Raw genomic sequence first — 54914 nt, forward strand, 5'->3', positions numbered from 1 at the left:
ACCGCCAAACGGGGGCGTAAGGGCTGTGACTGGATCGTGGCCAATGATGTCAGCCCGGCAACCGGGATCATGGGCGGGTCCGAGAATGCGGTGATCCTAATCTCGGATGACGGGGCCGAGGAATGGCCGCGCATGGGCAAAGATGCAGTGGCCGAGCGTTTGGCGACCAAGATCGCCGACGCTTTGACGAGCTAGACAAGAGGAACAGTGATGGTTGCAATTCGTGTGATCCGCGAACAGGGCGCTGACCCCTCAGTACCCTTGCCGTCTTATGAAACCGCGGGGGCGGCTGGTGCGGATGTGCGGGCAAACCTGCCTGGCGGTGCGTCAATCACGCTTGAACCGGGCCAACGCGCCCTGGTGCCCACTGGTCTAAGGATCGAAATTCCGCAGGGGTTCGAAGTTCAGGTGCGCCCCCGTTCGGGTCTGGCGCTGAAACACGGGATCACTCTGCCCAATACGCCCGGTACGATCGACAGCGACTATCGCGGCCCATTGGGTGTGATCGTCCTGAACGCAGGTCAAGAGGCGTTCGAGATCACTCATGGCGAACGTATCGCGCAACTGGTCGTAGCCCCGGTCGTGCAAGCCGCGTTCGAAGCGGTTGATATGCTCAGCGACACGGCGCGCGGGGCGGGTGGTTTCGGCTCGACCGGGCGCGGCTGATGCTTCTGGTCGGGATTTTAGCGGCTGGTCTGTGGGGCATCGGCTATCTGGCTGGTGTATCGCGAACGGCCCGCACGACTTCGGTGGCCGTGCTGCTTCTGGGTGTGATTACGGCTCAATTGCTGCTGCCTGATGGGCATCCCTTGCGTCAGGCGACCGGCGGTTCTGCGGCGATGTGGCTGATACTGGCGGGTACGGTGCTGCTGGTACTGGTTTACGGACGTGTTCTGAAAGCGTTGCGAAACCGCGCCGCGCCAGCCTCAGCCAAGGAGCCCGCAATGCCATCCGACCAGTTTTCTGAGACCGAACTTGAGCGCTATGCCCGCCATATCGTCCTGCGTGAGCTGGGTGGGCCGGGACAGAAAAAGATGAAACAGGCGCGGGTTCTGGTCATCGGTGCTGGCGGTCTTGGGGCACCTGCGTTGCAATATCTGGCTGCCGCGGGGGTGGGGACTATCGGCGTGATTGATGATGACGAGGTTGAAAACGCCAATCTGCAACGGCAGGTTATCCATCGCGACGCAGATATCGGCATGCCCAAGGTCTTTTCGGCCCAACAGGCGATGCTGGCGCAGAACCCCAATGTGGTTGTTCTGCCCTATCACCGCCGCCTGACGGATGAAATCGCCACTGACCTGTTTGCCGATTTTGACCTGATCCTTGATGGCACCGACAACTTTGACACCCGTTATTTGGCAAATCGCACTGCTGTCGCGCTGGGCAAGCCGCTGATCTCGGGCGCGCTGTCACAATGGGAAGGCCAGCTCAGCGTCTTCGACCCGGCCAACGGTGCGCCCTGCTATCAATGTATCTTCCCCCAGGCTCCGGCCCCCGGTCTGGCCCCCTCCTGCGCCGAGGCTGGTGTGATTGGCCCATTGCCCGGCGTGGTAGGCTCGATGATGGCGGTTGAGGCGATCAAGGTAATCACCGGGGCGGGGCAAGCTCTGCGCTGTGAGATGCTGATCTACGACGCGCTATTTGGTGAAAGTCGCAAAATCACTCTGTCACGCCGGGAAGACTGCCCCATTTGCGCAGGTTCCGAAAACTAGATTCAACCGCCGCGCGCGTCGGCGCGCGGTCCGGCCCAACGCCGCCAAGGCGCATCTTTGACGCGCGCTGCGGGGGCGGGAGCCCCTGAAACCGCACCCTGCTTCTGGCGCGCGAAACTGGATTGTCGCGGAATTTGATACGCCACCTCTGGACCATTCCAGCCCGCCTCCCTAGCTTGACCAGCAAAGGAGATTTGCATGACCAACCCGATCCTGTCCAACTGGACCACGCCGTTTGAAATCGCTCCGTTCAACGCAATCTCAGACGACGATTTCGCCCCCGCGCTCGAGCAGGCCATGCAGGCGCATAACGCCGAGATCGACGCGATTGCCGATAACCCCGATGCGCCCACCTTTGCCAATACGGTCGAAGCGCTGGAAGCTGCTGGAGAGCAGATGGACAAGGTGTTGTCGGTCTTTTTTACGGTCGCAGGGGCAGACAGCAACCCGGCACGAGAGGAGCTGCAACGAGACTTCTCGCCCAAACTTGCGGCGCATTTCTCGGGTATTTCTTCGAATAAGGCTCTTTTTCAACGGTTGGCCGATCTGTGGTCTCGCAAGGAGGATCTGAACCTGACGGATGAACAGGCCCGCGTTCTCATGCTGACCCATCGCGGTTTTGTCCGTGCGGGTGCGGCGCTAGAGGGCGAAAAGGACGCCCGGATGCAGGACATCAAGGCACGGCTGGCCTCGTTGGGAACGTCTTTCACGCAAAACCTTCTGGCCGACGAACGTGATTGGTACATGGAGCTATCCGAAAACGATCTTGAGGGGTTGCCTGCATTCGTGGTGGATACCGCCCGCGGTGCGGGGCAAGAAAAGGGAGTAAAGGGTCCGGTGGTCACCCTGTCGCGCTCGCTGATTGTGCCGTTCTTGCAATTCTCGCCCCGGCGCGACCTGCGGGAAAAGGCCTATCGGGCCTGGGCGGCGCGTGGTGCCAATGGCGGTGAGACCGACAATCGCAATATCTCAGCTGAAATCCTGCAACTGCGCGAAGAACGCGCCAAGCTGCTGGGCTATGACAGCTTCGCCGATTTCAAGCTGGAAACTGAAATGGCCCGCACGCCTGACAAGGTGCGCGACCTGCTGATGCAAGTTTGGGGCCCCGCCAAGTCACGCGCCGATGCCGATGCTGAAATCCTGACGCAGATGATGCAGGGGGACGGCGTCAACGGCCCGCTGGAAGCGTGGGACTGGCGCTATTATGCCGAGAAACGCCGCAAGGCCGAGCATGATCTGGATGAGGCCGCGTTGAAGCCTTACCTGCAGTTGGATCGGATGATCGAGGCTGCCTTTGCCTGCGCAAACCGCTTGTTCGGGCTTGAATTCGCACCGTTGGATGTGCCGCTTTATCACTCCGATTGCCGCGCGTGGGAAGTCATGCGCAACGGGCAACATATAGCCGTATTCATTGGTGACTACTTCGCACGGGGGTCTAAACGGTCAGGGGCGTGGTGCAGTGCGATGCGGTCGCAGGCCAAGTTCCCCAAAGTGCAGGCGCCGGTCGTGATCAACGTCTGCAACTTTGCCAAGGGCGATCCTGCGTTGTTGTCTTACGACGATGCCCGGACCCTATTCCACGAGTTCGGTCACGCGCTGCATCAGATGCTGTCCGATGTGACCTATGAAAGCATTTCGGGCACCAGCGTGGCGCGGGACTTTGTAGAGTTGCCCAGCCAGCTTTACGAACACTGGTTGGAAGTGCCCGAGGTTCTGGCCGAATTTGCCACCCACGCCGAAACCGGCGAAGCGATGCCACAGGAGATGCTGGAAAAAGTGCTCAAGGCCGCCAATTTCGATCAGGGGTTTCAGACGGTGGAATATGTCGCCTCGGCGCTGGTCGATCTGGCGTTCCACGATGGCGATGCCCCGGCTGATCCGATGGCCAAACAGGCTGAGGTTTTGTCCCAGATCGGCATGCCGCAAGCCATTGGGATGCGCCACGCCACACCGCATTTCGCGCATGTCTTTGCGGGCGATGGCTATAGCGCGGGCTATTACAGCTATATGTGGTCCGAGGTCATGGACGCCGATGCCTTTGCCGCGTTTGAAGAGGCCGGAGGGCCCTTTGACCCGGAACGCGCTAAAGCGTTGGAAGAAAACATCCTGTCCACAGGCGGCTCACGCGAGGCCGAAGAGCTGTTCCTCGCCTTTCGGGGTCGGTTGCCGGGGGTTGAGGCCTTGCTGAAAGGGCGCGGTCTGATCGCGGCTTAGTACCCCAGAGACCGGTCAACGAGGTGCAGGAAGGGTTCACCTTCCTCACCCCGACGGATGTTCTCGCAGATCACCTGCGCTGCTGTTTCGGGCCGGGTTTCCGAGGCGATATGCGGGGTCACCGTCACGTTCGGATGCGCCCAATAGGGGTGATCTGCAGGCAGGGGCTCAACCCGAAACACGTCCAGCGTCGCGTGGCCAACCTGACCCGCATTCAGTGCCGCCAGCAGGGCATAGTCGTCGATCAACGGGCCCCGACCGGGATTGATAATGCAAGCGCCCTTTGGCAGCAGGGCCAGAGTGTCGGCGTTCAATATATTTACGGTGGCGGGTGTGTCGGGCAGCAACAGAACCACGATCTCGGCCCGCGACAAGGCTGTACGCAGCCCGTCGGGACCATGCAGGCAGGTGATACCGGGGATATCCTTGGCTGTACGGCTCCAGCCGGTGACATCGAAATTCAGCGCCGCCAGCGCACGCGCCGCGGCCTCGCCCAACGCGCCAAGGCCCAGAACGCAGACCTGACGTCCGGTTGCCAGCGGGGGCGGTGCAGGGGTCCAGACACCATCCTGCACGGTGATGTGCCGATCCATGCCGAGGTGATGGCGCAGCACGTGGCCCACCACCCATTCGGTCATGCCCTGCGTCAGGCCATGATCCACCATCCGCGCCAGCGGCACGGTCAGGGTCGCATTCCCCGCGATTTTTTCTACCCCGGCCCACATGCTAAGCACGGCCTTCAGCCGGGTGTATGGGGTGAAATCCAGTAACCCACCGCTTGGGGCATAGACAATATAGTCGACTTGATCCGGCTCAAACTCGGTTGCCAGGTGAAAGTCTACCCCGGCCTCGGTCAGGCCTTTGGTCAATAGAGGCTTATAGATCGGCCATTGCGCTGGGCGCGCGGAAAACAGGACGTTCACGGGCATAAGGGGCCTTTCGGATCAGCGGGGGCGGTGGATATGGGCGCTTTGGACGATGCCGAAGGCGGCCATCAGAACCAGCATGGCGGAACCGCCATAGCTGACCATCGGCAACGGCACTCCCACCACCGGGGCAAGGCCCATCACCATCGACATGTTGACAGCAAAGAACAGGAAGAAGTTCAGCGCGATGCCCAGCGTCACCAGTGATGAGAATCGATCTTTCGTCGAAAGCGCGGTGATTAGGCAGAACACCAGGATCAGGCCATACAGGGTCAGTAGGGTGATGCCACCGACAAAGCCGAACTCTTCGGCCAATGTGGTAAAGATGAAGTCGGTGTGTTTCTCGGGCAAAAAGTTCAGGCGCGACTGCGTACCTTGCATGAACCCGCGCCCGTTCCATCCCCCCGATCCCAAAGCGATCTTGGACTGGGTAATGTGATATCCCGCGCCCAGCGGATCGGTGGACGGGTCCAGAAACGTGTCGATTCGTCGGAACTGATAATCCTTGAGCAATTGCCACTCGGTTCCGCGGCTGTTGAACACGGTGGCAATCAGGCCGACCACAGCGGCGATAACGGCGGCGAAATAGGCCCAGTGGACGCCAGCAAGAAACATCAGTCCGCCACCTGCCGCCAACAGCAGGATCGAGGTGCCCAGATCGGGTTGTTTCAAAACCATGAAAGTGGGGATCAGGATCAACGCCACGGGGATCAGCACCCAAAGCGGGCGTGACGTTTTATGAGATGGCAGCCAGTCGTAATAGGCGGCCAACACCATGACCAGCGCAACTTTCATAACCTCAGACGGTTGCAGCCGCATGAAACCCAGGTCGATCCAGCGCTGCGCACCCATGCCAATAGTGCCAAAAAGTTCAACGAAAACAAGCAAAACGATGGACCCGAGATAGGCCACAACAGACATGTTTCGCCAAAACCAGATCGGCACCAGCGCGATGATGAACATGGCCGTCAGACCCAACCCAAAGCGTTCCATCTGCGGTTCCGCCCAAGGCATCCACGATCCGCCCGCAACCGAATACAGCATCAGGAACCCGGCACTCGCCGTGCTGATCAGCAAAAGGGTCAGTGGCCAGTTCATATACAGGAATTTGCGAAACCCCGACGGCGTGGATTTGACGGCATATTCAAGATAGCTCATGCGCGGTCCTTCTCGGTCGGACGCGCTTTGGGGCGGCGATCGCCCTCAAGCCGTTTTTGCTGTTCCTTGATGCGGTCGCGATCGCCAGCCGGATAGGCCTCGAGCGGCGGTGTGCCGTTGTACAGCGCTTGCAACATGATGTCCCGTGCGACCGGGGCCGCTGCCTTGGAGCCACCGCCGCCATGTTCCACCACCACGGCCACGGCGAATTTCGGATTGTCATAGGGTGCAAAGCTGACGAACAGCGCGTGGTCGCGGCGTTCCCACGGCAGGTCTTCGTTGCGGATCACACCGGCGGCACGTTCCGCCTTGGTGATGTTGCGCACCTGGCTGGTGCCGGTTTTACCCGCCATGCGGAATTCATCCGCAATGATACGGCTGCGATAGGCGGTGCCGCGCCGGTTGTTCGAGACCGTGAACATGGCATGACGCACCTGTTCCAGATTATTGCGGTTCACCGCCAGCGGTTCCCCCGCGCCGGAAGGTTGTTCAATCCCGTTCACCGAGCGTACCAGCCGCGGTGACACCGCGCGACCGGTTGCAATCCGCGCCGTCATGACTGCCAGTTGCAGCGGTGAGGCCAGCATAAAGCCTTGACCGATCGAGGCATTCGCCGTGTCGCCGACCAGCCATTCCTCGCCATGAACACGCTGCTTCCACGCCTGGTTAGGTGCCAACCCGGCGGCGACGGCAGACATCGGTATGTCGTGCTTTACGCCCAGACCAAAAATGCGCGCCATTTCCGAAATCTTGTCGATACCGGTGCGCAGAGCCACGTCATAATAATAGACGTCGCAGCTGCGTTTCAGCGAGGTTTCCAGATCAACCGTGCCGTGCCCGCCGCGTTTCCAGCAGTGGAAGCGGCGGCTGCCCACCTTTAGGTGGCCGGGACAATAGACTGTGTTCGATGGCCCGATCACCCCGGCCTCAAGCGCGGCCATGGCGGTGATCATCTTGAAGGTCGAGCCCGGCGGATAGGTGCCCTGAACCGTCTTGTTGGCCAGCGGGCGGTAATTGTCCTGTGTCAGTGTCCGGTAGTCGCTGACGGAGATACCGCGCACGAACAGGTTCGGATCAAAGCTGGGGGCCGAGCTGATGGCACGGATATCGCCGGTCTCGCAATCGATCACCACGGCGGCGGCGCTTTCCCCGGCCAGACGTGCCTGCGCGTATTGCTGCAGATCCGCATCGACAGAAAGCTGCAAGTCGGCCCCGGTCTCACCTTCCTGTCGGTCCAGTTCGCGCATTACGCGGCCGGTGGCGTTGACCTCGACCCGTTTCGCCCCGGCTTTGCCGCGCAGGGCAATCTCTTGCTTGGCCTCTAGCCCGACCTTGCCGATCTGGAACCGCGGAATTCGTAGGACCGGCTCAGGGTCTTCGATCTGGCTCAGGTCATAATCGCTGACCGGGCCGACATAGCCGACCACATGGGCAAAATCCTCATAGCGCGGGTACTGCCTTGTCTGTCCCACTTCGGGGATCACACCGGGCAGGGCGGGTGCGTTGACGGCAACCTTCGAGATATCCTCCCACGTGACCTGATCGGCCAGCGTGACCGGCAGGAACGGGGCCGAGCGGCGCATTTCGGTCTTGGCGCGTTCAATCTCATCTGCCGTCAGGGGGATCAGCTCTGAAAGCTTGGCGATAACCTGATCGACGTCACCAGCATCTTCGCGCACCATGACGATACGGTATGAGGGCGAGTTCTGGCCGATGATCTCGCCGTTTCGGTCGTAGATCCGTCCACGGGTTGGCGGGATCAGGCGGATATTGATCCGGTTTTCCTCGGCCAGCAGGCGGTATTCATCGGCCTGATCCACCTGCATATAGCGCATCCGGGCGGCGAGCCCGCCGATGAAGGCGGCCTGTAACCCACCCAAAAGCAATGCTCGACGAGGCAGGCGTTTATAGGCAAGGCCCGGGGCTTTGGGTTTGCGCTGTTTCATCCCCGTGTCCCTACGGCATTGGTATTGGCCACGGTTGCGCGCCGCACGCCAAGCGCGTTCTGGCTAAGCAGAACGATCAAAGGATAAACCGCAATTGTCAGAACCACTTGTATCACTACAGGCCCCAATGCCGCTTGTTGTACAGACACAATAGCAAGAATGACACGGTTCAGCATGAAAACTACCGTGATCGCCACCGCAACGGTGGACCATTCGCTAACAAAACCTGAATCCCGCATTCCAAATGCAGCCGAGCGCAGATATGCCGAGCCCAACACTACGAGCGCGGCCAACAAGCCGGGCGGGCGTTGTAACAACAGATCAGCCATCAGCATGACGAAGGCGATCAGCAGGGTCGGTACATATTCGGGCCGCCTCAGTACCCAGGCAAAAGTCAGTGCGATCAAAAAGTCGGGAAATGGCCAGCGGTCCGGTTTCGTGTCCAGTGGCAGCAAGTGCAGAAATAGCACAAGGGCGGCCAGTATAAGATACAGCCCACGCTTGGACCAAAGCTGTGAGGTTGCGTTATCCATCGCCGACCTCGGACGGGGTCAGGGCGGCCTCGGGGTTTCGTGGACCGACGATATCACCCGTATCGCGGATCTGGGGCGCTGATTGATAGCGCAGCACCCGCAGAAATTCGAGCCGTTCAAAATCTGCTGACAGGCGCACCCGCAGGCGACCGCCGGGATCAGCAGTGATCTGACCGATCAGCAAACCGCCGGGAAACACGCCACCATCGCCCGAGGTTACGACCCGGTCGCCGGGGCGGACTAGCTCTCGGTTCTCCAGAAACTCAACTGCCGGTGCGGATGTGTTGTCGCCGGTGATCAGGGCGGTCTGGCCAGAGGGCTGGATTGTGGCAGGGATCGCGCTGGAGGCATCGGTCATCAGGATCACCCGTGCCGTGTCCGGCCCCACGCCGGAAATGCGCCCGACCACACCAATCCCATCCATTGTGGCCCAGCCATCGGTGATACCGTCGCGTTCCCCAACATTCAGCAGAACCGACTGCCGGAAGGGTGACCCGCTATCGGCCATCACGACCCCGGTGATATAGGTCAGACGGGGATCGAGACGCACGTTGTTCAAATCCAACAGCCGGGCGTTTTCCTGTTCAAGTTGCAGCGCGGCCTCTTTCCAGGCGCGCATCAGGCGCAGCTCGCTGCGCAGTTCCTGGTTCTGTTCGCTCAGGCGTTGGTAACTTTGGAAATCGCGGGCCAGGTTGACCACGGCGGTGACCGGGACCATTGCCCACTCCATTGAGGGCACCACCCGGTCCACGACCTGCGCGCGGAACCGTTCCACGCGCGGGCTGTCGATCCGCCAGACCAGAAAGATGGCAAGCAGGCACAGCACCACAATCCCCAACAGCAGACGGCGCAGGGGGGTGGTGTATTCGTCGCGCTGTGATCGGTCCTTTGCCACAGGTTACCTTCCCGTGCTGCTCTTGCCCGAGTGTTGTCCCTTAAAGGGTGCGCGCCTTAGCTTTCGTAGTCAATCGCGTGGCGCAGCTGTTTTTCATATTCCAACGCCTTGCCGGTGCCCAAAGCCACACAATTCAGGCTTTCATCTGCAATCGACACGGCCAGCCCGGTTTGTTCGCGCAGGGCCAGATCCAGATCGCCCAGCAGCGCGCCACCTCCGGTCAGCATGACGCCTCGGTCCACGATGTCCGCAGCCAGATCGGGCGGAGTGGTTTCCAGCGCGGTCATGACGGCTTCGCAGATCGCCTGAACTGGCTCCGACAATGCCTCGGCCACTTGCGCCTGGCTGATTTCGATTTCCTTCGGCACGCCGTTCAGCAGGTCGCGGCCACGGATATGCATCGACTGACCGCGGCCGTCATCGGGCATACGGGCGGTGCCAATGGTGGTCTTGATCCGCTCGGCGGTCGATTCACCCACCAGCAGGTTCTGCTGGCGGCGCAGATACGAGATAATGGCTTCATCCATCCGGTCTCCGCCCACACGGACTGAACGGGCATAGACGATGTCGCCCAGCGACAGAACGGCCACCTCGGTGGTACCGCCGCCGATATCAACGACCATGTTGCCGGTCGGGTCAGTAATTGGCATGCCAGCACCGATCGCGGCAGCAATAGGTTCCGCAATCAATCCGGCGCGACGCGCACCTGCGGACAGAACCGACTGACGGATCGCACGCTTTTCAACCGGAGTTGCGCCGTGTGGAACGCAGACGATGATTTTGGGTTTCGAAAAGGTCGAGCGCTTATGCACCTTGCGGATGAAATGTTTGATCATCTCTTCGGCGGTGTCGAAATCGGCAATGACGCCTTCACGCATCGGGCGGATGGCTTCAATCGAACCCGGCGTCCGGCCCAGCATCAGCTTGGCATCCTCGCCCACGGCCAGCACTTTTTTCACACCGTCTTTCACGTGGTAGGCGACAACGGACGGTTCCGACAGGATCACGCCGCGTCCTTTGACATAAACCAGCGTGTTCGCTGTCCCAAGGTCGATGGCCATGTCCGCTGTGAACAGGCCGCCTAGATTGCCAAAGATCCCCATGATTCCCCTGATCCTGTATGTCGGTTTTCTACTGCCCGCGACTCGACGGTTCCGGGACGGATGACTTATAGGGTGCCAATACGCCCGGTTAAAGGGCTGATTCCGCGACAATCAGCACCTTTCCGCCTTATTGAGAGGGACTTTAGAAGGCAATATGCTCTCTTATCAACACATTTACCACGCCGGGAATCTGGCTGATGTGCAAAAGCACGCATTATTGGCATGGGTGCTGAATTATTTGACCCGCAAAGACAAGCCGCTGACATACCTTGAAACCCACTCTGGACGGGGGCTGTATAGGCTGGATGCGGTTGAGGCACTGCGCACGGGCGAGGCGGCGGCGGGTATCGGGCGAGCCCAAAGGGCCGACTGGTTCGATGCGGATCATCCACTGAGCCGGGCAATTGCGGCGGTTCAGCAGCGACAGGGGAGCGTGGCCTATCCCGGTTCTCCGATGATCGCGGCCAGTTTGCTGCGCGATCAGGACAGTTTGCACTTTGCGGAGCTACACCCGCAGGAACACGCGGCTTTGGCTATGGCGATGTCACCCTATGGAGCCAAAGTGTACCAACAGGACGGGTACGAACTGGCGCAATCCCTGCTGCCGCCGACGCCGCGGCGAGGGATGTTGCTGATCGACCCAAGCTACGAGGTGAAATCGGAATATGATCGTCTGCCCGGCATCATCGCCAAACTGCATCGCAAGTGGAATGTTGGCGTCATTGCCCTGTGGTATCCGCTTCTAACGGATGACCGTCACCGGGCCATGGTTTCGGCGCTGAAGGCGCAGAATCTACCCAAGGCGTTTTGCCACGAGGTTCGGTTTGACCCGGTGCGAGAAGGGCACCGCATGGTCGGTTCAGGTATGTTTATCGTCAATGCACCATTCGGTCTGGAAAACGAAGCCGCCCGGTTGACCAAGTTGTTCAAGGCGCTCTGAACACAGTCTACAGTCAATTCCAGAATGCTCCCGCCTCGCTTGCCCGCATCAAAGATGCAGCCAACCGAGTTGGGCCCGGCAGCGCGCCTTTGGCGCGCTGCCGGGCCCAAAACCCAAGAAGGTTCGGCGAAGCCGGGCCGCCGCGGGTGCGGGAGCCATTGTCCCTAGGTCAGGTCTTTGTAGCTGATCTCGCGTGCGTCGGCACCGGGGCCGGTTTTTTCACGGCGTACGATCAGGCGGTTCAAGGCGTGAAGATAGGCTTTGGCCGAAGCCACAACCGTATCCGTGTTGGCCGATTGACCCGTTGCGATCATGCCGTCTTCTTCCAGACGGACTGACACCGTGGCCTGGGCATCGGTGCCCGCCGTTACTGCATGCACCTGATACAGCTGAAGATGGGCTTTGTTCGGAAAGATCGCGCGGATTGCCTTGAAGGTCGCATCCACCGGGCCGTCGCCGTGTTCGGTTGCGATCGTATCCTTGCCGTCCACTTCCAACTCAACCGTCGATTCTGCCTGTCCGCCAGTGCCGCAGGTCACCTTCATCGACACCAATTGCAGATGATCGTCTTCGTCATCCAGCGTCATCAGTGCAATAAGATCGTCGTCAAACACCTCTTTCTTGCGGTCAGCCAAATCCTTGAACCGCACGAAGATATCCTTGAGCTGGTTGTCACCAACCTCATAGCCCAGCGTTTCCAGCTTGTCGCGCAACGCCGCACGGCCCGAGTGTTTTCCCAAAGGCAAGGACGTGCCCGAGAGGCCGATATCTTCGGGGCGCATGATCTCAAAGTTTTCGCGGTTCTTCAGCATGCCATCCTGGTGGATACCGCTTTCATGGGCAAAGGCGTTCTTGCCAACGATGGCCTTGTTGAACTGCACGTTGAAGCCCGACACCGTCGCAACGCGGCGAGAGATATGCATGATCTTGGTCGTATCAATGCCGGTGTTCCACGGCATAATGTCGTTGCGGGTGCGCAGCGCCATAACGACCTCTTCCAACGCCGTGTTGCCTGCGCGTTCGCCAAGGCCGTTGATCGTGCATTCAATCTGACGTGCCCCGCCCGCGACAGCGGCAAGCGAGTTCGCCGTCGCCATGCCAAGATCGTTGTGGCAGTGGGTGGCAAATACCACCTCATCTGCACCCGGCACCGTCTCGATCAGGCGCTTGATCAGGTCAGCCGATTCCATCGGGGCCGTATAGCCCACAGTGTCTGGGATATTGATCGTCGTGGCGCCGGCCTTGATCGCAATCTCGATCACGCGGCACAGATAGTCCCACTCGGTCCGCGTTGCATCCATCGGCGACCATTGCACGTTTTCACACAGGTTGCGCGCGTGACTGACAGTCTCGTGGATTTTCTCGGCCATTTCGTCCTGTGTCAGATTCGGAATGGCGCGGTGCAGTGGTGAGGTGCCGATAAACGTGTGAATTCGGTTCTTTCCGGCGTGCTTGACGGCTTCCCAACAGCGGTCGATATCCGCGAAATTGGCACGCGCCAGGCCGCAGATGCGGCTGTTTTTGGATCGCTCGGCGATCTCGGATACCGCTTTGAAATCGCCCTCGGACGCGATGGGGAAACCGGCCTCGATGATGTCGACGCCCATTTCATCCAGCAATTCTGCGATTTCCAGCTTTTCGTCATGGGTCATGGTTGCGCCGGGGCTTTGCTCGCCGTCGCGCAAAGTGGTGTCAAAGATCAAGACGCGGTCTTGGTCGGTCACGTTGGTCATGGGATTCTCTTTCTTCTTCTGTCCTAAAGCCTATGGCGCGCGGGCGTCCTCCTCTGAGCGGGCGCGCCGGATGGCACGCTCAGAGGCGGATTAGGATCAGTAGGCCACGCAGAGACGCACCGCGCAGGGCGGTGTCGGCAAATGGGATATCTGCGCGGTTGATCATGGGGCGGAATTTATACAGAGCCTGCCCAGAATGAAAAGACCCATTTGCGCCTTAACTGCTGTTGCAGGGGTTTCTTTCAAGAGTGGCGTATTGATCCGCGTAACAGGACGTCTAGGTGGTTAGTGATGAAAACAGCGTTGATCATAGGCGCGTCAGGAGGAATCGGTCAGGCGGTATGTCACCGCCTGAGGCGGCAGGGCGTGGCGGTGACCACCTTGTCGCGGTCTACGGACGGGTTTGATTTAACCGATCCCGCCGGTATCGAGAGCGTATTGGGCAAGTTGTCCGGCCCCTTCGATTTGATCCTCGTCGCCTCGGGCGCGTTAGAGATCAACGGGGCGGCCCCGGAAAAGACAATGCGTGCGGTCACAGCACAGACAATGATGGACCAGTTTGCGTTGAACGCTGTCGGACCTGCGCTGATTCTGGGCCATGCATCACGCCTGCTTCCGCGGGATCGCCGGGCGATTTTTGCTGTGCTATCGGCACGCGTCGGGTCCATCGGGGACAATAGGCTGGGCGGTTGGGTCAGCTATCGCGCAGCAAAAGCCGCGGTGAACCAGATCGTACATACGGGGGCGATCGAACTGCATCGTACCCACCAGCAAGCGATCTGCGTTGCCCTCCATCCCGGCACCGTTAAAACTGAATTCACCCGAAAATACCTGGGACGTCATCCCGCTGTTGCACCGGATGAAGCCGCCGAGAACCTGTTGACCGTGATGGCGCATTTAACCCCAGCCGAAACTGGAGGGTTTTTCGATTGGGCCGGAGACCCCGTGCCGTGGTGATGGTTCAGCCGTCCGAATCGGTGGTGTCTGTTGTATCCGTCTCAGGAGTTGTGCTGTTCGATGTCGCCAATGCACCGTTTTCCCAAACGCCGGTTTCCTCTTCGCCGTTGGCATAGCGCACAGTGCCGTTGCCGTGCCGTTTGGCGTCGACAAAGCTGCCCTCGTAAACATCGCCGCTTGGGTATGTGGCGATCCCGTCACCGGTGATCTTGCCTTCGGTCCATTGGCCAGAATAGCTGAACCCGTTGGCCATGACGATTTCACCTTGCCCGTGGCGTTTGCCTGCGTTGAACTCGCCGGAATAGGTGGTGCCATCGGGGTACGTGGACAAGCCCTTGCCCTGACGCAGACCATCGGCCCAATCCCCGTCATAGCTGGACCCGTCAGCAGAAGTCAGAATGCCCTTGCCACTCGGTTTGGCGTTTTTGAACTGTCCTTTGTAGACCGTGCCGTTGGGATAGGTGGAAATACCCTGACCTTCAATCACACCAGCGATCCAATCGCCATCATAGGTCGAGCCGTCGGGGTAGGTGATCAGGCCCTTACCCTCGGCCAGATCAGCCTTGAAATCGCCGACATGGACCGAGCCATCCGGATAGGTCATCTCACCTAAACCCTCAAGCAGCCCGTCGGTCCATTCGCCGGTGTATGCAAATCCGTCAGTGCCGGTATAGGCCCCCTGACCATGGCGCAGATCGTTGGCATAGTCGCCTTCGTAGACGTCGCCATTGGCATAAATCATCTTGCCCTTGCCTTGCCGCCGACCCTCGATCAGTTCGCCTTCGTAGACGTCACCGTTGACAAGGGTCATGCGCCCGGAGCCTGTTATGCGGTCTTCGACCCAATCGCCGACGTAAGTCATCCCGTCGGGCAGGGTCAGGCTGCCTTGACCGTGACGCTGACCATCCTTGATTTCGCCCTCGTAGATACCGCCTTCGGCATAGGTAATCTTGCCACTGCCCTGTTTGACACCATCAACCCAGTCCCCGTCATAGCTAAAGCCGCTGGGGTCCGTCATCACGCCCTTGCCGTGATAACGCGCGTTTTTGAAATTGCCCTCGTAGCGCGCGCCATTGGCATAGATCGCGATGCCAGCGCCATTGAGCGACCCGTCGGCCCATTCACCATCATAGCTGCCGCCGTCGGCATAGATGATCTTGCCGCGCCCTTCGGGTTGCCCTTTGACAAACATGCCTTCGTAGATCGAGCCGTTGACATAACGGGCAATCCCCTTGCCCTGAATCTCACCCTCGGCCCATTCACCGCTATATTCGAACCCGTTAGGCAGGCGATACGTGCCGGTTCCGTGACGCAGGCCGTTTTCAAACGTGCCTTCATAGACGCCGCCAACTTCATCGTCCGTGGTGATTACCTGACCGTTCTGCGCGGCGGCGCCAGCAGCGATCAGAGCGATTGCTGATGCGGCAATGGAAATGCGAAAAGCGTTCATAATCTGTCCTGCCTGCCCAGTGTTGATCCTTTTGCGCAAAACTAAGGTACCGGTGGGGGCAGAGCAACGGGTTTTGCCGCATTTGCCTTTTACTTGCGCAATGATCTGCTAAATGGCTGTAAGACTGACGAGGGCAAGAGGGCACAATGGCCGACCGTTTCCGTATCACTCTGGCGCAACTCAATCCCACCGTGGGGGATATCGACGGTAACGCTGCCAAGGCGTTGGCCGCGTGGAAGCAGGGGCGCGAGGCCGGGGCCGATCTGGTGGCGTTCCCCGAGATGTTCATCACCGGCTACAACACGCAGGACCTGGTGATGAAGCCTGCGTTCCACCGGGCGGCGATGGCGGCGGTCGTGGATCTGGCCAAACAATGCGCCGATGGCCCTGCGGTGGCGATTGGCGGACCTTGGGCAGAAGATGGCAATCTTTTCAATGCGTACCTGATCCTCAAGAACGGGCGGATCAGCAGCAAGTCGTTGAAACATCATTTGCCCAATGAAACTGTATTCGACGAAGTTCGCCTGTACGATGCCGGGCCTTTGGGCGGGCCTTATGCGGTTGGCAACACCCGCATCGGCAGCCCGATCTGCGAAGACAGCTGGCATCCGGACGTGGCCGAAACGCTTGAGGAAACCGGGGCCGAGTTTCTGCTGATCCCCAATGGTTCGCCGTATTTCCGCAACAAATACGACGTGCGCCTGAATCATATGGTGGCCCGCGTGGTCGAGACTGGCCTGCCGCTGATCTATCTGAACATGGTTGGCGGTCAGGACGATCAGGTTTTCGACGGGGCCACGTTTGGCCTGAACCCGGGCGGAGAGCTGGCGTTTCGGATGCCTGTTTTTGACGAGGCCGTGACGCAGATCGATCTGGAGCGTGGCGATGATGGCTGGCGCATTGTGCCCGCTGAAATCGTGCCGCAGCCCGACGAATGGGAGCAGGACTATCGCACCATGGTGCAATCCTTGCGCGACTATATGGGCAAGACCGGGTTCAAAAAAGCGCTGCTGGGTTTGTCAGGCGGCGTTGATTCTGCCTTGGTCGCGGCTATCGCAGTGGACGCCATTGGCGCTGAGAATGTTCGCTGTGTGATGCTGCCTTCGGAATACACCAGTCAGGCGTCGTTGGACGATGCCGAAGCCGTCGCCAAGGCGTTGGGCGTTCACTATGACTATGTGCCGATCTCGGACAGCAGGGCAGCAGTGACCGATACCTTGGCCCCGCTGTTTACTGGGCGCGATACGGACTTGACCGAAGAGAACATCCAATCCCGCTTGCGCGGATTGCTGTTGATGGCGATCTCGAACAAGTTTGGTGAGATGCTTTTGACCACAGGCAACAAATCCGAGGTCGCGGTGGGATATGCCACCATCTACGGCGACATGAACGGCGGCTATAACCCGATCAAGGATTTGTACAAAACCCGTGTGTTCGAGACCTGCCGCTGGCGCAATGCAAACCATCGCGACTGGATGATGGGGCCCGCAGGTGAGGTGATCCGCCCTTCGGTCATCGACAAACCGCCCAGTGCCGAACTGCGTGAGGACCAAAAGGACAGCGACAGCCTGCCCGACTATCCGGTTTTGGATGCCATTCTGGATATTCTGGTCGATCGTGAGGGCTCGATCGCCGATTGTGTCGCTGCCGGATTTGACGAGGCTGATGCGCGGCGGGTCGAGCATCTGATCTATATTAGCGAATACAAACGCTTTCAGTCCGCCCCCGGAACTCGGTTGACACATCGGGCTTTCTGGCTGGATCGCCGCTATCCGATTGTGAATCGCTGGCGGGACAAAGGCTGAACTGCTCTGGAACCAATTAAGGAATAAATGATTGTCTCCTTCGCTAGGCTAGTTCGTCCAGAGAGGTGAGCATTGTTTCAAATTTTCCGATAACACTCTAATTTTCCAGCCTCTCTTGGAATAGATGGCTTGAAATTGAGACATTTTTTTGCCACATTTTAGCTTAATTCACGCCCCATCTGGGGCGGTGTGACCTTATTTCGAAAGTATCGAATTGTGGCGCACTTGGTGTTGGATGTCTGAGTTAACGATTTGGTGTTATTATGTATGAGGGATATGACAAACCGCTTCACCCGCCGTTGAGGTTCAAATCAATGGAGTCCGAGGCGCGGGTTCTGGACGAAGCTAAGTTGGATTCTGCCATCGCGGATCTTCTTCGCGAGGATGAGTCCGAAGACCCCGAGCCTGAGGTAAAATCCACAAAAGCGCCGGCCGTCTTTCCTGAACTGCCTCAACAGGCCGAGATGGATGAAGAGGTCGAGACGAAAGACAGCGGGTTGGGGGCGACCCTGCGCCAGAAATTGGCAGAGTTGCGCGGCGCGGCTTAATTTCCAGGTGAATCCGGACGGAATGGCGCGTGAATTCTCGCGCCTATTGGCGTGTTCGCCACAGCTTTTGAAAATCATCACCCCTGCGGCACAAGACACGTTGCCTGTGCGCTCGCTCTGGGCCTTCATGGCGGTTCGAGCCATGAAATAAGAGCGGTTGATGCCCGGCCCCAAGCCAACCCCCGTCGAACCTGATTTGCACTTGCCCAAAACCGTGGATGTCGTTGTCGTTGGCGGCGGCATAATCGGCGCGTCCACCGCGTTGGAACTGTCTGAACGCGGTGCTTCGGTGCTGCTGTGTGAAAAGGGGCAGATCGCGGGCGAGCAAAGCTCGCGCAACTGGGGATGGGTGCGTCTGGGTATGCGCGACCCGCGGGAAATCCCGTTGATGGTCGAGGCGCTGCACCTGTGGCAAGGGCTGGATCAGCGGACCGGCCGCAAGACAGGTTATACCCGTGCAGGCATCCTGTTTGGCGCCTCGGGCAAACGCAGCAGCGGAAATCTGGAACGCTGGCTACGCCATGTCGACGGGTTGCAAACCGGTGCCAGATTGGTGGCCGGGGGTGAGTTGGACGCGATGCTGCCTGATACTGCAGCGGATTTTGATTGCGCCCTTTTTATGCCGCAGGACGGTCGGGCCGAGCCGCAATGGGCCGCACCCGCCATCGCCGAGGCGGCGCGGGACCGTGGGGCGGTGCTGATGACCAATTGCGCAGTGCGCAGTGTCGATCTTAGGGATGGCCGCGTTTCTGGTGTGTTCACCGAGCGTGGTCGGGTGGCATGTAACTATGTGGTTCTGGCCGGTGGTGCGTGGTCACGTCTGTTTGCCAGGAATGCCGGGATTGATCTGCCGCAACTGAAGGTACTGAACACGGTTCTGCGCACGTCACCTGTCGAGGGTCCTGAAACAGCGCTTTGGGCGGATGAATTCGCAATGCGAAAGCGTGCCGATGGCGGCTATAGCATCGCGTCCGGTCGTGAGAATACGGTTGATATCGTGCCCGATAGCTTTCGTCTGGGTCGACAGTTCCTGCCTGCCTTTAAACAGGAATGGCGGTCTTTGCGCTTTCGATTGTCGGGCCGCTGGCGCACTGAGGCGCAGCAGGATCAGACCTGGCTGCCAACCGATGTGACGCCGTTCGAAAAATGCCGTGTGCTGGACCCCGAGCCGTCGTCAAAAGTGTTGCGCAAGGCATGGGCCAAAGCACGCAATGCGTTTCCGGCGCTTGAACAGGCCGAGATTGTACAAAGCTGGGCGGGCATGATCGATGTAACACCGGATGCGGTGCCGGTAATCTCGGGGGTGGATGAGATGGCGGGAATGTATATTGCAACCGGTTTTTCCGGTCACGGGTTTGGTATTGGCCCCGCAGCAGGTCGTCTGATGGCTGACCTGGTCGCCGAAACCACGCCTTGCGTCGATCCGGCCGCTTTTCGCCTGTCCCGTTTCACGGATGGCTCAATAGTGCGGCCGGACCCTGGATACTAGGGCTTAGCCCATCATCTGATAGCTGACCGGGACAAAGCGGAACCCGTCACCGCGCGTTTCGACAAAGCCGGCCGCCGGGAACGGCATGTGATAGCCGATCATAGGCACCTTGTCGGCGGCCAGCATGCCCAGCACATTGCGCCGGGATGCAGTGGCTGCCGCCTTGTCCATGTCAAAGCGCACCTCCCATTCCGGGTGGGCAAAAGACCAGACATAGTGATTGGCCAAATCAGCGGTCAGCACCAGACGTTGCCCGTTGCTTTCCAAGTGGTAAACTGTGTGACCCGGAGTATGCCCATAGGCTGCGACTGCGGTGATGCCCGATGCAACCTCGCCCCCGTCTTCGACAAAGGTCATCTTTTCGGCCAGCGGTGTCACTTTGGCTGCGACCAGATCGCCGACGCGGTTGCCTGCGTCTTGCGCGGCCCAGAAATCATACTCAGGCGATGCAGTGACATAGCGCGCATTCGGGAAGGTCGGCGCGTCGTTCGTGGTCATGCCGCCGATATGGTCGGGATGCATATGGGTGATCACAACGGTATTGATCTGATCTGGCGTCACGCCCGCATCCGCCAGCGCGGCCTGAATGCCGCCCTGACCCAGGCCAGTGTCGAACAGAACCAGCTCAGACCCGGTATTGACCAGTGTTGGTGTAAAAAAGAACTGCGCCACCTCGGGCGAGATGAAGTTGTCGGCTGAGACCTTGGCGAAATCCTCGTCCGAAGCGCCGCCGCCAAAGATATCCTTGGCGCCGTCACGGGGCAGGCTACCGTCCAACAATGTGGTGACGGTGAAGTCGCCCAACTTAAAGGATTTGGCGATGGTTGAATTGGCCTTGGTCTCGGTCCCGGCGGCCAAAACTGGGGCGGCGGCGGATGCGAATGGCAATGCTGCTGCGGCTCCTAGGGCCGCGCGGCGAGTCAATTTGATGGTCATTTTCGATCTCCCTGTCAGAATATCAGGATGTTAGGTAGGGCGGAGAGGGTCACTTGCCACCCTATACACCCAAGACATGGGCTGTGTGGTTGAACATTACGTGTTAAATTTTGTTCATGGCGCGATCTGTAAACAAAACCGTCCCCACAGGGCAAAGCGTTGAGAGTTTCCTTTCGGCGGTACAGCCAACGCGAAAAGCCGAGGAGGCACGGGTACTGGATGCAGTATTCCGCAACGCGACGGGATTTGCACCTGTTATGTGGGGGGCGTCGATGATCGGGTACGGACAATACCATTACCGATATAAATCCGGGCGCGAGGGTGATTTTCTGGCCACCGGGTTTTCCCCACGTAAATCCGCGCTGTCGATCTATATCATGCCCGGTTATGCGGATTTCGGGGATATCCTGACGCGCCTGGGCAAACACAAACTGGGCAAATCCTGCCTTTATGTGAACAAGCTGACGGATATTGATCTGGATGTGCTCTCCGAGCTGATCCGCGCCGGGTTGAAAGACCTGGATCGGCACTGGCCGGTACAGCCGACCTGAACGCCTCTGCTGGACAATTGGCCCATCCTGTGACATGAGCCGCGCCAACAGGAGAACTCCATGACCACCACCCGTTTTGCCCCGTCGCCCACCGGTTATATCCATGTGGGCAACCTGCGCACCGCCCTGATGAACTATCTGATCGCCCGCAAGGCAGGCGGTACGTTTATCCTACGTATCGACGACACCGATCCCGAGCGTTCGAAAGAAGAATATGTCGATGCGATCAAGCAGGATCTGGAATGGTTGGGCCTGCATTGGGACCGGGTCGAGCGTCAGTCCGAACGACTGGACCGTTATGCCGAAGCTGCGGACAAACTGCGTGAGATGGGCCGGTTTTATGAGGCGTTTGAAACGCCGACCGAGCTGGACCTGAAGCGCAAGAAACAGCTGAACATGGGCAAACCGCCAGTTTATGACCGCGCCGCGCTGAACCTGTCGGATACTGAGAAAGAAGCATTGCGGGCTGAACGTGGCAATGGCGTCTGGCGGTTCAAGCTGGATCATGAGCGGATCGAATGGACGGACGGTATTCTGGGCGACATTTCAATCGATGCGGCCTCGGTGTCTGACCCGGTGCTGATCCGGGGGGACGGTCAGGTTCTGTATACGATCGCGTCAGTGGTGGATGACACTGAGATGGGCGTTACTGACGTTGTGCGCGGCTCGGACCACGTGACCAACACCGCGACGCAGATTCAGATCATCGAGGCACTGGGCGGCACTTGCCCGCGCTTTGCGCACCACTCGCTACTGACTGGCCCGCAGGGTGAGGCTTTGTCCAAGCGGCTGGGCACGCTGGCCCTGCGCGATCTGCGTGAACAGGGTGTGCAACCAATGGCTCTGCTGAGCCTGATGGCGCGTCTGGGCTCGTCCGATCCGGTTGAGTTGCGTTCGGACATGGCTGAACTGATCGAAGGATTCGATGTAACCCGTTTCGGGGCTGCACCAACAAAGTTCGACGTGCAGGACCTGTTCCCGCTGACGGCGAAGCACCTGCAATCGCTGCCGCTGGCCGATGTGGCCGACGCCGTTGCCGACGCAGGCGTTCCAGCCGACTTGGCCGAGCCGTTCTGGTTGATGGCGCGCGAAAACATCACCACCCTGGCCGATCTGAAAGGCTGGTGGGAGCTGTGCCGCGACGGGGCTGAACCCTTGATCGCGGATGAGGACCGTGAGTTTATCGCCGAAGCCGTTGCGCTGCTACCCGAAGGGCCTTTCGATGGTGAAACATGGGGCGCATGGACCAAGGCGGTGAAAGAAGCCACCGGCCGCAAGGGCAAGGGCCTTTTCATGCCGCTGCGCAAGGCGCTGACCGGCATGGAGCGGGGCCCGGAAATGGCGACCTTGCTGCCGTTGCTGCAGGTGATCCGCGCGCGCGGATGAATGTACCTGATCCGGTATTAATCAGCCTAGAACACGAATGAGGCAGGCAAACCGCCTGCCTTTTTTTGTTGGCCGGTCTGCAGCACTTGTGCCGAAACCTGTTGCAAACGATCATCCACCAATTCGGTCTCTGCCGGTTTTAGTTGCTGATGGCGCGGATACCGAGGTTCTGCGCGATCATTCAGGATTGGCGCGTCCCAACCATCGGTGGTTGCAAAAAACCGATCCACTCCATCGGGTCCGAAGGCACGCAGATAACCCTGCACAACCACGTCAATATAACTGAGCAGCAGCGGGTGGTGGTTGCTGGGTGCGGTATGACGGTCATGCGGCACCGCATAGACGGCAATTTCAACGTCATGTGTCAGAGAGTGTGTCACCGCCTGCGTGGCTGGAACCCGATCATAGGCCCACTCCCGTTCATCCAGCGCTGCCCAGTCGTTTTTCGGGACATGGGCTATCATCCCCTCAATCTCACAATCCGGGTCCGGCACTGCGGTCAGAAAGGCCACCGGGCGCAGATCGGTATGGCGCCAGGCGCGCCGCCATCCTTTTAACCGGGCCGGGTGCGGATCGGGGAAATCATGGGTCGAAAGGTTCACAAGGCTGCCATAGCCAAAGAAATAAGGGTCCGCCATGCGCCTACATGTCCTTCTAAGCGATTGATGTATGTCAAACCGCTTTTTTGCCAGACATGCAATAAGGTCCCACCTTGAAATTTGGGAGGCCAACATGCGGATTACCAAACGGACAAACATAGCAGTGCGCCTTTTGATGTATTGTGCGGCGCATCAGGATCGATTGGTGACAAAGGCCGAGATTGCGGATGTGTGCAATATCTCGGAAAACCATCTGGCACAGGTGATCAATCAATTGAGCCAGCTAAATTACCTGAGCACCCAGCGTGGTCGCAATGGCGGTATGTCTCTGGCGCGCCCAGCTGACGAAATTCGCGTCGGGTCGGTTTTTCGCCATGTCGAGGGCGCTTTGCCGATCGCTGAGTGTTTTGCCGATGCCGACAATACTTGTCCACTGACCGATGCGTGTCGCTTGCGGGTGGCGCTTAGCGACGCTGCCGAGGTTTTCTATGCCTCGCTGGACGAGATCACGCTGGATGCGCTGGTCTGTGACAACGAACAGCTTTTGCAAATCCTGCAACCGGTGGCCTGCGTGCGCTGATCCTAGTCAGCGGCGCGCAGAATGCTGGCCGGGCGTACCGCCAGTGGGCGCAGGGCAAAGACCAGACCTGCGCCCAGTGTCACAAGGATTCCAGCCAGCACGATACCCAGGGCTGAACTCCAGATGACCGTGAACCCGGTGTCAAAGATGTATGTGGCCACGGCCCAACCTCCTAATATCCCGGTCAGCAGGGCGACACATCCGGCGGCCGCGCCCAGCAAGATCGAACGCAGCGCAAAGCTGAGCAAGATGCGCCGCCGGTCTGCGCCCAATGTCTTGAGGATCGCAGATTCGTAGCGGCGCGCGGTTTCGCCTGCTGCGGCGGCCCCGATCAGGACCAAGAAACCGGTCAGCAAAGACACACCCGCTCCATAGGAGGTCGCCGCCGCCAGCCCGGCCAGCAGGCCCGAGACACGATCAATCGCATCACGCACCCGGATCGCGGTGATGTTCGGATATTGCCCGGCCAGATCGCGCAGAATGGCAGCCTCGGCCTGTTCTTCGGCATAGACGGTAGCGATAAAGCTGTGTGGGGCTCCGGTCAGCGCCGAAGGGTTCATCGACATGATAAAGCCGATGCCGGCGGTTGAAAAATCGACCTCGCGTAGTGAGGTGATTTCGGCGGTGATGTCCCGGCCAAGGATATTTACGGTCAACTCGTCGCCTAGGGACAGGCCCATTTCCTCGGCCTCTTCTGCCGCGAAACTGACCTGCGGTGAACCGGAATAGTCATCCGGCCACCATTCGCCTGCCGTGACGCGGGTGTTTTGTGGCCGAGCGGCGGAATAGGTCACGCCCCGATCACCGTCTAGAACCCAGTGGTCGCCAGCTACCTCACGGGCAGGGCGTCCGTTGATCTGGGTGATGATCCCCCGCAGCATCGGTGCGCTTTCAACACGGGTGACAGCCGGGTCAGCGTTCAGCCGTTCGGTAAAACCGGGCATCTGGTCTTTTTGAATGTCGACGAAGAAATAGGATGGCGCCACGTCCGGCAAATTGCCTGCGATAGCATTGCGCAGGGTTCCGTCAATCTGGCCAACGGCGGCTAGTACCGAAAGCCCCAGCCCCAAGGACAGCACGACCGACGCAGCCCCTTCGCGCGGGTCCGAGATGGCCGATAAGGCCCATCGCAGGGCCGGGCGACCACGTGCTGGTTTGGCACCGAAACGGGCAAACTTGCGGATTGCCAAAGCCGACAGAGACAGCACAAGCAGCGCGCCGACCAGCCCTCCGCTGGTCCAGAGTGTCAGACGTGCCGAACCGCTGAACCAGGATGCTGATGCGACCAGCAGGACCAGCCCGATGCCAGTCGCGAGGATGAATACCGGGCGCGGGAGGGCGCGGGCCGAAGACAACGCATCGCGGAACAGGGTCGCGGCGCGCACTTCTTCGGTGCGGGCCAGGGGCCAGAGGGTGAACAGGAAGGCTGTCAGAACCCCGTATAGCGCGGCCTCGGCCAGCGGACGCGTATAAAGCGAGAAGACCGCCGGGACAGGTAATTGGCTTTCGATCAGCGGGGCCAGTAGCAGGGGAAGTAGCCCACCCAATGTTATGCCTATAAGGATGCCAATACCGGACAACACACCGATCTGGATCATGTAGGTTTGCAAAATCGTCGCGCGATCCGCCCCTAAAGTGCGCAGCGTGGCGATGGTTTCGGTCTTTTGCCTCAGATAGGCCCGGACGGCGGCAGAGACGCCAATACCGCCAACCGCCAGACCCGACAGTCCCACAAGAACCAGAAAGGCGCTGAGGCGGGCGACGAATTCCGCGATCCCCGGAGCGCCATTGCGGGCATCGGTCCAGCGCATACCGGTACTGTCGAAACTTTGCTGTGCTGTGGTGGACAAGGCCGCAAGGTCAGTATCGGGTGGCAAAGCCAGCCGGTATTTGGTGGAAAACAACGTCCCCGGCGCCAAAAGGCCCGACGCCTGTAAATCTTCGGTTCGTACCAAAGTACGCGGCCCCAATCCGAACCCGTCGGCAGCCCCGTCCGGCTCGTGAATCAGGGCGGCGGTCAGGGCAAACTCTTGCGTACCAAGGGAAAAGCGGTCTCCGACGGACAGACCTAACCGATCCATCAGCACCGGATCCATGACCGCTCCGGGCAGGTTCTGATCACCATCCAGAGCGGCGGATAGCGTTTGGTCAGGGTCCAGCACGGGTGTGCCCAACAACGGATAAGCTGCATCCACCGATTTCACCTGGGTCAGCGCGCGCTGGGCTTCCTCGCCTTGCTGGACTACGGCCATCGAGCGGAAGTCGACCACCTCAGACACAGCCGTTGCGGTCTGTTCCATCCAGTCACGCTCATCCTCATTGGCGAAGCGGTAGGTGAATTCCAATTGGGCATCGCCACCCAGAAGCGCAGCGCCTTCCTGGGCAAGTCCCGTCTGGATGGCCTGACGCACCGATCCAACGGCGGCGATGGCGGCAACACCCAACGCAAGACAGGCCAGAAACACCCGAAAACCGCGCAGGCCGCCGCGCAGTTCGCGCCGGGCCAGACGGCCAGCCAGCCGCAGGCTCATTCCGCGGCCTCTTGCTGAACGTCTTCGGCAATCGTTCCGTCTCGCAACCGCACGACCCTGTCGCACTTGCGCGCCAGACTGTGGCTGTGCGTGACCAGAACCAGTGTTGCGCCGTGTTTGTCACGCAGACCAAACAGAAGATCGACAATGGCGGCACCAGTTGCATCGTCCAGATTTCCCGTGGGTTCATCCGCCAGCAATATCTTCGGTCGCGGGGCTGACGCCCGGGCTAGCGCCACCCGTTGTTGTTCACCCCCCGACAATTGCGCCGAGTAATGATCGCGCCGATGGGACAGGCCGACCGCTTCCAGTTCGGCCTCGGCGCGGTCGAACGCATCCCTGTGTCCGGCCAGTTCCAGCGGCGTGGCCACGTTTTCCAGCGCGGTCATGGTCGGGATAAGGTGGAAGTTCTGAAACACCACCCCCATCGTGTCCCGCCGGAAACGGGCCAAGGCGTCTTCGTCCATTTCTGTCAGGTCGTTGCCAAGGGCGGTGATCTTGCCCGCCGTCGCCAGTTCCAGCCCGCCCATCAGCATCAACAACGAGGATTTGCCCGACCCGGACGGCCCCACCAGTCCCAGTGTCTCACCTTTGGCCACGGTCAGGGAGATGTCATGCAGGATATTGACCCGCCCGGCATTGCCATCCAGCGACAAAGCGGCATTTTGGAGCGAAAGAACAGGTGTCGTCATAGGTCTTTCCAAATGAAGGCGGTCAAATGGGATATGGAGCGGTTCTGATGGTGCGCAAGGCTTTGATGTCGGTGATATTTGTTTGCTGCGGTTTTGGGGCCACAGCCGAACAGGTCGTAATCGCAGCCTTAGGCGATTCCCTGACACAAGGCTATGGGTTGCCGGAAGAGGACGGGTTTGTACCGCAGTTGGATCGGTGGTTGAGGGCGCAAGGCGCGGATGTGCGCCTGATCAACGCCGGTGTATCCGGCGATACCACAGCCGGAGGCGCCGCGCGCGCGGACTGGACTTTGACACCGGAAGTGGACGGCATAATCGTGGCGTTGGGCGGTAATGATCTGCTGCGGGGGATCGATCCGGCAGTGTCACGCAGTAATCTTGAGGCAATTGTAAAAGCAGCAGAAGGTTCGGAGGTCGATGTCCTGCTGGTCGGCATGCAAGCGCCGGGGAATTATGGGGCGGATTACAAAGAAGCGTTTGACGCGATCTATCCCGACTTGGCGACAGCGTATGAAACGGGTTATGCGCCCAGTTTCTTTGCTGGGCTGACAGCCGGGGGCGATCCGGACGCCGCCCGCAACTACATGCAATCAGATGGCATTCATCCGAATGCCGCAGGTGTGTCCTTGATCGTTGAGAATCTAGGTCCTTACGTGTTGGAGCTTGTGAACGCCACCCGGCAGTGATCAGACGACAGTGACCACGGTGCCGATGGGCACACGTTCATACAGATCGACCACATGTGAATTTAGCATGCGAATACAGCCGTTGGATGCTGCCCGCCCAATGGTTTGCGGCTGCGTGGTGCCGTGAATGCGGAAATAGGTATCGACACCGTTCTGGAACAAATACAGCGCCCGCGCCCCCAATGGATTGTCGCCCCCGCCGGGCTGGACATAGTCATTGTCCTTGAACTTGGCATAGGTGACGGGCTCGCGTTCGATCATCTCATCAGTCGGGCGCCAGGTCGGCCACTCCTTCTTGACGTCGATCGTGGCGGTGCCGGTGAATTCCAACCCCGCTTTACCCACCCCGCACCCATAGCGGACCGCCTTGCGCGGTTCGGTAACGTAGTAGAGGTAGAAGGACCGGGGAACGACAAGCAACTGACCCGGCAAAAACTCTTTCTTGATCCGCACGTATTGCGGCGTGGGATCGTATTCGACGGCTTTTTGCTTTGCGATTGCAACACCGGGCAAAAGGCTGGTGGCAGCAGTTGCTGTCAGGAAAGTACGGCGCGTGAACATGGCAGCTCTCTTCAACAAAACACAAAAATCTTGACCCTAATGTCGGAATGATAGCCGATCTGGTCAATCGCCGGAGAGAAGTAACCTGTTTGTGATGTATTCGCCGGGACACACTTGCGGACGGGGGTCAAACGCAAAAGTGGTCGTCCAGTAAGGAAAAGGGCAGAGAAATGCTCTGCCCTTTCATTGACTTACGCCAACTGAATGTCGTCGGCGCTTTCGCGGCCGTCACGACCCGAGCGCAGCTCGTACGTGACTTTCTGATTGTCGGCCAGGCCGGTCAGACCCGAACGCTCGACAGCTGAGATGTGTACGAAGATGTCTTTGCCGCCATCTTCGGGTGCGATAAAGCCATAGCCTTTAGTGGTGTTGAACCATTTTACGGTGCCTGCAGGCATATCCGTTGTCTCCTGTTTAATGCTGCCCGCGTAGGTGCGGCAGCCCGGCGTCGTTGTCTGGATCGATAGACTGAGCGCCGTAGAAGGAGACAGTAGGTCGAAATAGAAAAACGTGTGCCCGTCAGATATGGCATTTGCACAAGCGCAGGGCAAGAGAGTGCTGAAGGCGATATCCTTCAGTAGGCAATTGGCCGTTCGGTTAAGGGCGAGTCAAAGCTTGTAAATCTTGCTTTCCTCAGGAAACATCGTTCGGATCGCCTTTAGACTTTGGTCTGACAGAACAACGGGTCGTTGATCACTGGCGGCCTTTCCAACCCCGTCCGATTGATTGACGTGTGGAAGCGCCTTTTGTTTGTTCTTGGCGCTGGAAAGTGGCTTAAGACTGCGAGACCGCCAAGCCTCGGACAAAGCTGGGAATCTGCGATTTTCCAGCTTGCTGGTTAGCCACCTGTTCAGTTTCTCAGTGTTTTCAAGCTGAAACACGTTTTTGACGTGGTTTACGCCTGCGCGATCGATGGCATGTGCTTCTAGGCTGAGCGGGGAAAGGTTCTGGGTCGAGATCCATTTGGGCGCAAGTTCCTGCCAGGCAGGGTTCATGCCAACTTTGCCGAATTGAATCCATTCTTCAAAGTCGATTGTCGAGTTTTCATTCCAATCGGATTGATAGTTGTAGAGACAATCAGCATCAGGTCGAAAAAACCGATAATATGACCAGAGCATATCAACCGGATTACGGATGGTCATGAAATAGGTCAGCTTTGGGTGATCCGGGTACAACTCTGCCAGCTTTGCTTTGACATAGGGCGCCGTATCATGCGGGTGAAAATGCTCGACCGTTTTGGCCACGTCGACAGCAAAATCACCGTCATCCTTTGAAAGAAAAGGGCCCAGATGTCTGCGGATTGATGTGGAACCACAGCGTGGCTTGGATATGAAAACAAGCCCCTTTGAGAAAAGCACTCTCACAAATATTGTCCTTTTGTTACTCGTCTGCTGCGGCTGCGATGTGACCAACGGTTGCAACCTGACCCACTTTTTTCCAATTGCCAAGCTGGTCTGACCTGGGTGATGCATCGTCGAACATCCAGTCAGGGTACTTTGATCTACGGTATTCAGTTGGAAATCGGTAGTTCTTCGACAGTCATTCGGTATTGTTTGGACGCAACAAAACACCGTGGCAGGTGTTTGATCACGTCGTCGATCGGATCGTAAACAAGATCGGCTGCAGCTTTGAGTTCTGCCGGAATGTCCTTTGGCGCACGCTCGCGTCGTTCAGGGGGCCTAAAGTCCAATCCAGTAAAGCGCGAGATGGTTTCCTGATATTCCCAAAGCGCGTCATAGTGAACGCACAGAACAGGGACGTCTTCATATGTCACCCATTCCTTGATTTGCCGCGCCTGCTGCAGCACATCGCGCTGAAACAGCTCGTCATAGGTGCCGGTGGCATGCAGGTGATGAAAATGCAGGTCGATCCAATCTGCACCGTATCTGTCCAGCGCGGAATAGACGGAAAACGCGGAATCCTTAGCAGACCCAAAGCAAAAAACGACCCGAGTGTTCTCGGGCCATGAAGAGAGGGGCTGAGGGTAATCGTGTGTTTTGTACACGCACGGCGCGTGAAATGTTGCGTCATCCAGCCGCGCGATGAAGTTCGACTTTTTCGCTGCTTCCCGATCAACATCCCTTAGCGAATCCGCAAGGGCCAGAAAGGTCATTGTACTACCTGACCGGCCATTGCTGGCGACGATGACGCAATTTTCCGGCGCGTTTTGCGGGATGCGCTTCAAACGCCGGGGGGCCAGCCTTTTGCGTACGCTGCGCATCCATTTGTCTATACGTGCTTCGATGAAACCGTTCATCGCGCAAACTTTTTGTGCTTCAACCGCTTAGGCTCCAGCGCATCTGGTCCCAAACGACGCTTCTTGTCCTCTTCGTAATCTTCGAAGTTGCCCTCGAACCATTCCACATGGGCATCACCTTCGAAGGCCAGTATATGCGTACAGATACGGTCCAGGAAGAAACGGTCGTGGCTGATGACCACCGCGCAGCCGGCGAAATCGACCAGCGCGTCTTCCAACGCGCGCAGGGTTTCGACGTCCAGATCGTTGGTGGGTTCGTCGAGCAGCAGGACGTTGCCGCCTTCTTTCAGCAGGCGTGCCATGTGAACGCGGTTGCGCTCACCACCTGACAGCAGCGAGACCTTTTTCTGCTGGTCGCCGCCCTTGAAGTTGAAGGACGAGCAATAGGCGCGGGAATTGACCTGCGCATCGCCCAGTTGGATGATCTCGGCGCCGCCGGTGATCGCCTCCCACACGGTGTCGTTGTCTTTCAGGTCGTCGCGGGACTGGTCGACATAAGACAGCTCGACCGTGTCGCCCAGCGTGATGGTGCCACTGTCGGGCTGTTCCTGACCGGTCAGCATCTTGAAGAGCGTCGATTTACCGGCACCGTTGGGGCCGATGACACCGACAATTCCGCCGGGGGGCAGGGCAAAGTCCAGCCCTTCGATCAGTTGCTTGTCGCCCATATGTTTTGACAGGCCCTCGACCTCGATCACCTTGCCACCGAGGCGCTGGCCGTTGGGGATGACGATCTGGGCGCGGGTCAGCTTTTCGCGTTCGGACTGGTCTGCCAGCTCGTTATAGGCGTTGATCCGGGCCTTGGATTTGGCCTGGCGGGCCTTCTGGCCCTGGCGCATCCATTCCAATTCGCGCTGCAGGGTCTTCTGCTTGGACTTGTCTTCGCGCGCTTCTTGCTCCAACCGTTTGGCCTTTTGTTCCAGCCACGCGGAATAGTTGCCCTCGTACGGAATACCGCGGCCACGGTCGAGTTCGAGGATCCAGCCGGTGATATCATCCAGAAAATACCGGTCGTGGGTGACGATCAGAATGGTGCCCTTGTAGTCGATCAGGTGCTGTTGCAGCCATGCGATTGTCTCGGCGTCCAAGTGGTTGGTCGGTTCGTCGAGCAGCAGCATGTCGGGCGCTTCGAGCAGCAGTTTGCAGAGCGCCACGCGGCGTTTCTCACCACCCGAGAGGTTGGCGATGTTGGCGTCGTCCGGCGGGCAGCGCAGTGCCTCCATCGAGACGTCGATCTGGCTGTCGAGGTCCCACAGGTTTTCAGAATCAATAGAGTCCTGCAAGGCGGTCATTTCTTCCATCAGTTCATCGGAATAGTTTTCCGCCATCTCGATGGCTATTTCGTTGAAGCGATCGACCTTGGCCTTTTTCGCGGCGACGCCCAGCATGACGTTTTCGCGGACGGTTAGCGATTCATCCAGCTGCGGTTCCTGCGGCAGATAGCCGACCTTGGCGCCTTCGGCCGCCCATGCCTCGCCGGTGAAATCTGTATCGAGCCCCGCCATGATCTTCATCAGGGTCGACTTACCCGCGCCATTGACGCCGACAACACCGATTTTCACGCCAGGCAGAAAGCTCAGGTGGATGTTTTCAAAGCACTTCTTGCCACCGGGATAGGTCTTTGAGACACCCTGCATGTGGTAGACATATTGATAGGCGGCCATGTCGCGTCCTTTGGGTCGGGGAAATTGGGTTGAAACGCTAGATATCTAAGCGGGGCGGGCGGGGCAAGCTGGTGGTTTTGTGAATTTCTAATGGCGTCGAATTTAGTTAGATCTATTTGCTGAGTGGGAGCTAAAATGTCGAATTTGGCGGAATTGATAGCTGGCTGGGCCAAGCCGGGTTGTGTCGATTGGATTGGATTGCGACCTGAGCGCTGCAAAGAAATGCGCGCAGTTGATAATCTTATGATTTCAGCCGACGGCCTAGAGGGCGACCGGGGTCGCACTGGCAAAAGGGCTGTGACTCTGATCCAGCAAGAACATCTGGCGGCGATTGGTTCCTACTTGGGGCAAGGGCCGATTGCCGCCGACATCCTACGGCGCAACTTGGTCGTGTCGGGGATTAATCTGGCGGCGCTCAAGGGGCGTGAGGTGCAGGTTGGCGGGGCTATTTTGCGTTTTACAGTCATCTGCGCGCCTTGCAGCCGGATGGAGGAGGCGCTGGGCAAGGGCGGCTATTCCGCCGTGCGTGGGCATGGGGGATGGTGCGCCGAGGTCATCAGGTCCGGACGGGTCCGGCTGGGCGATCTGGTGCAACCGGTTGATTGACAAGCCGCTTCAGTTCTGAACATCAGCAAAGGATGTTGCGAAGCGCTATTCCATATGCACGGCCCGGGCAGGTCGTTGGTCTGTTCGGCGGGTCTTTTGATCCGCCGCATCAGGGACATGTGCATGTCTCGCTTGAAGCGATGAAGGCGTTTGGGCTGGATCGGGTTTGGTGGCTGGTGTCGCCGGGCAATCCGTTAAAGGCGCGTGGACCTGCCCCGCTACAGCGGCGCATCAAGGCTGCGCGGGACGTCATGCAGCACCCCAAGGTCGAGGTCACGGATATCGAAGCCCTGACCGGGACGCGGGCGACGGCGGATACGCTGGCGGCCTTGCAAAAACTTTATCCGCAGGTGCGGTTTGTCTGGCTGATGGGCGCGGACAATCTGGCGCAGTTTCATCACTGGAAGGATTGGCGGCTGATTATGGACAGCGTGCCGGTGGGGGTTGTCGCACGGCCGGGGGATCGGATCTCGGCACGGATGTCGCCTGCGGCGCGGCTTTACGCTCGATATCGCATTGACGGCCAAGCGCGGCATTTGCTGGGGCGTGCGCAGGCACCGGCGTGGTGTTTCGTGAATGTACCGATGGTCGATGTCAGCTCGACCGAGATTCGCACACGCGGTGGCTGGGATGGAGGGGTGTTGCCTGAATAGCCCCCATGCGGGCATAATCACATTCAGTGGTTGTTTGCCTGTGATCTCTGGGATTTTAATTGACCCATGGTTGATCGTATTTCGCGTCGTTTGTTTCTTGCGGGCCTTGGGGCCTCTATTGCGTCGGGCTCAGCGTTGGCCGACGCGCCTGTTCAATCCTTGCGACCGCAACTGCGGGGGGACCTGCCCAGCGGGGCAGAGCGCCTTATCCAGTCCGCCGGGTTGCGCGGGGAGGTTGTGTTTGCAGTCTCTGATGCAGAGACCGGTATGCAGGTTGAGGCGTTTGGCGGCGATCAGGGCCTGCCGCCCGCCAGTGTCGCCAAAGCACTGACCGCGCTTTATGCGCTGGATGTTCTGGGCGCGGATTATCGGTTTGAAACCGCGTTGATGGCGGATGGGCCGATTGAGAATGGCGTGTTGGATGGTGACCTGATCCTTGTTGGTGGCGGCGACCCGTTGCTGGACACAGATGATCTGGCCACGATGGCCGCCAATCTGCGCGAGGCCGGAATCACCGAGGTGCGCGGGGCGTTCATGGTCTATGACGGAGCGTTGCCCTATGTGTTCAGCATTGACCCCGGGCAGCCGGATCATCTGGGTTACAGCCCGGCCATCAGCGGCATCTCACTCAATTTCAATCGCGTCCATTTCGAATGGAAGCGCGCTGGTGCCAGTTATGACGTGAGTATGGATGCGCGCACCGCCCGATATACTCCGTCTGTGGATATGGCGTCGATGCAGGTCGAAAAGCGCAGTTTGCCGATATACACCTATCAGCCAAGTGCGCGGCAGGATCGCTGGACCGTTGCCCGCGGTGCGCTGGGCAATGGTGGCGCGCGTTGGCTGCCCGTTCGCAAACCTGCGCTTTATGCGGGGGATGTTTTCCGTACTCTGGCGCGGGCAAATGGCATTGTGCTGGGGCGCGTACAGATCACGCGGCAGACCCCGCAGGGCACTGTTTTGGTGGTGCATCAGAGTGATCCGCTGGAAAGTATTCTGCGCGGTATGCTGAAATACTCGACCAACATAACGGCGGAAATGGTCGGCATGACGGCTTCGAAAGCCCGTGGGGCAAATATGCAAAGCCTCGCCGATTCCGCCGCTGAAATGAATCGCTGGGCGGCCGAGACCTATGGTGTGACCGGGATTGCGATGGTGGATCATTCGGGGCTTGGCGATGCGTCGCGCGTGGCACCCGCGGATTTGGTTACCGCGCTGGTGGTGGCGCGCAAAGATGGCGCGCTGCGGCCCTTGCTCAAGAAATTTACCCTGGCGGACCGTCAGGGACGGCCGGTCAAGGATCACCCGATCAAAGTAGACGCAAAGACCGGGACGCTGAATTTCGTGTCGGGATTGGGCGGCTTCATAACTGCACCGGATGGCTCCGAATTGGCTTTTGCCATCTTTACCGCTGACGTTGATCACCGCGCGACCATTCCCCGTGCGCTGCGCGAGCGTCCGGAAGGCGCGCGCAGCTGGAACAACAGGTCGCGCAAGCTGCAACGCGCGTTGATCGAACGTTGGGGAACGTTACAGGGCAGCTAGGATCAGGTCGTGTGGCGCGCCCGTGCGCCTCGCTCGATCGCTGCGGCGTGCAGACGGTCAATGCTCAGCTCGTAGCGGATTTCTTCCAGCAGGCGCAGTTCGGTTTCCGCAAGCGACCCGTCCGCAGCGGCCACATCGCAAGCCAGCGCATAGGCCGTTTCATTCAGCCGCTCGGGAAGGTTATCGCGGATCAGGCCGAAAAGTGCATCCAGCCCGTCCTCTTGCTCGAACAGGTCGAACACCGTCTGAGATACTCGGCGCGTACGGTCGATATCGTATTCGGCAAAGACAGGTAACATGTTGACTGCGCCTTCGATCTTGACCAGCTCGGCCGTGCGAATGGTTTCATCCGATGCAGAGACCGCGACCATGATCGCAACCAGGCAATCCTGTGGGGACATCGGGTGGGGTACTTGTTCGGTCATGGTGTCGTCCTGATTGGGCTTTTTGCGCTCGCACGATAGGAGGGCTGGCGGGCAGGTTCAACGGATTTTGCCCCTGACCGATCAGAGAATGGGCAACGGGCCGCGTGTTTTGGTCTGGCGCAGCACAAAATTGCTGCGCGTGTCGCGGACAAGGCCGGATTTCAGCAGCCGTTGCATAATGAAATGTTCAAGGTCCTCGGGCGTCTTGGCATAAACCTTTAGGATAAAGTCGTGGTCCCCGGTGATTGAGGCGCATTCGACGATTTGCGGCTCGGTTTCGACCAACCGCAGGAATGAGGTGATGCTGTCCTCTTGATGATCGCGCAATGCGACGTGAACATAGGCAATGGCGTCCAGCCCGACCGATTTGGCCCGCACCTGCGCAATGTAGCCTGATACCACCCCGGATGCCTCAAGATCGCGTACGCGCCGCCAACATTGCGAGGCGGAAAGACCGGTTCGGTCGGCAAGGTCTTGCATAGACAGGCGGCCATTGGTCTGCAGCTCTTGCAGGATGGCGATATCAGCGGGTTGGAGGGTTTGTTTCACAAATTGTGACCTTTCGATATATATTTGCCAAAATAATCAGAAACCATCGATTGTCCAAATCAAAACCTTCAAGTCGCGTGGCTATACTTTTCCTGCGGAGGGAATGCAGATGCCAAAGTCGACCAAATACATCGCCAAAGTGGCCGATGAACGCGGCCATATCGCCTATACAGAAGAAGAGGACGCCGTTTGGGCTGACCTCTATGCTGCGCAAGCAGAGAACGTGCAGCGTTTTATGGCGCGAGACTTTCTTGAAGGGTTGGAAAGGCTGGACTTGCCAAAGACCCGCGTGCCTTCATGCGCGGATATCTCGGAACGGCTGTTGGACATGACCGGCTGGCGGGTTCAGCCTGTGCCAGCGCTTATCGGGTTCAAGACATTCTTTGGCATGCTGGCACTTAAGGTGTTTCCCGCTGCGTCCTTTATTCGGTCACGCGAGGATTTCGATTACATTGAGGAACCGGATATTTTTCATGAAATTTTCGGTCATACCCCGCTGCTGAGCGATCCACGCTTTGCGGCGTTCAGCCATGCCATCGGCAAGGCAGGCGTGCAGGCTGATGACAAGGACTATGCCTGGCTGATCCGACTGTATTGGTTTTCGATCGAATTTGGGTTGCGTCGTCAGGATGGTGTGATCAAGGCGTTGGGGTCGGGGTTGGCGTCCTCGCCGACAGAGCTTGTTTATGCCGTCGAAAGCGACATTCCTGATCGGGATCCGTTCGATGTGCTGACGATCCTGCGCACACCTTATCGGATCGATATGCACCAGATGGGCTATTTCGTGCTAAACTCACCCGAGGAACTTTTTGCCGCCGCCGACCGCGATTTGCTGGCAGACGTGCGACAGGCACAATTCCTGGGATTGTTGCCAAACAAGTTCCCGGAAAAAGCAACCGCAGCGGAGTGAACGGATCATGACACTAACAGGAGAAACCTGCAGCCTATCGGACCGAACCTGTGTGCCCTGTTCAGGTGGCGTTCCAGCTTTGACGCGGGATGAGGCGAACACGCACATGGCGGAGCTTTCGCCCGATTGGAATCTGGACGCTGATGCGAAAGAACTGAGCCGTCACTACAAGTTCAAAGGGTTCGCCAAGGCGACCTATCTGGCCAATCTTTGCGCGTGGCTCGCCGATCAGCAGGGGCACCACCCGGATGTCACCTTTGGCTGGGGTTATGTGGATGTCAGACTGACCACGCATGAAATTGGTGGTCTAAGCGAGAATGATTTCATCTGGGCGGCCAAACTGGACCAGTTGACCATATAGATCAGCCTTCCATACAGGAAAAAACCAGCGCTTTATTGACTCATGCTGCACCGGCACAATAGGAGGGTCCGGTCGGTTGCATGGGGTGACCGGCGCTGTTTTTCCCGATGGAGCTTGTCTAAAAATGTCTGAACTGCGTGAAACCGCGATTGCGTCCAAGGCCTGGCCTTTCGAAGAGGCGCGCCGGGTGCTCAAACGCTATCAGAAAGCTGCTCCGGAAAAGGGGTACGTGCTGTTTCAGACCGGCTATGGCCCGTCGGGTCTGCCGCATATCGGTACTTTTGGCGAGGTTGCACGGACCTCGATGGTGCGTCACGCCTTTGAACAAATCAGTGACATCCCGACCAAGCTGATCTGTTTCTCGGATGACATGGACGGTTTCCGCAAGGTGCCGACCAACGTGCCGATGCAGGAAGAGCTGAAAGAAGACCTGCATCTGCCGCTGACCAAGGTGCGCGATCCGTTTGGCACTCATGCCGGGTTTGCCCAGCACAACAATGCGATGCTGTGCGATTTCCTGGACAGTTTCGGGTTCGAGTACGAGTTCGCCTCGGCCACGGATTACTACACCAGCGGTCGGTTTGATGAGATGCTGTTGATCGCGTTGGAGCGCTTCGACAAAATTCAAGAGATCATGCTGCCGACGCTTGGGCCGGAACGGCGCGAGACCTATTCGTGCTTCCTGCCGATCAGCCCGAAAACCGGGCACGTGCTGCAGGTACCGACGCTTGAGCGCAATGTCGCTAAGGGCACGATCGTCTATCAGGAACCTGATGGCGAGAAGGTCGAAATCCCGGTCACTGGCGGTAACGTCAAGATGCAGTGGAAGCCGGATTGGGCGATGCGCTGGGCTGCGCTGGGTGTGGACTATGAGATGTCGGGCAAGGACCTGATCGACTCGGTCACGCAGTCGTCCAAGATTTGCCGGGCGCTGGGCCAGAAGCCACCCGAGGCGCTGAGCTATGAGCTGTTCAACGACGAGCAGGGCCAGAAGATTTCCAAATCGAAGGGCAATGGCTTGTCGATGGAGGAATGGCTGACCTATGCCGCGCCTGAAAGCCTGTCGTACTTCATGTATCAGAAACCGAAAACGGCCAAGCGGCTGTATTTTGACGTAATCCCGAAGGCAGTGGATGAGTATCATCAACAGCTGCGAGCCTATCCGGGGCAGGAGCTGAAGGCGCAGTTGAACAACCCCGTCTGGCATATCCATGGTGGTGATGTTCCTGCATCCACACTGATGGTGCCGTTTGCGATGTTGTTGAACCTGGCATCCGTTTCGGGGGCTGAGGATAAAGAGGCACTGTGGGGCTTTATCCGCCGCTATGCGCCTGAGGCGACGGCTGAAACGCATCCGGATCTGGATCAGGCGGCTGGCTTTGCCGTGCGCTATTTCAACGATTTCGTCAAACCAACACGTCAGCACCGCGCCCCGACGGATCAGGAACGCGAAGCGTTGGAGGCACTGAAAACTGCGTTGGAAGCTTATGATGGCCCCATTGAGGATGAAGCGCTGCAATCGGTTGTTTATTCGATCGGGCGAGAGCGGTTCGATCCCATGCGCGGGTGGTTTACTGCGCTGTATGAAGTGTTGTTGGGTGCCTCGCAGGGCCCACGTTTTGGCGGCTTTATCGCGCTGTACGGCGTGCCGGAAACGATCGCGCTGATCGATAAGGCGTTGACGGGTGAGCTGGTCTGATTTGACCTGATACCGCGTGGGGCTACTCTTTCAACAGGAGGTGGCCCCATGCGTCGAATACTGCTTGCACTATCCCTCAGCGCCGGTTTGGCCTCGGGCGCGTTTGCCCAAAGCGCCGAGATCGAGAAAAACATCGCGGCGCAGATTAAGGCGTTTGAGGCTGATGATTTTGCCACCGCCTTTACCTTTGCCAGCCCCAATATCCAGCAACTGTTTCAAACGCCCGAGAATTTCGGCGTCATGGTTAGGCGCGGCTATCCGATGGTCTGGCGTCCGGCGGAGGTTCGTTTTCTGGAATTGCGCGAGGTGGCCGGGGCGCTGTGGCAAAAAGTCATGATCACTGATGACGCTGGCAGGGTGCATATCCTGGACTATCAGATGGTGCAGATGGACAACGGTTGGAAGATCAATGGCGTGCAACTGCTGGGCAATTCTGATCCGGCAGCTTGATGCAACACCACCGTCACGGTGATATGAGCGGCGGTTAATCCCTTTTCGGTACTCAGGCTTTTGCGTTCGGGGCGTGTGTCTCCGGGCACTGGGTTTATGCGCGCTGATGCGGCGCGATTGGGAAAGGGATTTCTATGAACAAGGCAATCACCGACGGTATCGTGTTCACGCCGCCTGCTTTCGCAAATGGTTTGAATGTGTGGTCCAGCGGCGACGGGACGCCCGGCTCGCCTACCTATGACGGATCGGGCACCGGCGCATTTGTTCCGGCGGATGCGGATTTTGCGGGCTGTCTGGAAATCCTGAAAGTCAGCACCACCCAGCGCCTTCGTTACATGGGGCAGACGCCGTTGATGCCGGGCTGTTACATGCAAATCAAGGCTCGGGTCAAAGCCATCAGCGGCCCGCTGCCCGAGGTACGTATCGCCGGATGGGCTGGCGGTGCCGGGGATGTTCAGGTTACCGGTGTGGTCGAGCAAGGCCCGACCACGCAGCTTTCGGGCTATGGCACAGTGCATGAGATCACCGCCATAGTCGGCACCGGCCAGCGTCCTGGTGTAGACATGCCGTGGGGTGTGGAGGCGCTGTACGGGCATTTCGGCTTGGACATCGACGGTGCGAACGGGGCTGTGATCCGAGTAGATGATATCGAGATTTCGGATGTCACCGGCGTGTTCCTGCGCAATCTGATCAGTCTGGTCGATGTCCGTGATTTCGGCGCGGTCGGGGATGGCGTGACGGATGACTCGGCCGCGTTCGAGGCCGCGGATCAGGCTGCGAATGGTCGTCGTATTTTCGTGCCCGAGGGGACCTATCTGTTGGCGCAAAACACGTCGGTGGCATCCGAGATCGAATTTGACGGCACCGTAACGATGCCGGATGACAAGATGCTGCTGCTGACCAAGAATTTTGATCTGCCGACCTATATCAATGCGTTTGGTGATGAAATGCGGGCCTTTAAAAAGGCGTTTCAGGCGTTGTTGAACAATTCTGACCATGAATCGCTGGATATGGGTGGGCGCAAGGTATCGGTAACCGAGCCCATCGATATGGCCGCTGCTGTTCCGAACCGGCAAACCGGATTCTCGACGCGCCGTGTGATCCGCAACGGACAGTTCGACGTCAAAAGCAGTACGGCCTGGGATACCGAAACCTTTACATCGGTCGCGACCTACAACCCGAACGATCCCACCCGGTTGGTGAACGTGGCGAATGTGGCCAATATTCCGGTTGGTTGTCTGGTACAGGGGAGCGGGGTCGGTCGCGAGATTTACGTGCGTTCGAAGAACGACGGCGCGGGTGAAATCACGCTCAGCGCGCCGCTCTACGATGCGTCTGGTACGCAGACATTCACGTTCCTGTCCTTCAAGTACCTGCTGGATTTCAGTGGTTTCAGCACGCTGCGCAAATTTGGAATGGAACAGATCGAATTCCAATGTAACGGCCGCAGCAGCGCGATCCGTCTGGCCCCGTCAGGCAGCACCTTTGCATTGGCGAACTGTTTTGTCAGCCGCCCCAAAGATCGCGGGATCACGTCTATCGGTACCGGTTGTCAGGGCATGTTGATCGATACGTGTCAATTCCTGTCCACAGAAGAATCCTTTAACGTCCCAGACCGTTCGTCGATCGCGCTAAACGCGACGGCCAACGACGTCAAACTGCGCCACAACCGGGCCGTACGGTTCCGCCATTTTGCGGTTCTGGGTGGCACCAACAACATGATCCTCGGCAATCACTTTTTTCAGGGCGACAGCATTCCACAAGGTGTACGCAGCCCTGGATTGGTCATGATCGGCACTTACAACAGCTCGACAATCTCGGGGAACTATATCGACAATTGCTCGATCCTGTGGACCAACGAACGTGACGCAGATCCGGTTTACACAACCGGGTTTTCCTTCAGCTCGATGGCCATTACCGACAATATTTTCTATTCCAGCGAGGCCCCGCCCTGGTTCACTTACCTCATTGTTCGTCCCCATGGTGCAGGACACTTCCTGAACGGTGTGATCGTGACCGGAAATAAGTTCCGCGCAACAAGCGGTGGTATCACGCGGGTGGAACGGGTGGATACCTCATTTGCCAGTATGAACAACTTCGCGCATCGCAATGTGATGTTTGAAAACAATACCTTTCACGGCGTTGACCAAAAAGTTGCGAACCCATTGCGGGTCAAGCATATGCAAGGAACCGCAGCGCAAGCCTGGTCCGTTCAGACGGCCGGAGAGCTGCCTTTCGGGGGCTATGCGCGTAGTTGCGACGCGGTTACGGCATTGGGAGCTTTGAGAAATACATTCGGCGCGGTGACCTATGCCACCCCCTATGTGCAGTTAGAACAAGGTGCGTCGAGAAATGCGATCAACCTGCGCTGGCCCGAGGCGGTCCGCGGAGAAGTCTCGACCCACATTCGTATGGAAAGCTGACAACTGGGATGGCCACGCTTTTGCAGGGTGGCCATTTCACCGGTCTCAAAATTCTTCCCAAAGCGCGATTTTCAACCCCGTATCGTTGCGGGCATCGTTGCGTTCAAGACCCAGCACCCAGGTGGGCCCTTTGTCGCGCGCACGGATCATGACCGAGGGCCTGGCCCTCCAAAATAACGAGTGTCCAGAGGTATAAGCCGTTTCCACCTGGATCAGAGGATTGAGCAATCGATCTGACGAAAGGCCCGCCGTGAAATCCAGTTTGCGATAAACCGCGTCATGTGTGCGAATTTCCAGGGCCGTGTCGACCGCAACCCAACCGTTGCCCCAACCGGTTTGAAACCCTTTGCCATAGGACAGGGTCAGTTTGTACATCGCCCAGGCGTCCAGTTGCTTGTGGTGGGCACCGGCCCCGAACTCGGCCGCGAAACGCCCCCATTTGTTGAAATCGGCCACGGGAACCCGGGCAAACAACAGGGCGTGTCCGTAGAAATCCCGGCTTTGTTCGAAATCTACCCCGATTGTGAGGTTTGGCCTGTATCCGAATTCAGCATAAAGCGCCGTTTTGTAATCATAGCTGCCGTCACGGTCTTTGAATGCAGTGACCGAGGCCGCGGTGAACGCTGCGTCCTTCTCACGCAGCCATGCGCCGGGCCAAGCCGGGGCTGCGGCAAGCAGCAATACCAGAAAAGCGAGAACCCGGAACATGCACGCAGTTTCCGCAAGCATGGTTAACGGTTGGTTAGTGTTTTGTTTATTTTCTGGAAACCAATCCAAGGCGACGTGTCGTTTAAGGAAACACAAGACCTTTCCAAATCCTGTGTTAAGCTTGCAAAAGAAAAGGGAGATTCCAGATGCCGAAGATTTCCAAGACCGCGAGCGTCCAGACTGTCATCACCACTTTTGAGATGACACCGGGCACCTGCCACGATCTGTTGGATGCGTTGACCGACGCCTACGCCGAGTTTATCTCGAAACAGCCGGGATTTGTTTCCGCAGGGCTGCATGTGAACGATGCGCAGACGCGGATTGCCAACTATTCCCAATGGAACCGTCGTGAGGATTTTCTGGCAATGTTGAGAACGCCGGAAATGCGCGATCGCAATCGCAAGATCAACGAGATGTGTAAAAGCTTTGAGCCGGTGATGTATGACGTGGCCGAAACTTTTGGCAGTTCCTGACTTGTATCAAAACCTTAATCGATAAAATCAGGTATGGTGGCTGAAGAAAGTAGAGGCTCACCATGTATCACAACATTCTTGTTCCAATTTCATTTGATGCCGATCGGGATATCTCCGGCCCGCTGAAACTGGCCGAGATTTTGGCAACACCAGATGCTCAGGTGACACTGCTGCATGTGGTCGAGCATATTCCGAACTACGCGATTTCCTACATGCCGCCGGAATATCTGACCGCGGCCCGCAAGGCGGTCCAGGGCGAGCTGGATGAGTTGGCGGCCAAGCTGTCCAATGCGACGGGTGTGGTGATCGAAGGGCATTCTGGGCGCACCATTCTGGACTGGGCGGAATCCCACAAGCCTGACCTGATCATCATGGCCTCACACCGGCCTGGCATGCAGGATCTTTTGTTGGGCTCAACCACAAACCACGTGGTCCGTCACGCCGCCTGTGCGGTTCACGTGGTGCGCTGATCAGGCCGCAAATCGTTGGGGGCAAGGCGCCAGGCCTTGCCGAACCCTCCGTTCAGAACGGCGTCTGAAATGGCGAAACGCACAAAGCTGAAATCGGTGAAATCGACATAGAGTTTCGATTTGGGTCGCAAGGTCAGATACCGCGACCGCAAGCTGGCATGTTCGGCGCTTTCACGGGGAACGAACGTGGCTGTGGCATGCAATGTCAATCGGGGATGGGTCAGCGGGTCGCCGGTGTTGCCGGGTTCTCCGATTAGCAACGCGCAGACCGGATTGGCACGCAAGGCGGCTGTATGATCCGCCAATGTCGAAATAAGGGTCATAGGGCTGCCCGCGTAATCCGTGGCCAGGGCGATGCGCGACACCGAAGGCACCCCTAGGTCCGGTCGCAAAGTGGCAAGCGCACCATAGGTTGCGCCCTCGATCAGATCACGAGTCAAACATCGGGCGGTCTCATCGACCGGGTGAAATGGGCTGGATTGGCTCATGATGTGCGTGGTTCTAGCTGTTTGAAACACGCAAAAGATACCCCCTATGCCCTCCCTGTGCGAGGGCTTGTTTCCGGGTCAATTGGGGTCTCGGTTTCGCCACAAATCGAGGGTAACAGAGGGACATGCAGTTTAGAAAACCCACCCCTGAAACGGAATCTTCTGCCCCCAAGGTTTCGCGGCGTCAAAAACGGGCTGAGGCGCAGCGGAAACGCGCATTATCCCCGGTTCGAATTTTCCTCATGGTCCTGATGCTGCCGGTGACGATTATGGGTATCGTTGTGGGGGTCTATCTGCGGACGTCTGAGTATAGGCACGAAGAAGCTTTGCTGCATCTGATTGCCCTGGCGGGGTGCGGCGCGATTGAAACCATTGTGCCGGGGCCATTCGTTGAGGGCGGCCCAGGGTATCACCCGCGCAATGACCCCGATGGCGATGGTGTGGCCTGCGGAACGCAAAGGTCGATTTCCGGGCAGAGCGCAGTGCCGCAACCGGCTGAAACGCCCAGATCGCGGACAGTCGGCAACGCCAAATTCCTGCGGCCCTGACCCCAATTCTAACAGAATCCCCGTGACTGTGGTACACTCCGCCGGACGCGCCGTTTTGGCCGTCATTGGGGGATTTCGCCCAGATAGCGAGGAAAATCATGTTTGCACGTATTACTCAGTTCAAGATGAAGCCCGGAATGCGGGATGCGGCCGAGGCAAAGATGAACGAGCTTAAAGATCAGATTATGGGCATGGAAGGCATGCACAGCTTTACCAATGTCATGAATGAGGACGGTACCGGTTTTGTTGTGGCCGTGGTTCAAAGCGAGGAAACCTCGAACGCCAACGCCCCCAAAGTGGCGGCGCTTTGGGGACATTTTGCCGAATTCCTAGAAGGCCCGCCATCACCGGCCGGGTTCGACGTGGTTGTCCATTGGGATAAAGGATAGGTCCGCGTATTCAGGGCCAAATCTTTCAACTCTAGTACCAGACTTTTTCAGGAGGAATGTTCAATGAACTTTTCGAAATGCGCAGCTATGGCTTTGATCGCAACCCTGTTTTCCGGTGCGGCCATTGCCGACACATCCAAAGATTTCCTGACGGCGACCAAGGTGTCCCAGATTAAGGATATGGGCGCACAGCAAATGGACGGGGCGTCGATAGAAAAGATCGTCTCGGGGAAAACTCTCAAGAGTTCCAACTGGACCTGGACGTTTGAAAAAGACGGAAAACAATCTTCGACGGCAAATGACGGATCATGGACAGACAAAGGCACGTGGTCCGTCAAAGGCAATGAACTTTGCCGGGAATCTGATACCTCTGGCAAAGGCGAACGCTGTTCGAAAGTCTATTTTATGGGCCGTGACCTGAGATTCACTGACGGCAAACGCAACTTACATGATTGGTGGGTCAGCTACTAAACGCATGGCAAGAATGTAAGCGAGAGGACTGACCATCTCGCTTGCTTTCAGTTGATCCTGCGAGCCAAGATCCAACCATGACTCGTGATGAATTCAACAGTTTCTGCGCCAGCCTCAAAGCCACCAGCCATGTGGTGCAATGGGGCAATGCGGATGTGTGGAAGGTGGGCGGTAAGGTCTTTGCGATCTGCGGCTGGAACGATGGCAAAGACGCCTTCACATTCAAGGCCACCGATCTGGCCTTTGAGGTTCTGGGTGACGAACCCGGTATCCGCCCAGCGCCTTATCTGGCCTCGCGGGGGATGAAGTGGCTGCAGGTCTATGAGGAACGCGGGATGAGCGACGCCTCCCTGCGCGAGCATATCGTGACGTCCTATGATCTGGTCGTGGCCAAGCTGACCAAGAAGGCGCGGGCAGATTTGGGCGTCTAACCTTTCATCGCGTGCAGCAATTCCAGCAGACGTTTTCGGTCGTCATCATCGGCGTAATCTCCGATCGCCAGACGCTGGGCGATGTTCAGGCGCAGGCGTTCGTGCTGGGTACGCACTTCTTCTCCGGCGGTTTCCGCCAGAGTTTTCATGATCACTGCCACAGCCTGCTGGCGCTTGGTGGTTGGGTTGGCGATGTAATCGACAAGGCTCTGCTGCCCGGAATCGAGGATGTTTTCGGCCAGATCGCGCAGCTGCTCGCCATTGGGCAGCAGTGGGGCAGGGGCATCTTCTGGTGGCAGGATTTCCGGCACGCTGCGCGGAGACTCGGCCAATGCGTTAGCGCCGTCAACAAAGGCCTCGGTGATCATACGGGTGATCTTGATCGCGCGCGGGTCCTTGAACAGGGCCGAGGCGATGGCCACGCCGTAATCGGTATAGACCCAAGGATTGACCCGCCGCCCGCCGCGACCTTTGGGCTTTGAGATCACATTCTGTGATTGCAAATCGGCGACCTCGGCATCGGTCAGCTGAAAGCGGTAGCCTTCGAACAGGTCCTTGTTACGCGAGACGGCCTGATTGAAGGCGCTGACGGACTTTCCATAGAACTGCGCCAGATCCTCGGCCAGCACCACGCGAGTGCCGCGCACCCGGTGAATGGCGCTTTGGACCTCATACGTGCTGGGCAGGGTGTTTGGGTTTGTCATGGCAACCGTTTGGAATCACAATTTGTGATTTCAAACGTGGCGGAGTGCGCGCTGGGCTGCAAGTTTGAAGTGTGGGAGAGTTCGATACTTCACCGAGCGAAACTATCGCAATGATTCCAGAGCCGACTTGGACCGCATCAATTAAGACGAAGCGATCTGAGAAAAAGCTCGGGCATTCGTGATAACTCTCCCACATACGGTCAATCAGGCGAAAACGTGGTGAAAACCTTGCATTTTAACTTATCTTCAGCATAGACAGCTTCCACCCAAGCGGGTTTCTTTCTTTTCAGCGATTTTGCAAACGTCTCTTCGCACAGGTTCATCGCATCCTTTTCGGCGGCTTCGCGGCTTGGTGCGCTCTTGGAATAGGCCCAGGTATGAATTCCATTTGTCGCGAAAGACCGATATTCATCAAAATTAATCTGCGACCACCCGTCGAGATAGTTGTATGCATCCAAAGCGGTTTTTGACAGGGTCAACTCTTTTGATTTTATGTCAAAGCCTGTAGGTACAACGGAAAGGTACAGGACACAGTCTTCGGGACTTTCCGCTTTGAAGCGGCATGACCGCATCGCAACGTCCTGAGCTGTTTTCAAGTTGTGATATCCCCATGCGGCACCATTGAAGTTATCCGTTTTCTTTGTTGTGTTGATTACCACTGCACCAAAGAAATCAGCTTTTTGCGAGTACCTAACATCCCTCTTTTGTGAGCCTCGCAGCTTGACATCCGAATGATAAATTAGAGTGCGCCCAGAGTAGTCCGTACGAGGTTCATCTGACCATGCAGGTGCAATAGAAGTTACAATGACAGTGAAAACCGGAATAAGAAATCGCATAGGTCGCCTTTTGCATTTAACGTAATTTTTCAGGGCGACTACCTCTATAGGTTGTTTCTTGGTGCTGCCTCAATGGTAAAAAGTGGCTTAGATATTCACCGCTTCCGCCTCTTCACATTCCCGCCCCGCTGCCCCGGCCTGCCAGCCGTTGATCGCCCACGCGATTTCACCGCGTCTTCCGAGGCTTTCTCGACTGCCCACTGGCGCGCCATCGGGTCGTCGGCAACGGCAAGATCGACCGCTTCCAGACGTTTGATCTCATCCCGGATGTTGGCGGCCTCTTCGAATTCCAGGTTCTCGGCGGCTTTGCGCATTTGTTCGCGCAGACCGTCCAGATGGGCCTCGAGGTTGGCGCCGTGCATCGGTTTGTCGATGGTGGCGGTGACGCGGTTCATGTCGACGTCGCCCTCGTAGAGACCGGCCAGAACGTCTTCGACGTTCTTCTTCACCGTCTCAGGCGTAATGCCGTGTTCCTCGTTATACGCGAGTTGCTTGGCGCGGCGGCGGTTGGTCTCGTTCAGGGCGCGTTCCATGCTGCCGGTAACCTTGTCGGCATACATGATCACCCGGCCATCGGCGTTCCGCGCGGCGCGGCCAATGGTTTGAACCAGAGAGGTCTCGGACCGCAAAAATCCCTCTTTATCCGCGTCCAGAATGGCGACCAGCCCGCATTCGGGGATGTCGAGGCCTTCACGCAGCAGGTTGATGCCAACCAGCACGTCGAACGCGCCCAGACGCAGGTCGCGCAGAATCTCGATACGTTCCAGCGTGTCGATGTCCGAGTGCATGTAGCGGACCTTGATGCCCTGTTCGTGCAGGTATTCGGTCAGATCCTCTGCCATGCGTTTGGTCAGGGTCGTGACCAGAGTGCGATAGCCATCGGCGGCGACCTTGCGCACCTCGTCCAGAAGGTCGTCCACCTGCATGGATACAGGGCGGATTTCGACCTCAGGGTCCAGCAGGCCGGTGGGGCGGATCACCTGTTCGGTGAAGACGCCGCCGGTCTGTTCGATCTCCCACTTCGCCGGGGTGGCCGAGACAAACACGGATTGGGGGCGCATGGCGTCCCATTCCTCGAACTTCAGCGGTCGGTTGTCCATGCAGGAGGGCAGCCGGAACCCGTGTTCGGCCAGCGTGAACTTGCGCCGATAGTCACCCCGGTACATGCCGCCGATCTGCGGAACGCTGACGTGGGATTCGTCGGCAAAGACGATCGCGTTATCGGGGATGAATTCGAACAGGGTCGGGGGCGGCTCACCGGGTGCGCGGCCTGTGAGATAGCGCGAGTAGTTCTCGATCCCATTGCAGACGCCGGTGGCCTCAAGCATTTCCAGATCGAAATTGGTGCGCTGTTCCAGTCGCTGCGCTTCCAGCAATTTGCCCTCGCCCACCAGTTGATCAAGCCGGGTGCGGAGTTCTTTTTTGATCCCAATGATGGCCTGCTGCATGGTCGGTTTCGGCGTCACGTAGTGTGAGTTCGCATAAACGCGCACCTGCTCCATTGTGGCCGCGCGTTCGCCAGTCAGCGGGTCGAATTCGGTAATGGTCTCCAGTTCCTCGCCAAAGAACGAGAATTTCCAGGCGCGATCCTCAAGGTGGGCGGGCCAGATTTCCAAGGAATCGCCGCGTACCCGGAAAGACCCGCGCTGAAACGCTTGATCGTTGCGCCGGTATTGCTGGGCGACCAGATCGGCCATCACCTGTCGCTGGTCGTATTCGTTGCCGACCTTTAGGTCTTGCGTCATCGCTCCATAGGTTTCGACTGAACCAATACCATAGATGCAGGAAACCGAGGCGACGATGATCACATCGTCCCGCTCTAACAGTGCCCGCGTGGCCGAGTGGCGCATCCGGTCGATCTGTTCGTTAATCTGGGATTCTTTCTCGATGTAGGTGTCCGATCGCGCCACGTAGGCCTCGGGCTGGTAGTAGTCATAGTAGGACACGAAATACTCGACCGAGTTCTCGGGGAAGAAGCCTTTGAATTCGCCATACAACTGCGCTGCCAGCGTCTTATTGGGTGCAAGGATGATAGCCGGGCGCTGGGTCTCCTCGATCACCTTGGCCATGGTAAAGGTTTTGCCCGTCCCCGTCGCGCCCAGCAGAACCTGATCGCGTTCACCGTCCATCACGCCCCCGGCCAGCTCCTTGATGGCCGTTGGTTGGTCACCCGCTGGTGCGAACTCGGTATGCATAACGAATTCCTTGCCGCCTTCCAGCTTCAGGCGAGCGCGGACATCCTCGGCATTCATCTGGGTCTTGTCGGAATGAGCATAGGCCATAGGGGGAGATTCCTTTCGCGCCTGATTTTGATCTGTTTTTGTTCTTGTTCAAGGGGGCATTTCCAAATGCCGAAATTGCGACAATTGCGGACTTGTCCGCGCCGCCTGCCTGACGCATAAACATTCCTATCCAAATGAGTACGGAGAGGCGACATGCGCGCACGGATTTACCAGCCCGCAAGAAATGCAATGACCTCGGGAATGGCCAAGACCCGCAAGTGGGTTTTGGAATACGCCCCCGCGTCATCGCGCGAGGTTGATCCGCTGATGGGCTGGACCTCGTCCAATGACACGCAGACCCAGGTGCGCCTGAAGTTCGACACCAAGGAAGAGGCGTTGGATTACGCCAAGGACAACGGGATTGATGCGCAGGTCAGCGAACCGCATAAGCGCAAGCCCAACGTACGCGCAGGTGGGTATGGTGAAAACTTCGCCCCGAGTCGTCGGGCACCCTGGACCCATTGACCGAAACCCTTGGAATGATCGACATCCGCGAAGTGGATCCCGGAGCGCAGGACATGCGCCCGATCATTCAAGCGCATTTGGCCCATAGCTGGGAAGCCACGCCCCAGACCTCGAACCACACCCTGGACGTCGATGCATTGCGAGAGCCCGGCATTCGATTCTGGGCATTGTATGAAGCGGGTAAACCGCTGGGATGCGGAGCGCTTAAAGCCTTGCCCGATGGCACCTCTGAGGTGAAATCAGTGCATGTCGTGACCGCCGCCCGTGGCCGTGGTCTGGCGCGAGTGATCATGACCTACCTGGCTGACCTTGCCCGTTCAGAAGGTGTCTCGGCCTTGGTGCTTGAGACGGGTGCGACCCATCTGACGGAATATGATGCCGCGCGCAAACTCTATGAGGCGTTGGGGTATACCTATTGCGGACCGATATTTGGGTATGAGGCCGACCCGAACAGCGCCTTCATGCGCTTGGGTCTTGAACCCCGCCCGTAAAAACCGCAAGAAGGGCGCAGCGGTCCCTTAGCTCAACTGGATAGAGCAGCTGACTTCTAATCAGCAGGTTGAGGGTTCGAGTCCTTCAGGGATCGCCATTTCACCAAATCATCGAATTACCAAAGAAAGAAATCTTGAACACGTCCGTTGTCGCTGTACCAAGGTCGGTCGCAATTGTTGGAGATTACTTGGATTTCAGTGGGAAGGTGCTTCGCCATGATTTCGACCCGTGTTGCACTAGCGGGCAACGATACGTTCAAGTTCCGAGCGGTCAACTTTAGATGCGTGGCGTTTGTCCATGGGGATTTTGTGAACTGAAATCACATTGGGCACGCCAAATTCAGACGCGAATTTACGCCAATCCTGAAGGTGATCACGCCGCCCTTCGACACATAGCGTCGGTCTGGTCCCAGTGTTGATCAACGCACAGCGCGCAACACCCGGCCATTGTCTTGCCGCGACTTCAATCGCAAAGGGAAAGAGCAGGCCCGATTTCACTTCTATTTCAGACCCCACCCGACCCCACAACCACAAGCGTCCCTCTTCATCCAACGTGCCGGCGTCTCCGGTGCGATGCCAGATGACGGCGCCTTCTATGATTTTATTTTCGCCCGAATGTGCGGGATCAAGATAGCCGTCATTCACGTGCGCCCCGGCGACCTGTATCTCGTTGTCGCAGATGCGGAGTATGATTTCAGGAACCGGATACCCCACAAGTAGACCTTTCCCTTCGGCCATCTGTCGGTGATCGTTTTCCGAGATATCTGTGGCATCAAGGTGGGCAATCGGCTCAGCCTCGGTCGATCCATAAACACAAACCACTGAAAGCTCGTTTCTGGTTTGCAGCGTGTCGACAAGGTCCGGAAAAACCGGACCGCCACCCGTGAAGACCGTGTTCAACTGTCCGGTATTTTGGGTTTGGGTCAGTTTTTCGCAAATTGAGGGTGGAATGAGGGCGCGGGTGACCTGCTGCTTTTGAATCCAGTCCGCCAAGTGGGTGGGCGCAAGGCGGTCAAGCTTGCTCAGCCGCCAGTTTGGCATAACTGTGGTGCGCCCTGCGGCCAGGTTGATCAGGGTGAACACCGGAAAGGCCACCAAATCCCTTTCGGCCTTGTCGCTTTCTAGAAGGGGCGCAATGGCGTCGTGTTGCGCCATTAAAAACGCATGCGTGCGCGGGATGGCCTTGGGCTGGCATGTCGTTCCAGAGGTAAATGAGATTAAGGCTGTGTCATCCGCCCGAATCTGATGATTGGGCGGCGAGCCAGGGCTTTCATTGGGTGTCAAAAGACGCAGCCTCCAAAGCTCTGGAATTAGAAACTTGAGCAAAGAGTACACGCCAGCTGCGCAGAACGCCTTGGGCGAAGTGGCCCGCGCAGCGTGGCGCAAACCGGCCAGTCCCATTGCCGGTTCCGGCAGCACAACGGTTGCACCCAACGACCACAGGGCCGCCAGGCTTGCATATAGGTCCGCGTCGACGGGCATTGCCAGCAATACGCGGTCGCCTGGCCTGATACCTTTTGCGTGCCATCGGCCTGCCAGTTTCTGCATGCGAGAGTGCAGTTGTTGAAAACTGATCTGGCGGCCTTTGCCGTCCACTATGGCGGTTCTGTTCGGAAACCGTTCAACCGCAGCAGCAAAATGTGCTATCAAATCAGCCATTCAGCTTACGTCCAAGCAGAGAGTATCGCCGGAATATAGTCGCCCCTTCTGCCGCACTGCGATCAGCGGACTTATTGTCGTCGTGGATCAGGGCATGGATGGCAGTTTTGCACCCCATCTCTGCAGCCGCTTTGTGAAACCTTTGGGCCAGATGCCGCCCTGCGCCCGGTTCCAGGCTTGCATAGGTTTTGAGGATCGCGGAACTGGGGGTGGGCCCTTCGGCATAGTTGGGAATGCCGAACAGAAAACCCGCCAAATTGCCATCGTGGCGACGCGCAAACAGGATCAGTTCACGCTTCATCATCGGCACGACAGGCAGGTACATGGCCAGGAATTCGGACTCGGAAATCGGTTTGTAAAACGCGTTTTCCGAAAACGCCTGTGCAGACAGCGCGAACACCTGGCGAAACAAGCCCTCGGGATCATTTCCATCCCACGCTTCCACCTCAAAACCATCGTTTTCAGGCGGTGCCACTGTGTCGGTATCTTCCAACTCTACACGGGCCGAGAAATACCGGCTGATTTCGCAAAAACCCGCGGATCGGAAGACTTCAGGTTCATGCGCTTTGTTGGTCGGCTCCATCAGGAACGGAGCGGATCCGTCGCTGTAGGAGACGAACCGGTAACTGTGCCAGGTGTCCCCTGACATCGGCCCAATGACCCGGTCGATGCCTGCGTTTCTGACCAGTTCTATACCCGTATCCAGAATTTCGGCACCGGCTTCGGGTGATTTGCATGAAAAGTCACCGAATGTTGCCGCTTGTACGCCCTCCCAATTGGGGCCGTTCAGGTAAACGGTCAGCTTCGCATCAGCGGTTTTGATTGTCTCTTTGGTCATGACGCGACTCCGGCAAAAAAACCTGCACCGATCGATCCCGCAACGGAGTACGCGTAATAGATCAACGGAAGGGCAAGGGCCAATACTGTTAACCTCAGCACCCGATCTTTTTCAAACCACCGCGGTCTGATCCACGGTACGGCCGTCATGCAGATTAAGGAAAGCAGCGCCAGAATTGTCAGCGGTTCGGCCCAGCGTGCAGGTTCCGGATTCAGCGCAGTAGCAAAGTGTCTGACTAAGAATAATGTTGTGGCCACCACAAGGATCGCAAGGATTTTGCCTCGCAGCGCCAGAACGCTGAACCCCATGGCTAGCCCCATCGCACTGAGGCCATAAAACGATACGGCATTCCACCCGGTCGCATTGCCAAGCGCCAGCCATCCGAAACTAAACAACCCCAGAGACGCTACGACATCCAGATCCGGGTACTTGCTGTCGCAGGGGGTCGATACCCGTGCCCAAAGATGCGTCGCTAGTACCAAAATAGGCAGGACCGCATTTTGAAGTGCAGTGACTGCCAGCAAGAGGAAAACGGTGATGACGTAAACCCGTGTGGCATGTTTGGTAAGACCCAGCCTTGCGCCCAGGATGCTGAAACCGCCGAGCGAGGCCAGAAAAACCAAGGCTATGGTCGCCAGCTCAATCAAGGAACTGTCGAAGTGTACGCTCAGAAAAATCAGGAGACCAAGTGGGAGGAACAGGTTGTCAAAACCCCGCCAGCTTTGGGCCTCGACCAGGGTTCCAAAAGCAGCAACCATAACGCAGAGCATAAGGATGTTCGCTAGTGGCAAGGCGGCCATGAACAGAAAACAGACGATCGCGATCAGCATCGTAACCACGAAAAAAACCACCGATCCCTCGACGCTTTTCTCACCATCCTCGACAATGAATCGCCGCGTTCCATACGCGGTTCCGGCCAGCGCGGCGGCGGCGTCTGCCAAGGTCAGAACCGCAATCGGCAAGATGTAGAACAACAGGTTATCCCCGGCCAGCAAGAAGCATAGCCCCACCGACAACGCGAGCAGGAAGTCACCATAGGATGTTCGCTCCACCCCATGCAGGGTCGCGCCAAGACCTTTCGAAAAACGAGGAAGACGCAAGACAAGCATCACAAGCATTGTGGCGGCGATCAGCATGTAAACCGGCCAGCGGTCGGAAAAGATCCAGGGCAGCAGCAACGCAAAGAGCCCCGTGCTTACATGCATCAGTTTCCGCTGCACTTCGGCGTTCAGCCCTGCAGCTTTGGCCAGGTGGCGGATGACCATCATCACGCCGAGCAATGCCAACACCGACCCTGCCGCCAGCAATATCTGCATGAGAACGGTCAAGGCCGGACCTCTTCGACCACGAAATCCGAATAGAAGAAGGCCAGATCGCGGGCCTTCTGCTGTGTTTCGATTTCGGTCAGGGTTTCAATCCTGTCCCGGTAATCCGCTGGTACACGGCGCGGCGCCATCATGTTCCAATAGACCAATCGTGCATTTGGCTCTGCAGCACTCAGGATCGCACCATAGACCTGCTTGAACGTTTCAGGGGACATGTATTCGAAAATGTCGGACAGGTTGAACCCGCTGGCCTTTTCGCCCGTCGAGATGAAGGCCTCGAGTGAGCCAAGGCGAATATCCAGGCGATCCAATCGGGACCGGACAGTTTCATAATGTTCCGGACGCCACGCCATCGGCAATGCGTCGCCATGGGTGCCCTTTAGAATCCAGTGCAGATAGGGGTTTTGCGATGGATCGGTCGCGACCCCGGCATGGCGCAGTCGGCGAGCAACATGTTGGGCCGGGCTTCCATCTACGTGGTCGAAAAACGCGCTGTCCCGCCCCATCCGCCCCATCACGAATCGCGAGAAGAAAGTGTTTAGCAACAACCGCCATCGGAATGTGTTGAACCGCGTGTCGAAAAAAACCTCGCGTGCGTCGGGGGGGCGGGGCGTGAACACGTCGTCGACGGTGCGGCGCGAATGGACCAGCGGTAACAGCCAGGTTCGAAAGATGCGAAAATACCGCTCGAACTTACCGACGCCGCCGATGCCGTGTCTGTCTACTTCGGACGCAAGGGTCTGCCAGAAGGCGTTTGTTTCTTCATCGGTTTCTTCCAACACCCGGTTCAACAAAGCAAGCCGCCGCTTGCTTGGGCGCGAGCCCGTCAACTCAATGAACTCTGAATGCGTCAACACCTT

At 58.0% G+C, this 54914-nt stretch carries 57 protein-coding genes and 1 tRNA gene (2 of these 58 cut by a window edge); 30 read left to right on the forward strand and 28 right to left on the reverse strand.

Going from position 1 to position 54914, the window contains the following annotated elements:
- The 4 genes from coaBC to ACR0DL_RS13735 all read left to right on the forward strand — a co-directional run.
- Positions 1 to 195 carry the 3' end of a bifunctional phosphopantothenoylcysteine decarboxylase/phosphopantothenate--cysteine ligase CoaBC gene (gene coaBC, locus ACR0DL_RS13720; protein WP_170377690.1) on the forward strand. It extends 1002 nt beyond the left edge of the window, so only the last 195 of its 1197 coding nucleotides appear in the window; the start codon falls outside the window, past its left edge; it ends in the stop codon at positions 193 to 195.
- Positions 196 to 210: 15 nt separating this feature from the next.
- Entirely contained in the window at positions 211 to 666 is a 456-nt protein-coding gene (gene dut, locus ACR0DL_RS13725) for a dUTP diphosphatase (protein WP_170350570.1), read from the forward strand.
- The gene (locus ACR0DL_RS13730) at positions 666 to 1715 is read left to right on the forward strand and encodes a HesA/MoeB/ThiF family protein (RefSeq protein WP_170551542.1); all 1050 of its coding nucleotides are present in this window, start codon (positions 666 to 668) and stop codon (positions 1713 to 1715) included. The genes dut and ACR0DL_RS13730 overlap by 1 nt, the downstream gene beginning before the upstream one ends.
- Before the next feature lie 198 nt (positions 1716 to 1913).
- Complete coding sequence (locus tag ACR0DL_RS13735; protein ID WP_480689647.1) at positions 1914 to 3929, forward strand: M3 family metallopeptidase; 2016 nt, start codon at positions 1914 to 1916, stop codon at positions 3927 to 3929.
- Here ACR0DL_RS13735 and ACR0DL_RS13740 read toward each other — a convergent pair.
- The 6 genes from ACR0DL_RS13740 to ACR0DL_RS13765 are packed head-to-tail and all read right to left on the reverse strand — an operon-like array spanning position 3926 to position 10490.
- Positions 3926 to 4858 carry a 2-hydroxyacid dehydrogenase gene (locus ACR0DL_RS13740; protein WP_480689649.1) on the reverse strand — a complete coding sequence of 311 codons (933 nt, stop codon included), beginning with the start codon at positions 4856 to 4858 and terminating at the stop codon, positions 3926 to 3928. The two genes, ACR0DL_RS13735 and ACR0DL_RS13740, sit on opposite strands and share 4 nt — an antisense overlap.
- Before the next feature lie 15 nt (positions 4859 to 4873).
- Positions 4874 to 6013 carry a rod shape-determining protein RodA gene (gene rodA / locus ACR0DL_RS13745; RefSeq protein ID WP_170350566.1) on the reverse strand — a complete coding sequence of 380 codons (1140 nt, stop codon included), beginning with the start codon at positions 6011 to 6013 and terminating at the stop codon, positions 4874 to 4876.
- Complete coding sequence (mrdA, locus tag ACR0DL_RS13750) at positions 6010 to 7959, reverse strand: penicillin-binding protein 2 (protein WP_480689651.1); 1950 nt, start codon at positions 7957 to 7959, stop codon at positions 6010 to 6012. The genes rodA and mrdA overlap by 4 nt, the downstream gene beginning before the upstream one ends.
- Positions 7956 to 8492, reverse strand: a complete 537-nt coding sequence (locus ACR0DL_RS13755; RefSeq protein ID WP_170377683.1) for a rod shape-determining protein MreD — start codon at positions 8490 to 8492, stop codon at positions 7956 to 7958. The genes mrdA and ACR0DL_RS13755 overlap by 4 nt, the downstream gene beginning before the upstream one ends.
- On the reverse strand, positions 8485 to 9387 hold the full coding sequence (gene mreC, locus ACR0DL_RS13760; RefSeq protein WP_170350563.1) for a rod shape-determining protein MreC: 903 nt from the start codon (positions 9385 to 9387) through the stop codon (positions 8485 to 8487). Before mreC ends, ACR0DL_RS13755 begins: the two co-directional genes overlap by 8 nt.
- 56 nt (positions 9388 to 9443) lie before the next feature.
- Positions 9444 to 10490 carry a rod shape-determining protein gene (locus ACR0DL_RS13765; RefSeq protein WP_008756832.1) on the reverse strand — a complete coding sequence of 349 codons (1047 nt, stop codon included), beginning with the start codon at positions 10488 to 10490 and terminating at the stop codon, positions 9444 to 9446.
- A gap of 154 nt (positions 10491 to 10644) precedes the next feature.
- Here ACR0DL_RS13765 and ACR0DL_RS13770 point away from each other — a divergent pair, with 154 nt between their 5' ends.
- On the forward strand, positions 10645 to 11430 hold the full coding sequence (locus ACR0DL_RS13770; protein ID WP_480689653.1) for a 23S rRNA (adenine(2030)-N(6))-methyltransferase RlmJ: 786 nt from the start codon (positions 10645 to 10647) through the stop codon (positions 11428 to 11430).
- Positions 11431 to 11594: 164 nt separating this feature from the next.
- Here ACR0DL_RS13770 and ACR0DL_RS13775 read toward each other — a convergent pair whose 3' ends face one another.
- A complete protein-coding gene (locus ACR0DL_RS13775; protein WP_170377680.1) occupies positions 11595 to 13163 on the reverse strand; it encodes a 2-isopropylmalate synthase in 1569 nt (522 codons plus the stop codon).
- A gap of 291 nt (positions 13164 to 13454) precedes the next feature.
- Between ACR0DL_RS13775 and ACR0DL_RS13780 the strand changes: the two genes are divergently transcribed.
- Positions 13455 to 14120 carry an SDR family NAD(P)-dependent oxidoreductase gene (locus ACR0DL_RS13780; protein WP_170412771.1) on the forward strand — a complete coding sequence of 222 codons (666 nt, stop codon included), beginning with the start codon at positions 13455 to 13457 and terminating at the stop codon, positions 14118 to 14120.
- Positions 14121 to 14124: 4 nt separating this feature from the next.
- Here the strand turns inward: ACR0DL_RS13780 and ACR0DL_RS13785 are convergent, their stop codons facing one another.
- On the reverse strand, positions 14125 to 15570 hold the full coding sequence (locus tag ACR0DL_RS13785) for an MORN repeat-containing protein (RefSeq protein ID WP_170551526.1): 1446 nt from the start codon (positions 15568 to 15570) through the stop codon (positions 14125 to 14127).
- Positions 15571 to 15716: 146 nt separating this feature from the next.
- Between ACR0DL_RS13785 and ACR0DL_RS13790 the strand changes: the two genes are divergently transcribed.
- The 3 genes from ACR0DL_RS13790 to ACR0DL_RS13800 all read left to right on the forward strand — a co-directional run bounded on the left by ACR0DL_RS13790 (position 15717) and on the right by ACR0DL_RS13800 (position 19412).
- On the forward strand, positions 15717 to 17375 hold the full coding sequence (locus ACR0DL_RS13790; protein ID WP_480689655.1) for an NAD+ synthase: 1659 nt from the start codon (positions 15717 to 15719) through the stop codon (positions 17373 to 17375).
- A 314-nt stretch (positions 17376 to 17689) separates the two neighbouring features.
- Positions 17690 to 17923 carry a hypothetical protein gene (locus ACR0DL_RS13795; protein WP_170377676.1) on the forward strand — a complete coding sequence of 78 codons (234 nt, stop codon included), beginning with the start codon at positions 17690 to 17692 and terminating at the stop codon, positions 17921 to 17923.
- Positions 17924 to 18083: 160 nt separating this feature from the next.
- Positions 18084 to 19412 carry an NAD(P)/FAD-dependent oxidoreductase gene (locus tag ACR0DL_RS13800; protein WP_480689657.1) on the forward strand — a complete coding sequence of 443 codons (1329 nt, stop codon included), beginning with the start codon at positions 18084 to 18086 and terminating at the stop codon, positions 19410 to 19412.
- A 3-nt stretch (positions 19413 to 19415) separates the two neighbouring features.
- Here the strand turns inward: ACR0DL_RS13800 and ACR0DL_RS13805 are convergent, their stop codons facing one another.
- Complete coding sequence (locus ACR0DL_RS13805; RefSeq protein WP_425081643.1) at positions 19416 to 20348, reverse strand: MBL fold metallo-hydrolase; 933 nt, start codon at positions 20346 to 20348, stop codon at positions 19416 to 19418.
- A 116-nt stretch (positions 20349 to 20464) separates the two neighbouring features.
- On the opposite strand from ACR0DL_RS13805, the gene ACR0DL_RS13810 reads away from it, so the two are divergent.
- Entirely contained in the window at positions 20465 to 20899 is a 435-nt protein-coding gene (locus tag ACR0DL_RS13810) for a DUF1801 domain-containing protein (RefSeq protein ID WP_480689660.1), read from the forward strand.
- Positions 20900 to 20959: 60 nt separating this feature from the next.
- Entirely contained in the window at positions 20960 to 22285 is a 1326-nt protein-coding gene (gene gltX / locus ACR0DL_RS13815) for a glutamate--tRNA ligase (RefSeq protein ID WP_480689662.1), read from the forward strand.
- A 26-nt stretch (positions 22286 to 22311) separates the two neighbouring features.
- Here the strand turns inward: gltX and ACR0DL_RS13820 are convergent, their stop codons facing one another.
- Complete coding sequence (locus ACR0DL_RS13820) at positions 22312 to 22923, reverse strand: gamma-glutamylcyclotransferase family protein (protein WP_226689348.1); 612 nt, start codon at positions 22921 to 22923, stop codon at positions 22312 to 22314.
- 94 nt (positions 22924 to 23017) lie between these two features.
- Between ACR0DL_RS13820 and ACR0DL_RS13825 the strand changes: the two genes are divergently transcribed.
- Entirely contained in the window at positions 23018 to 23464 is a 447-nt protein-coding gene (locus ACR0DL_RS13825; RefSeq protein ID WP_170350551.1) for an RrF2 family transcriptional regulator, read from the forward strand.
- 2 nt (positions 23465 to 23466) lie between these two features.
- Here ACR0DL_RS13825 and ACR0DL_RS13830 read toward each other — a convergent pair whose 3' ends face one another.
- Both ACR0DL_RS13830 and ACR0DL_RS13835 read right to left on the reverse strand, forming a co-directional pair.
- Positions 23467 to 25995: an ABC transporter permease gene (locus tag ACR0DL_RS13830; protein ID WP_480689664.1), complete on the reverse strand. Its 2529-nt coding sequence runs from the start codon at positions 25993 to 25995 to the stop codon at positions 23467 to 23469.
- On the reverse strand, positions 25992 to 26687 hold the full coding sequence (locus ACR0DL_RS13835) for an ABC transporter ATP-binding protein (RefSeq protein ID WP_480689666.1): 696 nt from the start codon (positions 26685 to 26687) through the stop codon (positions 25992 to 25994). The genes ACR0DL_RS13830 and ACR0DL_RS13835 overlap by 4 nt, the downstream gene beginning before the upstream one ends.
- Positions 26688 to 26713: 26 nt before the next feature.
- On the opposite strand from ACR0DL_RS13835, the gene ACR0DL_RS13840 reads away from it, so the two are divergent.
- Positions 26714 to 27373, forward strand: coding sequence for an arylesterase (locus tag ACR0DL_RS13840; RefSeq protein WP_480689668.1), 660 nt, complete (start codon positions 26714 to 26716; stop codon positions 27371 to 27373).
- Here the strand turns inward: ACR0DL_RS13840 and ACR0DL_RS13845 are convergent, their stop codons facing one another.
- The 5 genes from ACR0DL_RS13845 to ettA all read right to left on the reverse strand — a co-directional run bounded on the left by ACR0DL_RS13845 (position 27374) and on the right by ettA (position 31855).
- Positions 27374 to 27934 carry a L,D-transpeptidase gene (locus ACR0DL_RS13845; RefSeq protein ID WP_170350548.1) on the reverse strand — a complete coding sequence of 187 codons (561 nt, stop codon included), beginning with the start codon at positions 27932 to 27934 and terminating at the stop codon, positions 27374 to 27376.
- Positions 27935 to 28125: 191 nt separating this feature from the next.
- The gene (locus ACR0DL_RS13850; protein WP_170350547.1) at positions 28126 to 28332 is read right to left on the reverse strand and encodes a cold-shock protein; all 207 of its coding nucleotides are present in this window, start codon (positions 28330 to 28332) and stop codon (positions 28126 to 28128) included.
- 210 nt (positions 28333 to 28542) lie between these two features.
- Positions 28543 to 29298: a sulfotransferase family protein gene (locus ACR0DL_RS13855; protein WP_480689670.1), complete on the reverse strand. Its 756-nt coding sequence runs from the start codon at positions 29296 to 29298 to the stop codon at positions 28543 to 28545.
- Between the two features lie 146 nt (positions 29299 to 29444).
- Complete coding sequence (locus tag ACR0DL_RS13860; RefSeq protein WP_480689672.1) at positions 29445 to 30191, reverse strand: hypothetical protein; 747 nt, start codon at positions 30189 to 30191, stop codon at positions 29445 to 29447.
- Positions 30188 to 31855, reverse strand: a complete 1668-nt coding sequence (gene ettA / locus ACR0DL_RS13865; RefSeq protein ID WP_480689674.1) for an energy-dependent translational throttle protein EttA — start codon at positions 31853 to 31855, stop codon at positions 30188 to 30190. Before ettA ends, ACR0DL_RS13860 begins: the two co-directional genes overlap by 4 nt.
- 135 nt (positions 31856 to 31990) lie before the next feature.
- Here ettA and ACR0DL_RS13870 point away from each other — a divergent pair, with 135 nt between their 5' ends.
- The 3 genes from ACR0DL_RS13870 (at position 31991) to dacB (ending at position 34659) form a co-directional block, all read left to right on the forward strand.
- Complete coding sequence (locus ACR0DL_RS13870) at positions 31991 to 32461, forward strand: MOSC domain-containing protein (protein WP_480689676.1); 471 nt, start codon at positions 31991 to 31993, stop codon at positions 32459 to 32461.
- Positions 32462 to 32493: 32 nt separating this feature from the next.
- Complete coding sequence (locus ACR0DL_RS13875; RefSeq protein WP_480689678.1) at positions 32494 to 33114, forward strand: nicotinate-nucleotide adenylyltransferase; 621 nt, start codon at positions 32494 to 32496, stop codon at positions 33112 to 33114.
- Positions 33115 to 33180: 66 nt separating this feature from the next.
- On the forward strand, positions 33181 to 34659 hold the full coding sequence (dacB, locus tag ACR0DL_RS13880; protein WP_480689680.1) for a D-alanyl-D-alanine carboxypeptidase/D-alanyl-D-alanine endopeptidase: 1479 nt from the start codon (positions 33181 to 33183) through the stop codon (positions 34657 to 34659).
- Between the two features lie 2 nt (positions 34660 to 34661).
- Here the strand turns inward: dacB and ACR0DL_RS13885 are convergent, their stop codons facing one another.
- Both ACR0DL_RS13885 and ACR0DL_RS13890 read right to left on the reverse strand, forming a co-directional pair.
- Positions 34662 to 35084 carry a tellurite resistance TerB family protein gene (locus ACR0DL_RS13885; RefSeq protein WP_170350540.1) on the reverse strand — a complete coding sequence of 141 codons (423 nt, stop codon included), beginning with the start codon at positions 35082 to 35084 and terminating at the stop codon, positions 34662 to 34664.
- Between the two features lie 81 nt (positions 35085 to 35165).
- Positions 35166 to 35633: an Lrp/AsnC family transcriptional regulator gene (locus ACR0DL_RS13890; RefSeq protein WP_480689682.1), complete on the reverse strand. Its 468-nt coding sequence runs from the start codon at positions 35631 to 35633 to the stop codon at positions 35166 to 35168.
- A 109-nt stretch (positions 35634 to 35742) separates the two neighbouring features.
- Here ACR0DL_RS13890 and phhA point away from each other — a divergent pair, with 109 nt between their 5' ends.
- From phhA to ACR0DL_RS13915, 5 genes are all read left to right on the forward strand, one after another.
- The gene (phhA, locus tag ACR0DL_RS13895; RefSeq protein ID WP_480689684.1) at positions 35743 to 36543 is read left to right on the forward strand and encodes a phenylalanine 4-monooxygenase; all 801 of its coding nucleotides are present in this window, start codon (positions 35743 to 35745) and stop codon (positions 36541 to 36543) included.
- A gap of 7 nt (positions 36544 to 36550) precedes the next feature.
- A complete protein-coding gene (locus tag ACR0DL_RS13900) occupies positions 36551 to 36904 on the forward strand; it encodes a 4a-hydroxytetrahydrobiopterin dehydratase (protein WP_170350538.1) in 354 nt (117 codons plus the stop codon).
- 124 nt (positions 36905 to 37028) lie between these two features.
- Entirely contained in the window at positions 37029 to 38603 is a 1575-nt protein-coding gene (locus tag ACR0DL_RS13905; protein WP_480689686.1) for a lysine--tRNA ligase, read from the forward strand.
- Positions 38604 to 38651: 48 nt separating this feature from the next.
- Positions 38652 to 39053, forward strand: coding sequence for a DUF4864 domain-containing protein (locus ACR0DL_RS13910; protein WP_170361506.1), 402 nt, complete (start codon positions 38652 to 38654; stop codon positions 39051 to 39053).
- Between the two features lie 134 nt (positions 39054 to 39187).
- On the forward strand, positions 39188 to 41476 hold the full coding sequence (locus ACR0DL_RS13915) for a glycosyl hydrolase family 28-related protein (RefSeq protein ID WP_480689688.1): 2289 nt from the start codon (positions 39188 to 39190) through the stop codon (positions 41474 to 41476).
- Positions 41477 to 41521: 45 nt separating this feature from the next.
- On the opposite strand, the gene ACR0DL_RS13920 is transcribed toward ACR0DL_RS13915, so the two are convergent.
- Positions 41522 to 42184: a hypothetical protein gene (locus tag ACR0DL_RS13920; RefSeq protein ID WP_480689689.1), complete on the reverse strand. Its 663-nt coding sequence runs from the start codon at positions 42182 to 42184 to the stop codon at positions 41522 to 41524.
- A 146-nt stretch (positions 42185 to 42330) separates the two neighbouring features.
- Here ACR0DL_RS13920 and ACR0DL_RS13925 point away from each other — a divergent pair, with 146 nt between their 5' ends.
- Both ACR0DL_RS13925 and ACR0DL_RS13930 read left to right on the forward strand, forming a co-directional pair.
- A complete protein-coding gene (locus tag ACR0DL_RS13925) occupies positions 42331 to 42657 on the forward strand; it encodes an antibiotic biosynthesis monooxygenase family protein (protein ID WP_170350533.1) in 327 nt (108 codons plus the stop codon).
- A 62-nt stretch (positions 42658 to 42719) separates the two neighbouring features.
- Positions 42720 to 43127, forward strand: a complete 408-nt coding sequence (locus ACR0DL_RS13930; RefSeq protein WP_170350532.1) for a universal stress protein — start codon at positions 42720 to 42722, stop codon at positions 43125 to 43127.
- Here the strand turns inward: ACR0DL_RS13930 and ACR0DL_RS13935 are convergent.
- Positions 43112 to 43615: a HugZ family pyridoxamine 5'-phosphate oxidase gene (locus tag ACR0DL_RS13935; protein WP_480689691.1), complete on the reverse strand. Its 504-nt coding sequence runs from the start codon at positions 43613 to 43615 to the stop codon at positions 43112 to 43114. The two genes, ACR0DL_RS13930 and ACR0DL_RS13935, sit on opposite strands and share 16 nt — an antisense overlap.
- A gap of 125 nt (positions 43616 to 43740) precedes the next feature.
- Here ACR0DL_RS13935 and ACR0DL_RS13940 point away from each other — a divergent pair, with 125 nt between their 5' ends.
- The 4 genes from ACR0DL_RS13940 to ACR0DL_RS13955 all read left to right on the forward strand — a co-directional run bounded on the left by ACR0DL_RS13940 (position 43741) and on the right by ACR0DL_RS13955 (position 45454).
- Positions 43741 to 44163, forward strand: a complete 423-nt coding sequence (locus ACR0DL_RS13940; protein WP_170397286.1) for an excalibur calcium-binding domain-containing protein — start codon at positions 43741 to 43743, stop codon at positions 44161 to 44163.
- 98 nt (positions 44164 to 44261) lie between these two features.
- The gene (locus tag ACR0DL_RS13945; protein WP_170350529.1) at positions 44262 to 44552 is read left to right on the forward strand and encodes an antibiotic biosynthesis monooxygenase family protein; all 291 of its coding nucleotides are present in this window, start codon (positions 44262 to 44264) and stop codon (positions 44550 to 44552) included.
- 63 nt (positions 44553 to 44615) lie between these two features.
- Complete coding sequence (locus tag ACR0DL_RS13950) at positions 44616 to 45023, forward strand: hypothetical protein (protein WP_480663394.1); 408 nt, start codon at positions 44616 to 44618, stop codon at positions 45021 to 45023.
- Positions 45024 to 45100: 77 nt separating this feature from the next.
- A complete protein-coding gene (locus ACR0DL_RS13955; RefSeq protein WP_480689693.1) occupies positions 45101 to 45454 on the forward strand; it encodes an MmcQ/YjbR family DNA-binding protein in 354 nt (117 codons plus the stop codon).
- On the opposite strand, the gene ACR0DL_RS13960 is transcribed toward ACR0DL_RS13955, so the two are convergent.
- From ACR0DL_RS13960 to uvrB, 3 genes are all read right to left on the reverse strand, one after another.
- Positions 45451 to 46158 (reverse strand): ORF6N domain-containing protein, encoded by a 708-nt coding sequence (locus tag ACR0DL_RS13960; RefSeq protein ID WP_480689695.1) that lies wholly within the window; start codon positions 46156 to 46158, stop codon positions 45451 to 45453. The genes ACR0DL_RS13955 and ACR0DL_RS13960 overlap by 4 nt on opposite strands.
- A 200-nt stretch (positions 46159 to 46358) precedes the next feature.
- Positions 46359 to 46994: a hypothetical protein gene (locus ACR0DL_RS13965; RefSeq protein ID WP_425081626.1), complete on the reverse strand. Its 636-nt coding sequence runs from the start codon at positions 46992 to 46994 to the stop codon at positions 46359 to 46361.
- 95 nt (positions 46995 to 47089) lie between these two features.
- Entirely contained in the window at positions 47090 to 49276 is a 2187-nt protein-coding gene (gene uvrB / locus ACR0DL_RS13970) for an excinuclease ABC subunit UvrB (protein ID WP_480689697.1), read from the reverse strand.
- Positions 49277 to 49429: 153 nt separating this feature from the next.
- Between uvrB and ACR0DL_RS13975 the strand changes: the two genes are divergently transcribed.
- From ACR0DL_RS13975 to ACR0DL_RS13985, 3 genes are all read left to right on the forward strand, one after another.
- On the forward strand, positions 49430 to 49741 hold the full coding sequence (locus ACR0DL_RS13975; RefSeq protein WP_170350520.1) for an ETC complex I subunit: 312 nt from the start codon (positions 49430 to 49432) through the stop codon (positions 49739 to 49741).
- The gene (locus ACR0DL_RS13980) at positions 49738 to 50232 is read left to right on the forward strand and encodes a GNAT family N-acetyltransferase (protein WP_425081624.1); all 495 of its coding nucleotides are present in this window, start codon (positions 49738 to 49740) and stop codon (positions 50230 to 50232) included. The genes ACR0DL_RS13975 and ACR0DL_RS13980 overlap by 4 nt, the downstream gene beginning before the upstream one ends.
- A 21-nt stretch (positions 50233 to 50253) precedes the next feature.
- Positions 50254 to 50330: transfer RNA gene (locus ACR0DL_RS13985), tRNA-Arg, on the forward strand.
- Positions 50331 to 50469: 139 nt separating this feature from the next.
- On the opposite strand, the gene ACR0DL_RS13990 is transcribed toward ACR0DL_RS13985, so the two are convergent.
- The 4 genes in view from ACR0DL_RS13990 to ACR0DL_RS14005 are tightly spaced (each overlapping or abutting the next) and all read right to left on the reverse strand, a layout consistent with a single transcriptional unit that may run on beyond the window.
- Positions 50470 to 51891, reverse strand: a complete 1422-nt coding sequence (locus tag ACR0DL_RS13990) for an AMP-binding protein (protein ID WP_480638778.1) — start codon at positions 51889 to 51891, stop codon at positions 50470 to 50472.
- Positions 51884 to 52729, reverse strand: a complete 846-nt coding sequence (locus ACR0DL_RS13995) for a hypothetical protein (protein WP_480689699.1) — start codon at positions 52727 to 52729, stop codon at positions 51884 to 51886. The genes ACR0DL_RS13990 and ACR0DL_RS13995 overlap by 8 nt, the downstream gene beginning before the upstream one ends.
- The gene (locus tag ACR0DL_RS14000; RefSeq protein WP_480689701.1) at positions 52726 to 54057 is read right to left on the reverse strand and encodes a hypothetical protein; all 1332 of its coding nucleotides are present in this window, start codon (positions 54055 to 54057) and stop codon (positions 52726 to 52728) included. The genes ACR0DL_RS13995 and ACR0DL_RS14000 overlap by 4 nt, the downstream gene beginning before the upstream one ends.
- Positions 54054 to 54914 carry the 3' portion of a BtaA family protein gene (locus ACR0DL_RS14005; protein ID WP_480689703.1) on the reverse strand. 240 nt of this gene lie beyond the right edge of the window, so the window shows 861 of its 1101 coding nt (coding positions 241–1101); its start codon lies off the right edge, out of view; it ends in the stop codon at positions 54054 to 54056. The genes ACR0DL_RS14000 and ACR0DL_RS14005 overlap by 4 nt, the downstream gene beginning before the upstream one ends.

The sequence above is a fragment of the Ruegeria sp. BB5 genome, assembly GCF_056539405.1.

What these genes read in the sequence shown, in the direction of transcription:
- dut (WP_170350570.1), top strand. Translation starts at nt 211, where the DNA reads ATGGTTGCAATTCGTGTGATCCGCGAACAGGGCGCTGACCCCTCAGTA.
- ACR0DL_RS13730 (WP_170551542.1), top strand. Translation starts at nt 666, where the DNA reads ATGCTTCTGGTCGGGATTTTAGCGGCTGGTCTGTGGGGCATCGGCTAT.
- ACR0DL_RS13735 (WP_480689647.1), top strand. Translation starts at nt 1,914, where the DNA reads ATGACCAACCCGATCCTGTCCAACTGGACCACGCCGTTTGAAATCGCT.
- ACR0DL_RS13740 (WP_480689649.1), bottom strand. Translation starts at nt 4,858, where the DNA reads ATGCCCGTGAACGTCCTGTTTTCCGCGCGCCCAGCGCAATGGCCGATC.
- rodA (WP_170350566.1), bottom strand. Translation starts at nt 6,013, where the DNA reads ATGAGCTATCTTGAATATGCCGTCAAATCCACGCCGTCGGGGTTTCGC.
- mrdA (WP_480689651.1), bottom strand. Translation starts at nt 7,959, where the DNA reads ATGAAACAGCGCAAACCCAAAGCCCCGGGCCTTGCCTATAAACGCCTG.
- ACR0DL_RS13755 (WP_170377683.1), bottom strand. Translation starts at nt 8,492, where the DNA reads ATGGATAACGCAACCTCACAGCTTTGGTCCAAGCGTGGGCTGTATCTT.
- ACR0DL_RS13765 (WP_008756832.1), bottom strand. Translation starts at nt 10,490, where the DNA reads ATGGGGATCTTTGGCAATCTAGGCGGCCTGTTCACAGCGGACATGGCC.
- ACR0DL_RS13770 (WP_480689653.1), top strand. Translation starts at nt 10,645, where the DNA reads ATGCTCTCTTATCAACACATTTACCACGCCGGGAATCTGGCTGATGTG.
- ACR0DL_RS13775 (WP_170377680.1), bottom strand. Translation starts at nt 13,163, where the DNA reads ATGACCAACGTGACCGACCAAGACCGCGTCTTGATCTTTGACACCACT.
- ACR0DL_RS13780 (WP_170412771.1), top strand. Translation starts at nt 13,455, where the DNA reads ATGAAAACAGCGTTGATCATAGGCGCGTCAGGAGGAATCGGTCAGGCG.
- ACR0DL_RS13785 (WP_170551526.1), bottom strand. Translation starts at nt 15,570, where the DNA reads ATGAACGCTTTTCGCATTTCCATTGCCGCATCAGCAATCGCTCTGATC.
- ACR0DL_RS13790 (WP_480689655.1), top strand. Translation starts at nt 15,717, where the DNA reads ATGGCCGACCGTTTCCGTATCACTCTGGCGCAACTCAATCCCACCGTG.
- ACR0DL_RS13795 (WP_170377676.1), top strand. Translation starts at nt 17,690, where the DNA reads ATGGAGTCCGAGGCGCGGGTTCTGGACGAAGCTAAGTTGGATTCTGCC.
- ACR0DL_RS13800 (WP_480689657.1), top strand. Translation starts at nt 18,084, where the DNA reads ATGCCCGGCCCCAAGCCAACCCCCGTCGAACCTGATTTGCACTTGCCC.
- ACR0DL_RS13805 (WP_425081643.1), bottom strand. Translation starts at nt 20,348, where the DNA reads ATGACCATCAAATTGACTCGCCGCGCGGCCCTAGGAGCCGCAGCAGCA.
- ACR0DL_RS13810 (WP_480689660.1), top strand. Translation starts at nt 20,465, where the DNA reads ATGGCGCGATCTGTAAACAAAACCGTCCCCACAGGGCAAAGCGTTGAG.
- gltX (WP_480689662.1), top strand. Translation starts at nt 20,960, where the DNA reads ATGACCACCACCCGTTTTGCCCCGTCGCCCACCGGTTATATCCATGTG.
- ACR0DL_RS13820 (WP_226689348.1), bottom strand. Translation starts at nt 22,923, where the DNA reads ATGGCGGACCCTTATTTCTTTGGCTATGGCAGCCTTGTGAACCTTTCG.
- ACR0DL_RS13825 (WP_170350551.1), top strand. Translation starts at nt 23,018, where the DNA reads ATGCGGATTACCAAACGGACAAACATAGCAGTGCGCCTTTTGATGTAT.
- ACR0DL_RS13830 (WP_480689664.1), bottom strand. Translation starts at nt 25,995, where the DNA reads ATGAGCCTGCGGCTGGCTGGCCGTCTGGCCCGGCGCGAACTGCGCGGC.
- ACR0DL_RS13835 (WP_480689666.1), bottom strand. Translation starts at nt 26,687, where the DNA reads ATGACGACACCTGTTCTTTCGCTCCAAAATGCCGCTTTGTCGCTGGAT.
- ACR0DL_RS13840 (WP_480689668.1), top strand. Translation starts at nt 26,714, where the DNA reads ATGGGATATGGAGCGGTTCTGATGGTGCGCAAGGCTTTGATGTCGGTG.
- ACR0DL_RS13845 (WP_170350548.1), bottom strand. Translation starts at nt 27,934, where the DNA reads ATGTTCACGCGCCGTACTTTCCTGACAGCAACTGCTGCCACCAGCCTT.
- ACR0DL_RS13850 (WP_170350547.1), bottom strand. Translation starts at nt 28,332, where the DNA reads ATGCCTGCAGGCACCGTAAAATGGTTCAACACCACTAAAGGCTATGGC.
- ACR0DL_RS13860 (WP_480689672.1), bottom strand. Translation starts at nt 30,191, where the DNA reads ATGAACGGTTTCATCGAAGCACGTATAGACAAATGGATGCGCAGCGTA.
- ettA (WP_480689674.1), bottom strand. Translation starts at nt 31,855, where the DNA reads ATGGCCGCCTATCAATATGTCTACCACATGCAGGGTGTCTCAAAGACC.
- ACR0DL_RS13870 (WP_480689676.1), top strand. Translation starts at nt 31,991, where the DNA reads ATGTCGAATTTGGCGGAATTGATAGCTGGCTGGGCCAAGCCGGGTTGT.
- ACR0DL_RS13875 (WP_480689678.1), top strand. Translation starts at nt 32,494, where the DNA reads ATGTTGCGAAGCGCTATTCCATATGCACGGCCCGGGCAGGTCGTTGGT.
- dacB (WP_480689680.1), top strand. Translation starts at nt 33,181, where the DNA reads ATGGTTGATCGTATTTCGCGTCGTTTGTTTCTTGCGGGCCTTGGGGCC.
- ACR0DL_RS13885 (WP_170350540.1), bottom strand. Translation starts at nt 35,084, where the DNA reads ATGACCGAACAAGTACCCCACCCGATGTCCCCACAGGATTGCCTGGTT.
- phhA (WP_480689684.1), top strand. Translation starts at nt 35,743, where the DNA reads ATGCCAAAGTCGACCAAATACATCGCCAAAGTGGCCGATGAACGCGGC.
- ACR0DL_RS13900 (WP_170350538.1), top strand. Translation starts at nt 36,551, where the DNA reads ATGACACTAACAGGAGAAACCTGCAGCCTATCGGACCGAACCTGTGTG.
- ACR0DL_RS13905 (WP_480689686.1), top strand. Translation starts at nt 37,029, where the DNA reads ATGTCTGAACTGCGTGAAACCGCGATTGCGTCCAAGGCCTGGCCTTTC.
- ACR0DL_RS13910 (WP_170361506.1), top strand. Translation starts at nt 38,652, where the DNA reads ATGCGTCGAATACTGCTTGCACTATCCCTCAGCGCCGGTTTGGCCTCG.
- ACR0DL_RS13915 (WP_480689688.1), top strand. Translation starts at nt 39,188, where the DNA reads ATGAACAAGGCAATCACCGACGGTATCGTGTTCACGCCGCCTGCTTTC.
- ACR0DL_RS13920 (WP_480689689.1), bottom strand. Translation starts at nt 42,184, where the DNA reads ATGTTCCGGGTTCTCGCTTTTCTGGTATTGCTGCTTGCCGCAGCCCCG.
- ACR0DL_RS13925 (WP_170350533.1), top strand. Translation starts at nt 42,331, where the DNA reads ATGCCGAAGATTTCCAAGACCGCGAGCGTCCAGACTGTCATCACCACT.
- ACR0DL_RS13930 (WP_170350532.1), top strand. Translation starts at nt 42,720, where the DNA reads ATGTATCACAACATTCTTGTTCCAATTTCATTTGATGCCGATCGGGAT.
- ACR0DL_RS13935 (WP_480689691.1), bottom strand. Translation starts at nt 43,615, where the DNA reads ATGAGCCAATCCAGCCCATTTCACCCGGTCGATGAGACCGCCCGATGT.
- ACR0DL_RS13940 (WP_170397286.1), top strand. Translation starts at nt 43,741, where the DNA reads ATGCAGTTTAGAAAACCCACCCCTGAAACGGAATCTTCTGCCCCCAAG.
- ACR0DL_RS13945 (WP_170350529.1), top strand. Translation starts at nt 44,262, where the DNA reads ATGTTTGCACGTATTACTCAGTTCAAGATGAAGCCCGGAATGCGGGAT.
- ACR0DL_RS13950 (WP_480663394.1), top strand. Translation starts at nt 44,616, where the DNA reads ATGAACTTTTCGAAATGCGCAGCTATGGCTTTGATCGCAACCCTGTTT.
- ACR0DL_RS13955 (WP_480689693.1), top strand. Translation starts at nt 45,101, where the DNA reads ATGACTCGTGATGAATTCAACAGTTTCTGCGCCAGCCTCAAAGCCACC.
- ACR0DL_RS13960 (WP_480689695.1), bottom strand. Translation starts at nt 46,158, where the DNA reads ATGACAAACCCAAACACCCTGCCCAGCACGTATGAGGTCCAAAGCGCC.
- ACR0DL_RS13965 (WP_425081626.1), bottom strand. Translation starts at nt 46,994, where the DNA reads ATGCGATTTCTTATTCCGGTTTTCACTGTCATTGTAACTTCTATTGCA.
- uvrB (WP_480689697.1), bottom strand. Translation starts at nt 49,276, where the DNA reads ATGGCCTATGCTCATTCCGACAAGACCCAGATGAATGCCGAGGATGTC.
- ACR0DL_RS13975 (WP_170350520.1), top strand. Translation starts at nt 49,430, where the DNA reads ATGCGCGCACGGATTTACCAGCCCGCAAGAAATGCAATGACCTCGGGA.
- ACR0DL_RS13990 (WP_480638778.1), bottom strand. Translation starts at nt 51,891, where the DNA reads ATGGCTGATTTGATAGCACATTTTGCTGCTGCGGTTGAACGGTTTCCG.
- ACR0DL_RS13995 (WP_480689699.1), bottom strand. Translation starts at nt 52,729, where the DNA reads ATGACCAAAGAGACAATCAAAACCGCTGATGCGAAGCTGACCGTTTAC.